Raw genomic sequence first — 55098 nt, 5'->3', positions numbered from 1 at the left:
GGTCGATCGTCTGGCCGGCGGTGGAGCGGCGCCACTCGCCGAGCGCGGCGGTGACGATGCGGGCCGAGGGAATGTCCTTGCCCTTGTTCGCCTTCTGGAAGGCGTCGATGTCGCGCGCGTCCCAGAATTCCTCTTCGTAGGCGTCGCAGCGGCGGGTGACGCCGATCATGCGCAGCGAGAAGCCGATGATGATCGTCCAGACCCAGACGCTTGCCAGCACGAGCGCGCCCATCACGATCTGCACGACGATGTCGGCGTGGAGGAACAGCGCGACGGGGTTGAGCCGGGTGGGCGCGGCGGCGGCGCCGGCGGCGAGCAGATCGAAGGTCATGCGGGGGAAAGGCCTTCCTGGTTGAGTACGGTCTGGAACGCGGCGACCCACGCCGCCGGCTGGCGACGCGGACGGCCGTTGGGCGCGACGAAGGCGACGCGCACCTCGGCGCTGCAAAGCAGCGTTTCGCCCCTGTATGCCTGCTGAACGATGCGGCAGGTGGCGGGAGTGACTTCGGTCACGCGGCTGGCGACGAACACGGCATCGTCGAGCTTCGCCGGGCGGAGATAGCGCAGGGCAAGCTCGGTCACGGCATAGGCGCCCTCGCCCGCATCGTGCGCGGCGCGCTGTTCTATGCCGAGCACGCGCAGCATGTCGGACCGGGCGCGTTCGAACCAGCGCAGGTAGTTGGCGTGATAGACCACGCCCGAAAGGTCCGTGTCTTCGAAGTAGACGCGGACCGGAAACAGGTGGACCAGGCCGTCGAAGTGGCCGCCGGGGGGATCGGGCGCAAGCATGGGATGGCGCACCCTAGCCCAGCGGGGAATCCGAGGGCAAGGACGCGTTAACGATTTTCTCGCGTAATTCCGCCCTCTTGCCGCTTAACGGGCGAGCAGCGGCCCGAGCGGACGACCCGCCATGATGTGCACGTGCAGGTGCGGCACTTCCTGGTGGCTGTGCGTGCCGGTGTTGGCGAGCAGGCGATAGCCCGGCGCGACCAGCCCGGCATCGCGCGCGACATGCCCCACCGCGCGGACGAAGCCCGCGATTTCGGCGTCGGAGGCCTTGGCGGTGAAATCGTCCCAGCTGACGTAGGCGCCCTTGGGGATCACCAGGATGTGCGTGGGCGACTGCGGGTTGATGTCGTGGAAGGCGAGGCTGAAGTCGTCTTCGTAGACCTTGCGCGAGGGAATCTCGCCGCGCAGGATCCTGGCGAAGATGTTCTGGTCGTCGTAGGGCTGGGTGGCGTCGACTGCCATGTCAGTTGCTCCTGCTCTGCTTCTCGACAATGCCCGAGGTGCCTTCGCGGCGGTTCAGTTCGGCCAGCACGGCCGACAGCGGCACGCCCTTCTCGCCCAGCAGGACGAGGAGGTGGAAGAGGAGGTCGGCCGCCTCCCCCGTCAGTTCCTGCGCATCGCCCGACAGCGCGGCGATGACCACCTCAGTCGCTTCCTCGCCCACTTTCTGCGCGATCTTGCCAAGGCCCTTGCCGTGGAGCTTGGCCACGTAGCTTGCCGCCGGATCGCCCTGGAGGCGCTCGGCAATGGTCGCTTCGAGGCGGAACAGCGTGTCGTCGGTCATGGGGGCGGGCATGGCGGCGCTGGGGCGAAGGGTCAAGAGCGCGCTGGAAGGCCCGCTGCGCGCAAGGCCGCATGAGCCTCGGCGATCGAGTGCTGGCCGAAGTGGAAGATCGAGGCGGCGAGCACGGCGCTGGCATGGCCCTTGGTCACGCCGTCGACGAGGTGGTCGAGATTGCCGACCCCGCCGCTGGCAATCACCGGCACGGGCACGGCATCGGCAATCGCGCGGGTGAGGTCGAGATCGTACCCCGCCTTGGTGCCATCGCCGTCCATCGAGGTGACGAGCAATTCGCCCGCGCCCAGCTTGGCGAGGTTTTCGGCATGGGCGAGCGCGTCGATCCCGGTGGGCTTGCGGCCGCCGTGAGTGAATATCTCCCACTTGCCCGGCGCGACCCGGCGCGCATCGACCGAGCCGACGACACATTGCGCGCCGAAGCGTTCGGCAATGTCGCGCACCAGTTCGGGCCGGGCGACGGCGGCGGAATTGACCGCCACCTTGTCGGCACCCGCCAGCAGCAGCGCGCGCGCATCCTCCGCCGACCGGACGCCGCCGCCCACGGTCAGCGGCATGAAGCAGACTTCGGCGGTGCGCGCGACGACATCGAGCAGCGTGCCGCGCCCTTCGTGACTGGCCGAAATGTCGAGGAAGCAGAGTTCGTCCGCGCCCGCCTTGTCATAGGCGCGCGCCTGTTCGACCGGATCGCCCGCATCGCGCAGATCGACGAAGTTGACGCCCTTGACCACGCGGCCATCGCGAACGTCGAGGCAGGGAATGACGCGGACGCGGACGGTCATGACGTTCTCCGACAAAGCCCTCTCTCCTTCAGGGGAGAGAGCAAAACGTTACGCCGCCTCGGCCATCGCGATGGCGGCGGCGAGGTCGAGCCGGCCTTCGAACAGGGCGCGGCCGGTGATGACGCCTTCGATGCCGTCGGCTTCGTGGATCTTGAGCATGCGGATATCGTCGATGCCCTTCACCCCGCCGCTGGCGATCACCGGAATATCGACGCGGCGGGCGAGATCGACGGTGGCGTCGATGTTCACGCCCTTGAGCAGGCCATCGCGGCCGATGTCGGTGAACAGCAGGCTGGCGACGCCCGCGTCTTCGAAACGGCGGGCAAGGTCGACGACTTCGACGTCGGACACATCGGCCCAGCCTTGCGTCGCAACCATGCCATCGCGCGCGTCGACCGCGACGACGATGCCGCCGGGGAACGCCTTGGCCATGTCCTTGACGAACTCGGGGTCTTTCAACGCGGCGGTGCCCATCACGACGCGGCTGACGCCGAGATCGAACCAGCCTTCGACCGCTTCGCGCGTGCGGATGCCGCCGCCCAGCTGCACGTGGCCGCCGAACGACTTGAGAATGCCTTCGACCGCCTCACGGTTTTCGGCGCGACCGGCGAACGAGCCATCGAGATCGACGACGTGCAGGTACTGGCTGCCCGCAGCGGCGAACAGCGTGGCTTGGTGCGCTGGATCGTCACCATAGACGGTGGCGCGATCCATGTCCCCTTCGGCAAGGCGGACAACCTGGCCGCCCTTGAGGTCGATGGCTGGAAAGACGATCATGGGGGCCGCGCCTAGCACCGGTTTTGCCGTACGGGAACAGGGAACGACGTACGATGCGTCAGGGTCGCCGGAAGTAAGAACAGCCCTTCGACAGGCTCAGGGCGGGTGGCCTTGGTGGCGTTCAGTTCCATCGCCGTCTGTGCCTAGCCTGTCGAAGCACGGTTCTTTTATTCGCTGAACGCTTCCTTGGGTACGTGCGTGACCCGGCAGGCAAGGTCGGCTTCGCCCGAGGCGATGATGAAGCGGTCGCCCGCATCGATGACGCCGGTGGTGAACACCACGTCGCGCAAGTAGAGCATGTCCTCCAGCGGGCGGGTGAGTTCGGCATCGGGTTCGAGCAGCGGCGTGTGGCTGGTGGCGAGCGCGCGGGTGGGGTCGGCTTCGTCGAGCAGGGTCCAGTAGGTGCGATAGATGCCGACGATTTCCTTCGGCTCGACCCCGTGCCACAGCGAGAGCCAGCCGCGCTTGCCACCGATTTCGGTGAGGATCGGCGGGGCGCCGCCGCCCATGCGCGCCGTGGCAACGGTGCCGGCATGCGGGCGGATGTGCGGTTCGATGTGCGGCTTCCAGTGCAGGCCGTCGGGCGAGGTCGCGAGGTTGATCGAGGGGCCGGGACGCCATTCGCTGCCCGGCGGATAGGCGAAGTAGAGATCGCCCAGCGGCCGGGTCTGCGCCCAGTACTTGCCGTCCACCAGCCCTTCGAACAGCAGCATGTCCTTGTTCTGGTGATCGAGCACGATGCCTTGGAAGTCCCAGTCGAGCCCGTTGTCGGAGGTGTAGAGCGTGGTCGAATGGCGTTCGGGACTGACCGAGCAGGTGGTCATCCAGTAGCGGTTTTCGATGCGCGAAATGCGCGCATCCTCGATACCGTAGCACTGGTACGACCCTTGCGGGGCGATCGCCTTGTCATAGTGGATGGCGACCATTTCCAGCCCGTCGGGAGTCATTTCGACCGGAAGCAGCCAGGACAGCGAGGTCAACGCCATGACCTTCCACCCGCCGCCGTGGAGCATGAACTTGCGCGGATCGGCGGTGTCAGCCAGTTCGAGCGGCCAGGCATCGAGCACGTAGGCGCCCCGCTCCCAGCGGATCGCGTGGACCTTGCCATCGCGCACGGGATTTCGCAGCGCCTCGGCCACGCGGACCATGAGCAGGATGTTGCCGTTGGGCAGCACGGTCATGCCGGGATTGAACGCACCCAGCACATAGGTTTCGGCATCGAAGTGCCCCGCGAGCGGCGAGCGCGACAGATCGACGACGTGGGGGGTAAGAACGAGCTGGTCGTAAGGGTAATTCGGCAAGCGGCCCTCCTGAGGTGTCCCCCTAGCAAGGTCCGAACCGGCTCAACCGTTCCCGGTCCTGCGACGGATCAGGGCTTCCAGTCGAGGAACCGCGCGAGCAGCGCGAGCCCGTAGTCTTGGCTCTTTTCCGGGTGGAACTGCACGCCGAGGATGGTGTCGCGCGCAACCGCCGCGACAAGCCCGCCGCCATGGTCGGTCATCGCCGCGACGTGGTGGCCGTCGTACGGGGCGAAGTGGAACGAGTGGAGGAAGTAGGCCTCGCCCGGTTCGATCAGGCTGTGGTGGTGGCCCGGCTCGACATCGTTCCAGCCCATGTGCGGCACCTTGATTGCAGGATCGGTGCGCTCGATCTGGCGGACTTCGCCGGGGATCCAGTCGAGCCCGTCGGTCGAGCCGAACTCGATCCCGCGCGTTGCCAGAAGCTGCATGCCGACGCAGATGCCGAGGAAGGGCGCCGCGCCGACGTGGACGCGTTCGGCCATCGCCTCGACCATGCCGGGAATGGCGCGCAGGGCCCCGGCGCAGGCACCGAACGCGCCGACGCCGGGCAGGACGATGCGGTCGGCCGCGCGCACGACATCGGGATCGGCGGTGATGCGGATGCCTTCGCCGCCCGCCGCCTTCAGCGCGTTGTGCACCGAATGGAGGTTGCCCGCGCCGTAATCGATCAGCGCGATGACCTCAGCCACCGAGAATGCCCTTGGTGGACGGCACGGCATCGGCTTTGCGCGGATCGATGGTGATCGCTGCGCGCATCGCGCGGGCGAAGCCCTTGTAGATGCCTTCGATGATGTGGTGGTTGTTGCTGCCGTAAAGGCTTTCGATGTGCAGCGTGATCCCGGCGGCCTGGCTGATCGACTGGAACCAGTGCTCGAACAGCTCGGTGTCCATCTCGCCCAGGCGGGGCTGCGTGAACGCGGCCTTCCACACCAGCACGGGACGGCCCGAGATATCGAGCGCGACGCGGCTCAACGCCTCGTCCATCGGCGAGTAGGTGTGGCCGTAGCGGGTGATGCCCTTCTTGTCGCCCAGCGCCTGCGCAATCGCCTGGCCCAGCGCGATCGCGCTGTCCTCGGTGGTGTGGTGCTGATCGACGTGGAGATCGCCCTTCACCTTGCAAGTGATGTCGATCAGCGAATGGCGGCTGAACTGTTCGATCATGTGATCGAGGAAGCCGATCCCCGTTTCCACCTGATAGGTGCCGGTGCCATCGAGATTGACCGACACGTCGATGTCGGTCTCCTCGGTCCTACGCTTGATCGATCCGGTGCGCATGAGACAGCGCCTATAGGCTTGCGAGTGCCAGAATCAATCGAGACATCAATTGCGCCGTCATTCGCGCGCTTCGTCGGTTCGGCGCCGCGTCGCCCCTTGACCACAAGCCGCTGTGAGGCGAAGGGTAATTTCCATGAGCGATAGCCCCGACAGCCTGATCCCTTACGACGAAATCGTGCAGGAGGCCCTGCGCGCCGTTGTCGGCCGCGTGCTGGGACAGGTCGAATCCACCGGCGGGCACCTGCCCGGCAACCACCACTTCTACATCACCTTCAAGACCGGCGCCCCGGGCGTTTCGATCCCGACGCGGCTGAAGGAGCGCTTCCCCGACGAGATGACCATCGTCCTGCAGAACAAGTTCTGGGACCTGAAGGTCGAAGAAGACCAGTTCAGCGTGGGGCTGAGCTTCAACCAGATCCCCTCCACGCTGGTGATCCCGTTCAGCGCGATCACCGCCTTCGTCGATCCGGCGGTCGACTTCGGCCTGCAGTTCCAGGCTGCGGCCGACATGGACCCCGAGGAGTACGAAGACGCCGGCAACGACGGCGATGGCGAGCCGGGCGAAGGGGAACGCGGCGGCGGCAAGCCCGTTGAGCGCACCGAGGACGGGTCCAACGTCGTGTCGGTGGACTTCGGCAAGCGCAAGTAACGGCCCCCGGCACACGCGGGCCTTATCGATCGGGGTCGGCAGATGGGACTGTTCAGCAAGGGTGTGAAAAGCGCGAAGGCGCGCGTGGGCAAGGTGCGCAAGGCTTCGGCCGACGCCGCGGGCAAGGCATCGGGCAAGGTGTCCGAAAAGCTGGCCGACGAGCCCATCCCCAATCCGATGACCACGGTGATCCTGGCCGACATCGCCCTGCGCGCCGGTGGCGCGCTGCTGCGGCGCGGGGTGGAAACGGGGCTGCTGGGCCAGAAGTTCGGCACGCGCAAGGCGAAGAAGATCATCAAGGGTCGCGGCCTGACACAAACGCTGGTGGGCACCGCGCTTGCCCGCGTGGCGACGCGTTCGGTGCCGGGCGCGATCGTGGTGGGCGGCGGGCTGCTTGCCAAGACACTCTATGACCGGCGCCACGCCGCCGCGCAGAAGGCCAAAGGCACCGAGCAGGTCGACGAACAGGCCAAGCGGGGCAAGAAGGCCTGAACTCCAATTCGAGGACTGCCACGGCTTGACCGGCAGCGGGCGCCTGCGGCATGAGCGCGCATGGCCCACGACGCGTCCTCATCCCCCGCTGCCGACCTTTCCCGCCCGTCCGATGCGCTGCACCGGCGCGGACTGATGTTCATCCTGTCTTCGCCGTCGGGCGCGGGCAAGACGACGATCGCGCGGCGCCTGCTGGCCGAAGTGCCGGACATCGCGATGTCGGTTTCGGCCACGACGCGGCCGATGCGGCCGGGCGAAGTCGATGGGAAGGACTACCACTTCGTCAGCCAGGACGAATTCGACCGGATGGTCGAGGCCAACGAATTCTACGAGTGGGCGCACGTCTTCGGGAAGAGCTACGGCACGCCGAAGGCGCATATCCGCACCCAGCTGAAGGCCGGACAGGACGTGCTGTTCGACATCGACTGGCAGGGCACGCAGCAGCTTTACCAGAAGGCGCAGGCCGACGTGGTGCGCGTGTTCATCCTGCCGCCAAGCCTGGCCGAGCTGAACCGCCGCCTTGTGGGGCGCGGCACCGACAGCGCCGAAGTGATCGCGGCGCGGATGGCGCGGGCACAGGCGGAAATCAGCCACTGGGACGGCTATGACTACGTCGTGGTCAACGACGACGTGGAGACCTGCTTCGCCAAGGTGCAGCAGATCCTGGAGGCCGAGCGCATGCGCCGCACCCGCCAGACAGGTCTGATCGACTTCGTGCGCGAACTGACGCGAAGCTAGACCCGAACCTTCACGGAAGCCCTGCCCGCGCGACGTCCACTTCGACCACGCGGATATCGCCGAGCGGAGCAGCGGCTGCCTTTTGCGCATCGCTGTGCGGGCCGCAGAGCATGAACAGGTGGCGCCCTTCGGGGCCGCCGAGCATGCAGGCATAGACGTTGGTGCCTTCCACGCCGACGGTTTCGAGCACTTCGCCGCCTTGCGCGATCCGGGCGCATTCGGCCGCGCCAGGGTTGGCGATCCAGATCGCGCCGGATGCATCGAGCGCGATGCCATCGGGCAGACGGGGCGCGGTATCGGCCCAGAGGCGACGGTTCGACAGGCTGCCATCGGCGGCGATGTCGAAGGCGGTCAGCCGCATGCCGAAGGTTTCGGCAACGATCAGCGTGCGGCCATCGGGGGTGATGACCATGCCGTTGGGAAAGGCGAAGCCTTCTGCCGCGCACGAGACCGTGCCGTCGGGCGCGATTGCGGCAAGGCTGGCCAGCGGGGGATCGGCGAAGATCGTCTGCAATCCCTGTTCGCGCGCGGTGCGATCAAGATCGAAGCCGAAGTTGCCGACCCATGCCCGCCCGTCTGCGGCGACGACCATGTCATTGCTGCGGAACACAGAGATGCCGGCAAGATCGGCGTGAAGCGCCAGACGCCCGTCGGGCCAGCGCCGCCACACCTGCTGCTTCTGCATCGACACGAACAGCAGCGAGCCATCAGGCATCCAGCCAAGGCCCGAGGGGTGGTCGTCGATTTCGAGCTCCACCCGCAGATCGCCATCCAGGCCGACCGAGCAGATGGAATGCTTGTAGAAATCGCTGAACCACAGGCGGCCCTGATGCCAGCGCGGGCCTTCACCGAAGTGAAGACCCGAGGCGAGGATGCGGACGGCGCGGCCCATCGTGCTCAATGTCCCGAGGGATCGACCGCGTCCTGCGGCACCCAGCCGTTGACGATGCCGCCGTCGATCGGCAGCGGCGTGCCGACGACATAATCCCCTGCCCGGCTGGCGAGGTAGATTGCGCCGCCCGCCATGTCCTCGATCGTGCCGACGCGCCGCGACGGAATGCCCTTGGCCGAGGCATCGGGATTGCGCGCGGCGGCCTTGTTCATTTCCGAGGGGAAGGCGCCCGGGCAGATGCAGCTGGCGACGATGTTGTCCTTGATCAGGCGCGCGGCCATGCGACGCGTGAGGTGGATCAGCGCGGACTTGGAGGCCTGGTAGGAGTAGGTTTCCCACGGATTGGGGCGCAGCCCATCGATCGAGGCGATGTTGATGACCTTGGCCGGGTGGTCGGTGGCGGCGGCCTTGAGCAGATCGTGCAGCTTCTGTGTCAGGAAGAACGGCGTCTTGACGTTGAGGTTCATCACCTTGTCCCAGCCGGCTTCGGGGAACTCGGTGAATTCGGCACCCCAGGCAGCGCCGGCATTGTTGACCAGGATGTCGATCCTGCTTTCCCGCGCGCGCAGGTCCTCGGCCAGCGCCTCGATCCCCGCCGTGGTCGAGATGTCGCCCGGCAGCGCGATGCACTTGGGCCCGAGGCGCGCGGCGGTTTCCTGCACCACTTCGACCTTGCGCGCGGTGACGTAGACGCGTTCGCAGCCCGCCGCGATGAAGCCTTCGGCAATCATTTCGCCGATCCCGCGCGATCCGCCGGTGACGACGGCGACACGGCCTTCGAGGCTGAACAGCTTGGCAAAATCCATGGCATTTTCTCCCCTGCCCCGCACCCGTGGCGGGACGAAAAAGGGCGGACCGGCTGGTTGGCCGATCCGCCCCGATTGTTCAGTGAAACGTCACGCTCAGTAGCCGCTCAGTTCGGCGACCTTCTGCGCGTGGTAGTACTGATCGCCGAGGAATTCGGCGAGCGCGCGGTCGCGCTTCATGTACAGGCCGATGTCGAATTCGTCGGTCATGCCGACGCCGCCGTGCATCTGCACGCCTTCGCGCACGGCAAGGCTGGACGCCTTGCCCGCCTTGGCCTTGGCCACCGCGACCATGAGCTCGGCCTTTTCCGAGCCCGCATCGAGCAGCTGCTGCGCCTTCATCACCGTGGCATCCGCGATCTCGATCTCGGAATAGAGATGCGCGGCGCGGTGCTGCAGCGCCTGGAATTCGCCGATCAGCTGGCCGAACTGCTTGCGCGTCTTCAGGTAGTTGGTCGTGATGTCGAAGGCACCCGACGCGACACCGGTCTGTTCGGCGGCGGCACCGAGGCGGCCGGCGGAAAGCACCTTATTGAGCAGGGCACGGCCGCCATCGACTTCGCCGATCACGGCGCTGCCATCGAGTTCGACGTTATCGAAGGTGACGTGGCTGGCCATGGCGCTGTCGACCAGGCGGACCGAGTTGTGGCCGACGCCGGCCGCATCCTTGGGCACCGCGAACAGCGTGATGCCATCGGCATCGCTGTCGCTGCCCGACGTGCGCGCGGCGACGATGATCGCATCGGCCGAAGCGCCCTGGACGACGAAGTCCTTCTTGCCGGAAAGGCGGAAGCCGTTGCCCGACCGTTCGGCGCGGGCAGCGATGCGTTCGGGCCGGTGCTTGGCACCTTCGTCGATGGCGATGGCAAGGACGGCATCGCCCGCGATCACGCCCGGAAGATAACGGCCCTTGAGATCGGCCGAGGCTTCGGACAGCGCGGTAACGCCCATTACCGAGGTGGTGAGGAACGGCGACGGCGTGAGGTTGCGGCCGATTTCCTTGAGCACCACGCCGGCTTCGACGTGGCCCATGCCAAGCCCGCCATCGGCTTCGGCCGCGAGCATTCCGGTGAGGCCCATTTCGGCGAACTGCTTCCACAGCGCATGGCCGAAGCCATCCTGGCAGTTGATATCGCGGAAGTGGCGCAGCTGCTTCTTGATCGAACCTTCATCGGCCAGGAAGCCGGTGACGGTATCGGCGAGCATCGCCTGATCTTCGTTCAGGTACAAAGGCATTGGGGATCTCCCGTCCCGGTGCGGGCGAGGCGCGAAGGCCATACCCGCTGAGAAAATTCGTTAGATGGCCCAACCCGATCGTCCTGAGCCTGTCGAAGGGCTGACATTGTCTTCAACGGTCGTGCGCGAAGAACAAGGGCAGTGGTTCGACAGGCTCAGGACCACGGAAGTGGGCCGCCTGCGGGTGCTTTACGCGCCCGGCAGTTCGAGGATGCGCTTCGAGACGACGTTGAGCATGACCTCGCTTGTGCCGCCCTCGATCGAGTTGGCCTTTGTGCGCAGCCAGGCGCGCGGCAGGGCGCCGCCCTCGGTCTCCTCGCTCTCCCATTCGAGCGCGGTGCTGCCACCCGCCGACATGAGCAGTTCGTGGCGCGACTTGTTCAGTTCGGTCCCGGCGTACTTCATCATGTTCGGGAACGCAGGGTGGCCCTTGCCGACCTTGACCTCGTCCATGAACTTCTCGCTCATCGCGGTAAACGCGAGCGCATCGACGTCGAACAGGGCGACCTGCGCGCGCAGCACGGGATCTTCGAGCACACCATTGCGGGCGAGCGTCGCACCGAGCGAGCCGGCGCGGTCTGCGCCGCCGGTGGCCGAAATCATCTCGCGTTCGTGGCCCAGCAGATACTTGGCAACGTCCCAGCCGCGGTTGAGCTGGCCGACGATCTGGTCCTTGGGCACCTTCACGTTGTCAAAGAAGGTTTCGCAGAACGGCGAGCTGCCGGAGATCAGCTTGATCGGCTTGGTGGTGACGCCGGGGCTGGTCATGTCGAACAGCAGGAAGCTGATGCCCTGGTACTTGTTGGTCTTGTCGGTGCGGACAAGACAGAAGATCCAGTCGGCCTTGTTGGCATAGGACGTCCAGATCTTCTGGCCGTTGACCACCCAGTGATCGCCCTTGTCCTCGCCATAGGTCTGCAAGGAGACGAGGTCCGAGCCCGAGCCGGGTTCGGAATAGCCCTGGCACCAGCGGATTTCGCCGCGCGCTATCTGGCCGAGGTAGTGGACCTTCTGTTCTTCGGTGCCGAACTTGAGCAGCGCGGGGCCGAGCATCCAGATACCGAAGCTCGACAGCGGGGGCCGCGCGTTGATGCGGACCATCTCTTCGCGCCAGATCTTCGCCTCGGCCGGAGTCATCCCGGCGCCGCCATAGGCCTTGGGCCAATCGGGCACGGTGTAGCCCTTCGCGACGCAGCGTTCGAGCCAGACCTTCTGCGCCTCGTTCTTGAACTTGAAGTTGCGACCGCCCCAGCAGGCGTCGTCATCGTCGCGCACCGGCTCGCGCATTTCGGGCGGGCAGTTCTCCTCCAGCCAGGCGCGGATTTCCTGCCGGAAGGCTTCCAGGTCAGACATCGATAGACTCCTCTCTTAATCGACAAATTAAGGCGAGTCGGACCCCGCTGGCAAGCGCAGATTTCCGCCATTTGCGGGTAGCCGTGCATGCCGTAGCGTAAAGTGCGAAGCCATTGACGATGCTCGTTACGGGCCTAAGCTGGCGGCAAAACACATAACGATGGAGAGGAACATGCGCTTTGCCGGAAAGACGGTGGTGATCACCGGGGCAGCCTCGGGAATCGGCCGCGCCACGGCGATCAAGTTCGCTGGCGAAGGCGCGCTGGTCTATGCCGCCGACATCGACGAAAAGGGCCTTTCCGAAACCGCCGCCGCCTCCAACGGGCAGGTCACCTGCGTGCGCTGCGACGTGACCAGCACCGAGGATATCAAGGCGCTGATGGACCGCGCCGCGGCCGAGACCGGCGGGATCGACACGGTGTTCAACAACGCCGGCGCCGGCGGCGATCGCGCCCCCATCGACGAGATCGAGCCCGAAGGCTGGGATCGGACGATGGACCTGCTGCTGCGCTCCGTGGCGTTCGGCATCCGCTATGCCGTGCCGCACATGAAGGGCCGCAAGGGCGCCTCGATCGTCAACACGTCGAGCGTGGCGGCGATCGGGCCGGGCTATTCGCCCAATGCCTATGCCGTGGCCAAGGCCGGCGTGCTGCACCTGACCAAAACCAGCGCGGCGGACCTTGCCCGCCACCAGATCCGGGTGAACGCGGTGCAGCCGGGCTTCATCAACACCAATATCTTCACCCGCGCGATCGGGCTGCCCGAAGAGGTCGAGGCGCAGGCCAAGGCGGTGATCGCCGGCATTTCGGCACAGGCACAGCCGGTGGCGCGCGGCGGCCAGGGCGACGACATCGCCGAGGCGGTGATGTTCCTGGCGAGCGAAGCGGCGGGCTTCGTCAACGGCACATCGCTGATCGTCGACGGGGGCCTGACCATCGGGCCGCGCCATTCGTGGGACGAAAGCACGCCGGGGCTGTTCCAGCAGCTGGAAGCGATGGCGAACGCCGCGCCGGCCCAGGGATAACCAACAGGTCTCAAGCCCGGATTAGCCGAGCACGATTTGGAATACCGCCGCCGGTGAAGCCTGCGGCCGCAAAGGAGAAACGCGATGAAAGCCGCCATCCTCGAAAAAGCCGGCCAGCCGCTGGTCATCGACGACCTGACCGTGTCGAAGCCCGGCCCGCACGAGGTGCTGATCCGCACCGCCGCCTGCGGCCTGTGCCATTCGGACCTGCACTTCATCGAAGGCACCTATCCCCACGCGATGCCTGCGGTGCCGGGGCATGAGGCCGCCGGTATCGTCGAGGCGGTCGGCAGCGAAGTGCGCACGGTCAAGGTGGGTGACGCGGTCGTTACCTGCCTTTCGGCCTATTGCGGGCACTGCGAATTCTGCGTCACCGGGCGGATGGCGCTGTGCCTGGGCGGGGATACCCGCCGTGCGGCTGGCGATGCGCCGCGCCTTACCCGCAGCTCGGACGGCAGCACGGTCAACCAGATGCTCAACCTTTCGGCCTTTGCCGAGATGATGCTGGTCCACGAACATGCCTGCGTGGCGATCAACCCCGACATGCCGCTCGATCGCGCGGCGGTGATCGGCTGCGCGGTGACGACAGGCGCGGGCGCGGTGTTCAACGCTTGCAAGGTGACGCCGGGCGAAACGGTTGCCGTGGTAGGCTGCGGCGGCGTCGGCCTCGCCACGATCAATGCGGCGCGGATCGCGGGCGCCGGGCGGATCATCGCGGCAGACCCCATGCCGGAGAAGCGCGAACTGGCCAAGAAGCTCGGTGCGACCGACGTGATCGACGCGATGGACCCCGATGCCGCCAAGCAGATCGTCGAGCTGACCAAGGGCGGGGTCGACCACGCGATCGAGGCGGTCGGGCGCCCGGCGTCGGCCAATCTTGCCGTCGCCACGCTGCGCCGTGGCGGCACCGCGACGATCCTGGGCATGATGCCGCTCAACGAAAAGGTCGGCCTTGCCGCGATGGACCTGCTCTCGGGCAAGAAGCTGCAGGGCGCGATCATGGGCGCGAACCGCTTCCCGGTCGATCTGCCGCGTCTGGTCGATTTCTACATGCGCGGGCTGCTCGATCTCGACACGATCATCGCCGAGCGGATCCCGCTTTCGGGCATCAACGAAGGTTTCGAGAAGATGAAGGCGGGCCACACGGCGCGCAGCGTCATCGTCTTCGACCAGTAAGCGCAAGCGAAGGACCAGACGGTGAGCCAGATCGACGCACAGGCCGCCTTCACCGGCACGGTGGAACCAGAAGGCGCGGACCGGCTGGACGAGGCTGCCCTCACCCGCTGGTTCGAGGACAATGTCGCGGGCTTTGCCGGGAGGATCTCGGTGCGAAAGTTCAAGGGCGGGCAATCGAACCCGACCTATCGCATCGAGACACCCGGCCGCGCTTATGTCCTGCGGCGCAAGCCGTTCGGCAAGCTGCTGCCATCGGCGCACGCGGTGGACCGGGAATTCAAGGTTCAGTCCGGCCTGTCGCGCGCCGGCTTCCCAGTCGCTCCGCAGTATGGCCTGTGCACAGACGACAGCGTGATCGGCTCGATGTTCTACGTCATGGGCTGCATCGAGGGGCGCACCATCTGGGACGGCGCGATGCCGGGCGCCACGCCCGGGGATCGCCACGCGACCTATATCGAGATGGTCGATACGCTGGCCGCGCTCCACAATGTCGATGTCGAGGCGGCAGGCCTGTCCGATTTCGGCAAGCCCGGCAACTACTTCGGGCGGCAGGTGGACCGCTGGACCAAGCAGTATCGCCTGTCCGAAACCGAGACGATGCCCGAAATGGAGCGGCTGATCGAATGGCTGCCGGCCACGCTGCCCGAACAGACCCGCACCAGCGTGGTCCACGGCGATTATCGCATCGATAACATGATCTATGCGCCCAGCGCGCCCAGGGTGCTGGCCGTGCTCGACTGGGAACTGTCGACGCTGGGCGATCCCCTGGCGGACTTCACCTACCTGTGCATCGCCTGGTTCACCGACAACGCCGGACGTTCGGGCGTGCAGGACCTCGACCGCAAGGCGCTCGGCATTCCCGAGCTGGATGAGGTGGTGGCGCGCTATTGCGAGAAGACCGGCCGCGATGGCCTTGAAAACCTCGACTGGTATCTTGCCTACAACTTCTTCCGCCTGACCGGCATCGTCCAGGGGATCAAGAAGCGGGTGATCGACGGCACCGCTTCATCGGCGCACGCCAAGGCAAACTCCGAGCGGGTCTATCCCCTGGCGCAGGCGGCGTGGACGTTCGCGCAACGCGCAGGCGCCGCCTGAAACGGAAAAGGGCGGCGCCGATACCCGGCACCGCCCCGTTTTCCATGAGCTGAAACGCGCGATCAGGCCGCTTCGGCGCGCTTTTCGCTGCGTTCGAGGTTGAGCATTTCCGCAAGCAGGAATGCCAGCTCGATCGACTGCGCCGCATTGAGGCGCGGGTCGCAGTGGGTGTGGTAGCGATCGGCGAGACCTTCCTGCGTGATCGCGACGGCGCCGCCGGTGCATTCGGTCACGTCGCGCCCGGTCATCTCGATATGGATGCCGCCCGCATGGGTGCCTTCTGCACGGTGCACCGCGAAGAAGCCCTTCGCTTCGCCGAGGATGCGGTCGAACGGACGCGTCTTGTAGCCGTTGTCCGCCTTGATCACGTTGCCGTGCATCGGATCGCAGCTCCACACCACCGGATGGCCTTCGCGCTTCACTGCGCGCACCAATGGAGCAAGCCCGGCTTCGACCTTGTCGTGCCCGAAGCGGCTGATCAGGGTGATCCGGCCGGCTTCACGCGCGGGGTTGAGCGTATCGAGCATCTTGAGCAGCGCATCGGGCGTGAGGCTGGGGCCGCACTTCATGCCGATGGGGTTGTTCACGCCGCGCAGGTATTCGACGTGCGCCGATCCTTCGAAGCGGGTGCGATCGCCGATCCAGAGCATGTGCGCGCTGGTGTCGTACCATTCGCCGGTCAGCGAATCCTGCCGCGTCATCGCCTCTTCATAAGGCAGCAGCAGCGCTTCGTGGCTGGTGTAGAAGCTGGTGCCCTTCAATTGCGGCACGGTCTGCGGATCGATGCCGCAGGCTTCCATGAAATCGAGCGATTCGCCGATCTTGTCGGCCATTTCGCTGAACTTGGTTGCCCACGGGCTCTTGCCGATGTGCTCCAGCGTCCACTGGTGGACCTGGCGCAGGTTGGCATAGCCACCGGTCGAGAACGCGCGCAGCAGATTGAGCGTTGCGGCGGCCTGCGAATAGGCGCGCAGCATGCGCTCCGGATCCGGAATGCGGGATTCGGCGGAGAATTCGATGCCGTTGATGTTGTCGCCCAGGTAGCTCGGCAGCTCGACATCGCCGATCTTTTCCACTGGCGACGAACGCGGCTTGGCGAACTGGCCGGCCATGCGGCCAACCTTCACCACAGGCTGCTTGCTGGCGAAGGTCAGCACCACCGCCATCTGCAGCAGCACGCGGAACGTGTCGCGGATGTTGTTGGGGTGGAATTCGGCAAAGCTTTCGGCGCAGTCCCCGCCCTGGAGCAGAAAACCCTTGCCCGCCGCCACCTGGGCCAGATCGGCCTTGAGCGCGCGTGCTTCGCCCGCAAACACCAGCGGCGGAAAGCTCGTCAGGGTCTGTTCGACCGCGTGAAGCTTGTCCGCGTCCGGGTAGCTCGGCAGATGCCGCGCCTCAGCCCCACGCCAGCTGTTTGCATTCCAGTTGTTTGCCACTGTTCCTTCCTTTCAAGACGCGCGGCCATACGCGCGCCGTGGCACAAATGCAAAGGAAGGCTGGCGATCACTGCAATCGGATGCGTCGCTTGGGGCGCGACGCATCCGTTTCGTTTCACTTCTTCTGCGGCACGACCTGCAGGTGCCACGAACGATCGCGCACCAGGTAACGGCTGGCCAAGGCCTGCATCCGCTCAGGCGTGGTGGTGCTGTAGTCAGACAGGATCGAGCGGATATCGTCGAACTTGCCCGGTTCCAGCGCGCCGCCCTGCAGCTGGTACATGTAGAAGCCGTTGCCCGTGCTGGCGCGGGTGATCAACTGCTTCATCGGCTCCGTCACGCGGGCAATCTCGTCCGCAGTCGGCGGATTGGCCGAAAGGTCGGCCGCGATCTTGTCGGCGGCGGCGAAGAACGCCGGCAGATCCTGCGGACGCAGCTGGACCGTTGCGGCGATATAGCCGCCCGAGGGCAGGTCGGTCGGCCAGACGGAGTTGACCTGCGGGGCGTAGCTCGCACCGATCTTCTCGCGCATTTCGTCGAACAGGCGGATGTTGAAGATCTGCGTGAGCAGTTCGAGCTGGCGCGATTCGCGCACGCCGCCGCGGCCACCGCCGGTCGGCCAGGCGACCATGGCGGCGGCCGTGTTGGCATCGCCGTGGTGGGTAAGCGTCAGCGGCTCGACGTTGTGCGCAGGGATCGTCGGCGCCAAACTGGGCGGCGCGGCGTCGGACCGCTTGGGCAGAGCGCCGAAGGTCTTCTGCAGCGCGGCGACCGCCTCGTCGCGGTTGAAATCGCCGAACATGTCGACCTCGATCGGCCCTTGCGCGAGCAGCGGCTCCCACACGCGGCGGAAGCCCTCAGGCGTGACCTTGTCCAGCTCGGCCGGGTTCGGCTGGGCATAGCGCGGGTCGCCGTTCTTGAGCAGCCAGCCGGCATCGCGGGCGAGCACGGACTGCGGCGAGGCATTGGTCGCCTCGTAGCCGAGCTTGGCCGCGGCACGGGCGCGCAGGATCGGATTGGCATCCCAGCGCGGCATGCCGAGCTTGCCGGCGAACAGGTAGAGCTGGTCGGCAAGGTCGGCAGGCCGGGTGTCGGCGCTCATCACGAAGTCGGTATCGTCGATGTCGAAATCGAGGCTGAGCTTGCGTCCGGTGGCCAGCCGGTCGAGCTCGTCGCGGCCAAGCTTGCCAAAGCCGCTGTCCATCAGCGCCATTTCGCCCATCGAGCCATAGACCGCATCCTTGGGGTCGATCGCGGCATAGCCCCCGCCGAACCGGACGCGCAGGATGATGCGACCGGGCTCTGCCGCATTGTGCCAGAGCAGCGCCTTGACCCCGTTGGACAGTTCGATCCGCTCGATGCCGAGCAGGCCTGCGGGGGCGGCTGACGCCACGGTGCCCGGCTGGCCGATCGGCGGCAGGTCCGAGAACTTGAGCGTGTTGGCCGAGATACGGCTGCCCGACGCGGCATCGACCGGCGCGGTCAGCGCGGCCTTGACGTCGGCCTCGGTGCCGTCGCTCGCCTTGGGGGTGATCAGCACCCCACGGATCACGGCGCCCTGGAACAGTGCGCGGGTATGTTCGAACACCGCCTTGGGCGTGAACAGCGGCTTCGATTTCTGGAAGATATCGTAGACGGTATCCGGATTGGCGACGGTTTCGCGGATGTCGATCGCGTTGGCGATGTCATCGGCGAGCTTCGAGCCCGCAAGCGTCTCCTGCGTTTCGACCGGCACCTTGAAGGCCACGTCGAATTCGGCGACTTCGCGCGCGATTTCCTCTGGGCTCGGCGGGGTGGCCAGCGCATCGGCGATGACGGCGCGCACGTCGTGGACGGCGCTCTTCCAGTCATCGCCCAGCGGCGTGACGGTGATCAGCGTGGTGTCTGCGGAACGGCTGACATCCTGCTGTTCGACCGAGGCGGCAAGGAAGCTCGCCGTGCCGCGCGCCTTGGCTTCGAGCCGGCGGTTGATGAGCGCAAGGCCGAGGCGGTCGATCATCAGCCCCTGGTTGTAGGCGATGGTATCGTCGACCTGGGTCCAGGGCCGCAGGATCGCATAGTTGAACAGGCGCGGCAGGTCGGGTTCGACAAGGACGCGGGTTTCGCCCACCGGATTGGCCGGATCGGCGCCGACGGGCCGCACCGGCTTGCCAAAATCGGGCTGGGGCGGCTTCTTGCCGACCTTCTTCCAGCCGCCGAACCAGTTGGTGATCTGCGCCACCATCTGCGCCGGCTCGGCATCGCCCGCCACGATGATGACGGTATTGTCGGGGCGGTACCACTTGTCGTGGAAGGCCTTGATGGTCTCTGGCGTGGCCGCGTTGAGCGTATCGACCGTGCCGATCGGCGAGCGGGTGGCGAGCGGCTGCCCGGTGAAGAACAGGCCGCGCGTGCCGTCGATCACGCGGCTTTGCGGACCGGTCCGCTCGCGCATTTCGGCGAGCACGATCGGCACTTCGGTCTTGACGCCCACGGGCGTGAAGATCGGTGCGGTGATCATGCCCGACAGCAACTTGAACGTTTCGTCGAGCTTGTTGGCATCGACTTCAGGAACGTCGAGCTTGTAGACGGTCTGCGTCGCGCTGGTTTCGGCATTGGTGTCGCTGCCGAACGTCGCACCCAGCTTCTGCCAGGTCGGGATGGCCTCCCCCGCCTTGAGATACTTCGAATCGCGGAAGGTGAGATGTTCGATCAGGTGGGCGTAACCGCGCTGGGCGTCGGTTTCGTACATCGACCCCGCATCGACCAGCACGCGCACCGAAACCTGGCCCGGCGGCACGCCGTTCTTGCGCACCGCATAACGCAAGCCATTGGGCAGGATGCCGAACACCCACTCCTTGTCATGCGGCACGTCGCTGCCCTGGTAGAGCCAGTTGGTCGGATCAACCTTGCCGGTAGCCGCCTTGGCCGGCGCCGGCCGTGCCGCGGTGGGTTGGGGAAGCACCAGCGCACTGGCAAGCAGAAGCGCGGCAAACCGGACGAAGCGCTGCGAAGAGCCCGAATTCGATGTCATCGCAGTGTCTATAGGGGCGCGCAAAGTGAAGGGCCAGTGAATAGCCCTTCGCTTCACGCAGAGACTTTCAGTTCTTCGGCGCGGGCACTGGCGCGGCCGGTGCGGCGCCTTCCTGTGCGCCCTGCTGCTTCTGCATTTCGGCGCGCATCGCCTCGACTTCGGCAGGCGTCCGGGAATCGATCAGTTCGATCTGGAACACGAGATCGGCGTTGGCCGGGATCGGGCCCGAGGCATTGGCGCCATAGCCCAGCGCGGCGGGGATGCAGAAGCGGTAGGTCGAACCGCGCGCCATGGTCTGAACGCCTTCGGCAAAGCCCGGGATCACTCCGTCGAGCCGCAGCGGTGCGCCGGCGTTTTGGTCGAACACGGCGCCGGTCGCCGCAAGGTAACCGATGTAGTTGACGAGCACGAAGTCATCCTTGGCCGGCTTGGGACCATTGCCCGCCTTGAGCACCTGGTACCCGAGGCCCGAGGCCGTCTTCGCGCTGCAGCTGCGGAACGCTGCGCCCACGGTGGGCATCAGCGGCACCGGCAGGATACCGGTTGGGGCAGCCGCCGCAGCGGGCGCGGTGGCCGCGGTGGCTGACTGAGCCGGGAGTGCGAGGACGACGAGCGTGGCGAATGCGGCGGTGCGCGCGAGGGTGCTGTTCATGTGATGCGCAGCTATAGCGGGCGACGCGGCGACATTACAACTTGGCCACCTGCGGCATGATCAAGGAATTGGGCACGGCTTGGGCCTTGACCCTCCCCTCACCCGGCCTACATGCGGAAGCATGTTCATCGAAACCGAAACCACGCCCAACCCCTCCACCCTGAAGTTCCTTCCGGGCGAGCAGGTCATGGCCGCCGGAACGCGCGAGTTCACATCCCCCGAGGAGGCCGAGGCTTCGCCGCTGGCGCAAGCGCTGTTCGATCTCGGCGACGTGACGGGCGTGTTCTATGGCCGCGAGTTCGTATCGGTGACGATCGCGCCGGGGGCACAATGGTCCGACGTCAAGCCGCAGGTGCTCTCGCTTCTGCTCGACCATTTCGTCAGCCAGGCCCCGCTGTTCGTCGGCGGTTCGGCTGGCGGCATTGCCGTACCGCCCGCGGACGAGGATTTCGGCGATGACCCGGCCGATGCCGACGTGGTCGAACAGATCAAGGACCTGATCGAAACGCGCGTTCGCCCCGCGGTTGCCAACGATGGTGGCGACATCATCTATCGCGGATTTCGCGAAGGCATCGTCTACTTGCAGATGCAGGGCGCCTGCTCTGGCTGCCCATCGTCGACCGCCACGCTCAAGAACGGGATCGAGAGCCTGCTCAAGCACTACGTTCCCGAAGTGAACGAAGTGCGCGCGGCCTGACGCCAGAGGAACTGCCAGACCGATGACCCAGCCTCTTTCCGATGCCGCACTCGACCAGCTGTTCCGCACGGCGCGCAGCTATAACGGCTATCTCGACAAGCCGGTCAGCGAACAGCAGTTGCATCAGATCTGGGAGCTGATGAAGTTCGGGCCGACATCGGCCAACCAGATGCCAGCGCGCCTTGTCTGGTGCGTGTCGGACGAGGCGAAGGAAAAGCTCGCTTCGCTGGCCGGCGGCACGAACCCGGACAAGATCCGCACGGCGCCGGTAACGGTCATCATCGGCATGGACCTCGATTTCCACGAACAATTGCCTTGGCTGTTCCCGCACGCCGACGCAAAGAGCTGGTTCGAAGGCAACGAAGCGCTCCGCGAAGTATCGGCGATGCGCAATTCGACGCTGCAGGGGGCCTACTTCATCATGGCGGCCCGCGCTATCGGGCTGGATACCGGCCCGATGTCGGGCTTCGACAATGCCGGCGTGGACGCTGCGTTCTTTGCCGACAGTCCCCGCATCAAGTCGAACTTCATTTCGACTTTGGGCTATGGCGATCCGGCGACGATCTTCGAGCGTTCGCCCCGCCCCGACTTCCCCACCTTCAATACCATAGCCTGAGCCGAAGAAGGAACTGCGCTTGCGCCGCTTGGTGATCGACAGCGCGACCGAAGCCTGTTCGGTCGCGCTGTTCGAGGATGACCGGCTTGTTGCCGGTGAATGTCTGATGCTGGGTCGCGGGCATGCCGAACGGCTGGTGCCGCTGATCGACGCCCTCCCCGGCAAGGGCCGCGCCGATCGCATCGCCGTGGACATCGGGCCAGGCAGCTTCACCGGCATCCGCGTTGGCCTCGCCGCCGCCCGCGCGCTGGGCCTTGCCTGGAACGTGCCGGTCGAAGGCTACGACAGCCTTGGCCTGATTGCCGCAATGGCCCGCGCCGCCCATCCCGGTCGCCCGATCGACGTGGTGACGACCGGCGGGCATGGCGAATGGTTCTTCCGCGCCTTCGACGCGAACGGCGCGCCGTTGGGCGATCTGGTTTCAGCCGATCCCGAGGCCGTGACGACAATGTCGCGAGGCGAGATATTGGCTGGCAGCCAGGCCGAAGCATTGGCCCTGCGTCGCGACGGTGGCGCTTTGTCTGCCTTTGCGCTTTGGCCGGACGCCCGCGCGTTTCCCCTGCTTGGCGCCGATGCGCTGTCGGCCGATGTGGCCGCGCGCTATGGCCGCGCGCCCGATGCGCGGCTGCCCGGCGCGGCGTGAGGTAGGCTTGCCGTGATGGACGATCTCGATCGCATCATGGCAGTGATGGAGCAGGCCTTCGCCCCGGAGTTCGGCGAGGCCTGGAACCGGCGGCAGGTGAGCGACGCGCTGCTCATGCCCAACACCCGTTACGGCCTGATTACTAGCGAAGGTCAGCCCAACGTTCGCACATTGGATACTGTGGCGGGATTTTTCCTGTCGCGCAGTATTCTTGACGAAGAGGAACTGCTGCTTTTCGCCATTTCTCCGGCATTTCGCCGTCGCGGCCTGGGTCATGCGCTACTTGCGCGCTTCATCGACTCCGCAAGAAGTACTGGCATGAAGCGCCTGTTTTTGGAGATGAGAGACGGCAATCCTGCCGGAATTCTTTACAGTTCGCATGGATTTCGGGCGGTGGGGCGACGGCCAAACTACTACCGGACACCCGCCGGGATCACCCTCGACGCGATCAGTCACGCCCTGGATCTGTGATTTCTTCCTGTTTTTCAGCCGTTTATGAATTTTCGGTCATTATTGCGAATCCGGCATGTCAATACAGTTGTTTCTTGGCCACAACTCTTTATAAGGCGTAACTGTAATAAGGAATCGCAACCGACATTCGCTGCGTCGCAGCAATGGACGAGAATAAGGGTCGAAAACATGGCTGAAATTGAACACGACATGCGCGAAACGCTCATCACCCTCACTTCCGATATCGTAGCCGCACACGTCAGCAACAACAGCGTTGCAGTCGGAGACCTTCCGACGTTGATTTCAAACGTCTATTCGGCACTTGCCGGCATCAACACAACCGAACCGGTGGCAGAACCGGCGCCTGAACCGGCAGTTTCGGTTCGCTCTTCGGTGAAGAACGATCACATCGTCTGCCTTGAAGACGGCAAGAAGCTCAAGATGCTCAAGCGCCATCTTGCGACGCGCTACAACATGACTCCGGAACAGTATCGCGCGCGCTGGAACCTGCCCGCCGACTATCCGATGGTCGCCCCGGCCTACGCCGAGAAGCGTCGCGAACTCGCCAAGAAGATCGGCCTCGGCCGTAAGCCCGCGCCCAAGCGTGGTCGCGCCAAGACGGCGGCCTGATCTCCACGGGATCGTCAGGTTGCCCGGTTGAAGAAATGGCCTGCCGGTCTATGATCGGCGGGCCATTTTTCTAAGTGACGGACCCAAAGTGCATCAGGCCATCGATATCGAAGCTCTCTGCGCGGAACGTGGCCTGCGGATCACCGACCAGCGCCGCGTGATCGCCAAGGTGCTTTCCGAGAGCAATGACCACCCCGACGTCGAGAAACTGCACGAGCGTGCCTCGGCCGTCGATCCGCGCATCTCGATCGCCACGGTATATCGCACCGTGCGCCTGTTCGAAGAGGCCGGCATCCTCGACCGCCACGATTTCGGCGATGGGCGTGCCCGCTATGAAGCAACGCCCGAAGCGCACCACGACCACCTGATCGACGTCGAGACCGGCAAGGTTATCGAATTCGTCGATCCCGAACTCGAAGCGCTGCAGCGGCAGATTGCCGAAAAGCTCGGCTATCGGCTGGTCGATCACCGCATGGAACTCTACGGCGTCAAGCTTGACCGCGAAGGCTGACCGCCCGATCGGCCCGCCCCGGGGTGCGCCGATCGATCTGGCCGGCAAGCTCCGGATCGGCCTGCGCGCGTTCGCCCTTGTGCTGGCCCTGATGGTCTGCGTGCCGCTCCACTATGTCTGGCGCACGCTGCATTACGGATCGCCGATCCCGATGCTGTTCCTGCGCACGGCCGCTCGCATCGCCGGTGCACGTGTTCGCACACACGGCACGCACCTGCGTCGGGACGTATTCTTCATTTCCAACCACGTTTCGTGGGTCGACATCCTGGCCCTTGCCGGCGCCAGCGGCACCGCCTTTGTCGCCAAGGCCGAACTGGAGCGCGCCCCGGTGGTTGGATGGCTGTCCAAGCTCAACCGCACCGTCTTCGTATCGCGCGAGGATCGCATGGGCGTGGCCGACCAGATCAACCGGCTGAAGGAAGCGCTGGCGGACAACTGGTCGGTGACGGTGTTCCCGGAAGGCACCACCACCGACGGACAGTCGCTGCTGCCGTTCAAGACCGCCATGCTGCGCGTGCTTGAACCGCCGCCTCCGGGCGTGCTGGTCCAGCCGGTCGTGCTCGACTACGGCCCGGTCGCCGAATGGATCGGCTGGATCGGAGACGAAAGCGGGATCGCCAACGCGCTGCGCGTCCTTTCGCGCAAGGGGAGCTTCCGGCTCGACGTGCACTATCTCGAACCGTTCCACCCGCGCGACCATCCGGGGCGCAAGGCGATCGCGGCGCAGGCACGCGCGCAGATCGTACCGGCGCTGGAAGCCGCATTGGGCAAGCCCTTGCGCCCCTTTGCGCTCGATGTGCCGCAAGTGCGCTTCGCCGCCCCCGCCGCTCCCGCCGAGCCGTCGGAGGGCTAGCCCTTCACCCCCCTCGCGAAATCGCGTAAGGGGCGCGGCTTATGTCCACTTCGACTCCTCCCAAGACGTTTCACGTCAAGAGCTTCGGCTGCCAGATGAACGTCTATGACGGCGAGCGCATGGCCGAGTTGTTGACCGCGCAGGGCATGACCGCAGCCGACGCGCGCGACGATGCCGATCTCGTCGTGCTCAACACATGCCACATCCGCGAGAAGGCGACCGAAAAGGTCTATTCCGACATCGGGCGGCTGCGGCGCGACGATGGCACGAGCCCGCTGATCGCGGTCGCAGGGTGCGTGGCGCAGGCCGAGGGCGAGGAGATCATGGCGCGTGCGCCGTCGGTGAAGGTCGTGGTCGGCCCGCAGGCCTACCACCGCCTGCCCGACATGGTGGCGGAAGCTGCGGCGGGAAAGCGCGCGACCGAAACCGACATGCCGGCCGAAGCCAAGTTCGCCGCGCTGCCCAAGCGGCGCCGGTCTGGGCCGAGTGCGTTCCTGACCGTGCAGGAAGGCTGCGACAAGTTCTGCACTTATTGCGTGGTGCCCTATACGCGCGGCGCCGAAATCAGCCGCCCCTTTGCCGACCTTGTCGAAGAGGCAAAGCTGCTGGTGGCAGGCGGCGCGCGCGAGATCACCCTGCTGGGCCAGAACGTGAATGCATGGACGGGCGAGGACGACAAGGGCCGCGCCGTTGGGCTCGACGGCCTGATCCGCGCGCTTGCCGCCGACCCTGACCTGGCACGCATCCGCTATACCACCAGCCATCCCAACGACATGACCGACGGCCTGATCGCCGCGCATGGCGAGATCGAGAAGCTGATGCCGTTCCTGCATTTGCCGGTACAAGCCGGCAACGACAGAGTGCTGAGGGCGATGAACCGCAGCCACAGCGTCGAAAGCTACTTGCGCGTGCTTGAGCGGGTGCGTGCGGCGCGGCCCGATATTGCCCTGTCCGGTGACTTCATCGTGGGTTTTCCCGGGGAAACCCAACAGGAATTCGAAGATACGCTGCGGCTTGTCGATGCGGTCGGCTATGCCCAGGCGTTCAGCTTCAAGTATTCGGCGCGCCCCGGAACGCCGGCGGCAACGATGGAAGACCACGTTCCCGCGGCCGTAATGGACGAGCGGCTCAAGCGCCTGCAGGACGCTCTCAACCGCGACCAGCATGCGTTCAACAAGGCGAGCGTCGGGCGCACCTGCGATGTCCTGGTCGAACGGCACGGCAAGCACGCAGGCCAATGGCTGGGCAAATCGCCGTGGCTGCAATCGGTGCATTTCACGGGCGAGGCGCAGATCGGCGACCTGGTGCGCGTGGAACTGGTCGAGGCGGGGCCAAACTCCCTGGCGGGCAAGGTTCTGGCTGCGGTTACGGCCTGAAGATCGGCCTGAAATTTCCGGCGCCTGAGGCGCATTCACCACAAGCCTGTGCAAATCGTCGTGCGTGCCACCCTTTTCGGGCGGGCCTGTCTTGCGCCCGCAACATCGGCCCCTAATCTCTGCAAGGAACCCAAGCGAAAGGAGCACGCTTCCCCTCGATATGGCTCGTAAATTCCCCCGCGCCCAGGAAGCGCATCGCGACTATGGCTCCTCGGGCATGGAGCCGCATCGTCCGGATCTGCACCGGCGAGCGCGTGTCGAGGTGGAATTCGACGAACAGACCGTACTGGGAGCGTTGTTCGGCCAGTTCGACCAGAATCTCGTCCAGATCGAGAACCGGCTCGGCGTCTACATCTCCGCCCGGGGCAACCGCGTGCTGATCGAAGGGCCCGACGATTCGGTCGCCCGGGCGCGCGAGGTCCTCAAGGGCATGCACCAGCGGCTGCTGGGCGGGCTTGAGGTGGATGCCGGCGCGGTCGAGGCATTGATCATGATGTCGAACGAACCCACCCTCGAAGGGATCATCACCGGCGCACCCAACGGCGCGCCGCCAATCATGATCCGCACCCGCAAGAAGACGATCGTGCCGCGCAGCGCCACGCAGATCGAATACATGCGCGCGCTGGTGAAGGAGGACGTGATCTTCGCGCTCGGCCCGGCGGGCACGGGCAAGACCTACCTCGCCGTGGCGCAGGCAGTGGCGCAGCTTATTTCCGGCAGCGTGCAGCGACTGATCCTGTCGCGTCCGGCGGTCGAGGCGGGCGAGCGGCTCGGCTTTCTGCCCGGCGACATGAAGGAGAAGGTCGATCCCTATCTCCGCCCGCTCTACGATGCGCTCTACGATTGCATGCCACCCGAGCAGGTCGAGAGGCGTCTGGCATCGGGAGAGATCGAGATCGCGCCAATCGCGTTCATGCGCGGGCGCACGCTGGCAGACGCCTTCGTGATCCTCGACGAGGCGCAGAACACCACCCCGATGCAGATGAAGATGTTCCTGACCCGCTTTGGCCAGAACAGCCGGATGGTGATCTGCGGCGATCCCAAGCAGACCGACCTGCCCGGCGGCGTCAACGCCAGCGGTCTTGCCGATGCGGTGGGCCGGCTGCAGGGCGTGGAAGGCATCGGCATGGTGCGCTTTTCCACCGCCGACGTCGTGCGCCACCCGATCGTGGGGCGCATCGTGGAAGCCTATGAAGGGAGCAACGATTGAGCGCCCCCATTCTCGAAATGGACATCGACCCGGTCTGGGGCGATGCGATCGACTGGGAGGCCCTGGCCGCCAGCGCTGCAGAGGCGACCGCCAGGGTCGCCCCCGAACTGGCACACGAAAACCTGCTGGTGAGCGTGGTGCTGGCCGATGACGACGAAGTCCATGCGCTGAACAAGCAATGGCGGGCCAAGGACAAGCCGACCAACGTGCTGTCCTTTCCCATGCTTTCGCGCGAGGAAGTCCTGCTGGCCGGAAGCAATGAAGGCGCGCCGGGCATGCTGGGCGATCTCATCCTTGCCCAAGGGGTCTGCGCCCGGGAGGCGGCGGAAAAGGGCGTTTCCATCGAGGTTCATGCGAGCCACCTCGTTGTCCACGGGCTGCTCCACCTTGCCGGTCACGACCACGAACTGGGCGAGGCCGAAGCCGAGGAAATGGAAGAGCTGGAGCGGAAGGCGCTTGCGCTGATCGGCATTGCAGACCCATATGCGGTCGAAGATTGACCAGCAGGGGACAAGTACCAGTGGCCGAAGGCAGCGCCTCCGCCGGCGAAAGCCGATCGGGAGACGGAGATAGTAGCGGCGCGCTATGGCGCGTCATCAAGGCTTTCTTCCGGGGTCCGGACCACGATCAGTCGCTGCGTGCGCAGATCGAGGAAGCGATCGAGGAACACGAGCACGAGCCGGGGCACAGCGAGGGCGGTGACGGCGATCTCGTCCCGCTCGAACGCCAGATGCTCAAGAACCTGCTCCATTTCAGCGAACACGACGCAGACGACGTGGCGATCCCGCGCGGCGAGATCATCGCGATTTCCGCCGAATGCAGCTTCGAGGACGTGGTCGCGGCCTTTGCCGAACATGGCCACAGCCGCCTGCCGGTCTACCGCGACACGCTCGACGAAGTGATCGGCATGATCCACATCAAGGACGTGTTCCCGCACCTTGCCGCGCTTGCGTTGGAAAAGAAGGCGCCGCCCGAGGACTGGCTTGCCCTGATGCGCCAGCCGCTGTTCGTGCCGCAAGCGCGCGGGGCGATCGACGTGCTGGCGGACATGCGCGCCAGCCGCACGCACCTGGCCGTGGTGATCGACGAATATTCGGGCACCGACGGGATCATCACGATCGAGGACCTGGTCGAGGAAATCGTCGGCGAGATCGAGGACGAACACGACGACGCGCCGCAGGAACTGCTGACCCGCATCGGGCCGGACATCTGGGACGCCGATGCGCGCGCCGAACTCGATGACGTAGGGGAAATCGTCGATCCGCGGCTTGCCGAAGTTGAAGAAGATGTCGATACGCTGGGCGGCCTCGCCGTCGTTCTTGCCGGTGAGGTTCCGCCCGTCGGCCGCGTGCTCGAACATGCCAGCGGCTGGCGCATCGAAGTGACCGAGGGTGACGAACGCCGGCTGACCCGCCTGCGCCTGCACGCTCCGCAGCCCGCCGAGGCCGAGGAAGAATGATCCGTCGCCTGCCCCCGCTGCGTTCGCTGGAAGCATTCATCCGCGTCGTGCGCGCCGGGTCTGCCAAGACGGCCGCGGCCGAACTCGCGTTGAGCCCGTCGGCACTGTCGCGCCGCCTGGCCGCGCTCGAGGAATTCGTCGGCAAGCCGCTGTTCGAGCGCAAGCACCAGATGCTGAAGCTGACCGAGGAAGGTCAGGGACTTTACGACGCGGTGGCGCCGCTGATGGACGAGATGACAGACCGCATCGACCGACTGGTCGATACCGGCAAGGTCATGCGCCTGCGGCTGGGAGTACTGCCGCTGTTCGGCAGCCAGCGCCTGTTCCCGCGGCTGGGCGAGCTGCGCAAGCTGCATCCGCAGCTGCATATCGACATCGACAGTTCGAACGTGGCCGAAACCAAGCTGGGCGACACGATCGATGCTGCGATCATCCTGTCGGAAGGCCCCGATGCGACGCTGCATTCGGTAAGGCTCGACCACAATCGGGTCCACGCCATCGCCTCGAAGCAGTTGGTCGAGGAGCTGGGCGAACGGCCCGACGTCAGCAAGCTGTCCAAGCAGACATTCCTGATCCACAACGACCTGCCGATGAGCTTCGAGGCCTGGAAGCGGGCCCTGCATATCGAGCATCTGGAGCCGGCCGCGATCGACCATTTCGATTCCGGCCAGCTGATCCTGGAAGCTGCGGCGCAAGGCTTGGGCATCGCGATCATGCACGATGACCACTACCTGCGCAGCCACGATCCCCGGCTGGCACGGGTCTATGACATCAATGTCGACAGCCCCTATTCCTACTGGTTCGTCTGCCGCCCGCGCGCGCTGCAATCGCGGCCGGTGCGCCTGTTCCACGACTGGATGCTGAAGGCAGGACTGTGACCCGTTCGCGCATCGTGCGGTCGGTGCGGATCCACGTGCCGGTGGAAGCGGCAACGCTGCGCGCGCTGCTGGCGGGCGAAGCAGGCGCGCTTGAAAGCGACCCGACGCTTGCCGCGATGCTTGCGATCATCCGCGAACAGAGCGCGCTGGGCGACTTCGGGCTCTATCACGGCGTTGCCGAGATCACGCTGGGCTGGGAAACCTTCGTTCCGGGGCCCGACGCCTCACCCACGCTGGGCAACGCCGCAGAAACCACGTTCTCGCCCACCGTCACGCTGACCACCTGGATCCGCGAAGGCGCGGCCGAAACCGACGTCGAGACCGCCCTCGATGCGCTGATGGCAGCGCACCCTTGGGAAATCCCGGTGATCGAGGTTGCCGAAAGCCGCCTGCTGCTGCGTGGCTAGAGCACAAAATCGCTCGCTGTGAGTGCCGGTGCGCCATCAATCCGGATGGCGAAGTCAGCCTGGCCGTTGCCGTCGATGTCTCCCAGTACCAGACCGACGCCTTGTGAAACGGTGTAGGACAGCTCGCCCGCCTTCTTGCTGAAGGCTGCGCTACCGATCCAGGTGAAAGCCTCGTTGACCGTGGTGGTCGACTTCACCGCATCGATCCCGGAAAGATCGATCTTGTCGCCATCGGACTTGCTGAAGTCGAATATCTCGTCGGCAGCGGCCAAGGCCTTGCCAGCTAGGTCCTTGAGCGCGGTGAAGACGAATGTGTCGGCGCCAGCGCCGCCGACGGTGATGTCCTTGCCTTCGCCACCGATAAGGACATCGGCGCCCGCTCCACCGACCAGGCGGTCCGCACCGGCGCCGCCTTCGAGCCGGTTGGCTGCGGCATCGCCCACGAGCAGGTCGGCACCGCTGCCGCCGATCAGGTTCTCGATCCCCGACAGGCTGTCGTTTCCGGCGCCCGTCGCCTGAAGGCCAGTGATGTCGAGCGCAACCTTGAGCGCGACGCTGAACGCGGCGTAGGTGGCGGTGTCGACCCCGTCCCCACCGACCAGGACATCGTCACCAGCGCCGCCATCCAGCGTATCATTGCCGGCGCCACCTTCCAGCCGATCGTTGCCGCCGTTGCCGGTCAAAGTATCCGCGCCGGCCCCGCCAACAAGGGTGTTGGCGCTGTCGTTGCCGATCAGCGTATCCGCGCCCGATCCGCCGGTCGCATTCTCGATTGTGCAGTTGAAGGCGATGCCGATGTTCTGGCTGAGCGTGACGGAATCATAGGCGAGAGAGGAATAGGCGCCTGCCGCAAGATTGATCGTGCAACCCTTGCTGAAGGACGCCACGCTGAACGTGTCGTTACCTCCCGCATCCCAGATCGCTTCGAACGATGGGGCCGTTGGAGAAAAGGAGTAGACATCGTCACCGGTATGCCAGCTGGTGTTGGCGCCATAGATCTTCTGGATCGCGAGGATGTCATAGACCATCGGCGACTTGATCAGGTAAGTCGTCGCGCCGGTCTCCGGGTTGCGCCACCAGACGTTTTCCGGATCGGTATAGGACATGATCGTGAAGCGCCGGTTGTCGAAACCGGACGGGATCTTGGTACCTTCGAACGGATGCTTCAGGCCGAGTGCGTGGCCGATTTCGTGCATCATCGCCATGAAGTTGTAAGTGCCGGCCGCGAACGACTGGCCGATGTAGGAATCATCGATCCAGATGTCGCCATGGGCGTTGCTCATCCCGTCGGAGACGCCGAGCGCATAGCCCCAGTACTGGCTCGGCACCGCCGAGGTGAAGGCAATCCGTATGTCGCCGACCGTGCCGGAGGAAGTTTCGGCCACCTGGGTGAAGGCAACTTTGGCGACGCTTGCCCAGGCATCGAACGCCTTGGCGATCTGTGCGGCCTGGGAAGCGTTTACCGCTCCTGTGACGCTGGCGACATTTTCGCCGAGCCCATAGTTCTGCGCAAAGGCGCTGGCCACGCCGTTGGCCCACGGGAAGCTGTACGAAACCTGGGTCGCGCCGCCGTCGATCGTGCTCCACGCGATGCGAGATCCCACCGCGCCCGGCAACAGTCCGTCGATGAACTTGTTGCCGCTCAAAGCATAGCGGCTGACCGCCGATCGATCGGTATAAAGCGCCATTGCAGTCCCCAGAAACCGGCAGGTTCTTGCCGGACGTTGCAGCCTTGACGGCAACGGCGTGAAGGACGCGCTAAGTCTGGCTGCGGGAGGATGCGCAAGGTTACGGGTGCGGCGTTAGCAGCGAAAGGCTGACTTGAGGCGTTCCTGCGCGGCGTTTCAGGAAGTTGTTTGGTGAATAATGTCCGATGCCGTCCTGGCAGGACCATCGAGCAATGCTTGCGCCGGCGCCCCCAGCTGCGCCTTTCGCAAGATCAGCGAGCGAGTCAGCATGGGTGCGCCGATGGCAAGAAAACGCCTTGGTGCCATGCCAAGAAAGGCGTGCGCCTCTCGCACGAAATGCGAATAATCGGTGTAGCCCGGGTCGATGGCCAGCGCACCGTCGCCGCGCCCTGTTGCAAAGATCGCATGGAGCGAGCGCAGGAAGCGCGAGCGGCGCAGCAGGAACTTGGGCGCAAATCCGAACGCGCGGCTGGCAAGCCGTTCGATCGTCCGTTCGGTTGCCATCACTCGTTTGGCCAGTTCGTGAACGGACTGGACCGAGGGATCGAGCAAGGCATTCGTCATTGCCGCAACCCGATCCTCACTGCGCTGGGGGCGGGACAGCAGAGGCGCGAGAAACGCATCGAACAGCGCGGGAGCCTCGTCGGGAGGAACACGGCGGATTTCGCTGGCAAACCGGCCGAGGCCGGGGCCGAAAATCGGACCCGGCTCGCCCACCCGGTCCGCCCAATCGACCGCAAGCACGCGTGTAAGGCGCAACCAGCCAAGCGGCGTGAGCCCGGCGCCCACCACTTGTCCCGCAGTACTTTGGGACCAGGTCACGGCGCTGCTTGGTCCAAATAGCGACAGGTCCGGCACCCGCACCTTGCGACCTTTCCCGACACGGACATGCCAATCCGTACGGGGTGTCAAAAGAATGCGCAGGCTGAACCAGGCGGGCTGGAAAACATCGAGATGGTGCCGGGCGGGCGGAGGATCTACTTCATAGAAGTGGTATCCGCTGACGAATGGCGCGAGATCAGCAGCAGGGCGCCAGTAGGCCATGCGACCTTCGCCCACGGCTGCATCGCCAGCGAATGCAGCATCCGCGTTCGAAGATGTCTCTGCCTGTTCTTCGCCGCGCGAAGTCGCAACCCTGTCCATGCCCCGGCTTGAAAAGACTGGGCAGCCAGTCGGTTCCGCGCTGAACCTGCAAAAAAGGGGGCGGATTTCCCCACCCCCTTTTTCAAGCGTAGCAGCTACTTGTGATCAGGAGCTGACCACGCTGGCCTTACGAATCACGCCCGGGTTCGCCGGCGGCTCGCCCTTGGGCAGCGCGTCGATGTGCTCCATGCCGCTTTCGACTTCACCCCAGACGGTGTACTGCTTGTCGAGGAAACGGGCATCGTCGAAGCAGATGAAGAACTGGCTGTTGGCCGAATGCGGATAGCTGGTCCGCGCCATCGAGCATACGCCACGCACATGGGGTGCATCGTTGAATTCGGCCTGCAGGTCGGGCTTGGACGAGCCGCCCATGCCGGTGCCGTTGGGGCAGCCGCCCTGCGCCATGAAGCCGGGGATCACGCGATGGAACTTGACGCCATCGTAGAAACCTTCGCCCGCAAGCTCCTTGATCCGTTCGACGTGGCCCGGGGCCAGATCGGGACGCAGGTTGATCACGACGTCGCCGGTATCGAGCGACAGCACCAGTTTTTCATTCGCCATGGTGTACACATCCTTTCGGTTTGACGCCGATATAGGGGCTTCCCCAACAAAGTCACGCCGGGCAGGCCAAGGCGGTTGCTTTTGCCCGACCATCGCCTATCCCCGCCTCGATGGAGCGCGAGGAAGACCGGGTCGAGACTCTCCTTGCCGACGGCACCGTCGACCATGGGCCCGACCATGGCGAGGATACGCCGCCGGTCGATGAAACGCGCCATTCGGAAAGCCTCGACGAAGAGGACAACACGCTCAAGCCACGGTTCATCCGCAAGGTAACCGACGCGCTCGAGGCGGATGACCAGGAACAGGTCTACAACCTGGTCGAGCCGCTCCATCCGGCCGACATCGCCGACCTTTTCGAGCTGATCGACGGCGAATATCGCGCACCGCTGGCCCGCGCGATCAACGATCTGCTCGGTTCGGAAGTGATGGCCGAGATGAACGACTGGGTCCGCGAGGACCTTGTCGACGATCTCGAGCCAGAGGAAGTCGCCGAACTCGCCGAGCAGATGGAGACGGACGACGCCGTCGCCATGATCGAGGATCTCGACGAGGAGGACCAGCAGGCCGTCCTCGCCGAGATGGAGCCCGAGGACCGCGCCGCGATCGAAAGCGCGCTGTCGTTCCCCGAGGAATCCGCCGGCCGCCTGATGAGCCGCGACTTCATCGCGGTTCCCGAGCATCTGACCGTCGGCGACCTGATCGACTACATGCGCGAAAGCCGCGATCTCGCGACTGAATTCTGGGAAGTGTTCATCGTCGATCCGAAGCATCGGCCGGTCGGCACCTGCATGCTTTCGTGGATCCTGCGCGCGCCGCGCAGCGTACCGCTGGCCGACGTGATGAAGCGCGACCAGACCCTGATCCCGGTTGCCATGGATCAGGAAGAAGTCGCGCTGCGCTTTCAGAAGTACGCGCTGATTTCGGCCGCCGTGGTCGATGACGCAGGCCGCCTGGTCGGCCAGATCACCGTCGATGACGTGGTCCACATCATTCAGGAAGAAGCGGGCGAGGACGCCCTGCTGCTTTCGGGCGCAGGCGAAGGCGACATCAACGAGCCGCTGCCACGCACCATCCGCACCCGGATGTGGTGGCTGTTCATCAATCTGGGCACGGCGATCCTTGCCTCGTCGGTCGTGGCACTGTTCGAAGCCACGATCACGCGGCTCGTCACGCTCGCCGTGCTGATGCCGATCGTTACCGGCATGGGCGGCAACGCCGCGACGCAGACGATGACGGTGACCGTGCGCGCGCTCGCCACCAACCAGCTGACCAGTTCCAACACCTGGCGCATGATCGTGCGCGAATGGTGGATCGCATCGGCCAACGGCTGGGGCCTCGGCTTGCTGATGGCGATGACCTGCCAGGTAATCTATCAGGACTGGATGCTGTCGTTCGTGCTGCTGCTGGCGATGATCCTCAATTCGATCAACGCAGGGCTTTCGGGCGTGCTGATCCCGTTGGGGCTGGACAAGCTGAAGATCGACCCGGCCGTCACTTCCACGGTTTTCGTCACGACGATGACCGACACACTGGGCTTCTTCTTCTTCCTGGGCCTTGCAGAAGTCTTCGCGCTGCACTGAGGGCCGGTTTGCACAGTGGCGTGCGGCTGCCTATCTCGAACCTGATGCCGCTACACATGACCAAGGTCGCCTACGGGGCGCAGTCGCTCGACGAAGTCCATGGCTGGTTCCGGACGCGCGGGGCCGAGGCTCGCCTCACCACCCGCTACCTGCCCAAGCGCCATGCCGAGATGGTCGGCGGGTCGCTGTTCTGGATACTCAAGCACCAGCTCGTGGCGCGCTCCCCGATCATCGGTTTCGAGGAAGCACCGGACGGACGGACGAACATCGTCATCACGACGAAGCTGATTGACGTTCACCCCAAGCCCAAGCGCGCCCACCAGGGATGGCGCTACCTCGAGGATGCGGACGCCCCGCGCGATCTTGCGGATGGAGAAAGCGCCGACATGCTGCCGCCTTCGCTGGCTGGCGAGCTTGCCAAGCTGGGACTGGTTTAAGCCCGCCGTCGCCGCGGCAGCTTCAATCGTCTTCCGCTGCTTCCAGCGAGCTGGCGATGCCTTGCTCGGCATCCGTCGCCTCCGTAATAAGCGCGCGCAGGGCCTCTGCCGTATCGCGCATCAGACGCGAACTGATCGGCTTCTCGCCGTTGACGAAGCGGCGGATAGCGCGCTCGTCGATGCCGAGGCGACGCGACGCCGCCGTCACTCCTCCCAGCACCTGGATGCAGTGGGCGAAGTGGTCTTGCAGCGAAGTAGGGTTCGTCATGGTGCGCTTTCTTCGGGTCGGGCCTTCGAAGGCCCGTACCGTGCGGCGAGGACAATCTCCAGCCTGGCCCTGCGCAGCGTCTCCTACCCCTCAGCCGCCGCCCGCTCGCGCTCCTTCTGCACCACCTTGCGCAGGACGTTGGCATACGTCTGCTGGTCCTGCGCACCCGGCACCATGAACTTGCCGTTGATGACCATGGCCGGCACGCCGCTGACGTTCATGTCCCAGGCCTGCCGCTGGCCCGCCATGACCAGCCGATCGATCTCCGGATCGTCGAGCACGGCTTCGGCTGCGTTGCGATCGAGCCCGGTCTCTTCCGCAATGTCGAGCAGGACTTCGCGATCGGCCATGTTGCGGCGGTACTGGAAGTGCGCATCGAACATCGCGTGCTTCAGCCGGCTCTGCACTTGGGGCCCCAGATCGCGAAGGGCCCATACCAGCAGACGGTGGGCGGCACGAGTGTTCCACATCCATGCCGGCGGGGCTTCTCCCTCGCCCGCATAGTCGAACGAATAGCCAGCGCTTTCGCCGATCGTCCTGATGCGCGAGCGTCCTTCCGCCGCTTGTTCCGGGCTTGAGCCGTACTTGCGCCGGATGTGCGCCGCGCTCTCCTCGCCTTCGGGCGGCATGTCGGGATTGAGCTCGAATGGATGGAAACGGATTTCCGCCTCGATCTCGCCCTCGAGCGTTTCGAGCGCGTTTTCCAGCTGGCGCGTGCCGATGATGCACCACGGGCACATCACGTCGGACCAGATATCGACGATGACCTTGTCGGGAGCGCTCATCTTTGCAGCCACCACTTGAGAAGATGATGCGCCACCGCGAACGGCGGGGGCGCGATGAAGGCGCCGGATTCGTCTCCGGACATTGCCTGTTCGACCTCGGCGCGGGTGAACCAGCGGGCATCGTCCAGTTCGGTCTTGTCGATCACGATGGTCTTGTCATCGGCCACCGCGCAGCAGCCGATCATCAGCGACGAGGGGAACGGCCAGGGCTGGCTGGCGACATAGATCACATCGCGCGCCTTCACGCCCGCTTCCTCAAACACTTCGCGCGCGACGGCCTCCTCGATCGACTCGCCCGGCTCGACGAAGCCGGCAAGCGCGGAATAGCGTTTGGGAGGGAAGCGCGGCTGGCGGCCTAGCAGCAGCTCACCGTCGCATTCGACGAGCATGATCGTCACGGGATCGACGCGGGGATAGTGTTCGGCCTTGCACGCTTCGTTGGTGCAGTTGCGCTGCCAGCCGCCCTTGGCCAGGGTGGTCGGACTGCCGCACTTGGCGCAAAAGCGGTGCCGCGCGTGCCAGTCGACCAGGCTGCGTGCGCCGCCGTAAGTTGCCAGCTCGGCGCCGGGCAGCATGCTCATCGCCTGCCATAGCCGGGGATTGGGCGGGGCGACGCTGCCGATCAGGCCCGGGTTGACTTCGGCGAAGCAGCCGCGCCCGTCTTCGGACAGGCCGAGGAACACGAGTTCCGCCGTCGGATCGGCGTCGGCCAAGGTGCCCCAGGCAAGTCCCCCGTCATCAGCGATCACCGGATCGATGCCATCAAGCTTGAGCAGCCTTGCCCGCCAGTTCATCAGTCCAGCGAGCTGTTCCGGGTCTGACCGCACGTGATCGGCGCGGTCGAGCCCGGACCCGGCAAAGGCAATCGTCGTTTCCACCATCAAGCAGCCCTTTTCATTCGCGCCAGGACATCGGCAAGCATGGCCGCGCGGAATTCATCCTGCACCGGCAATGCATCGGCCGGCATGTACTGGGTATAGAGTCCGGCCCTGAGGCCGATGCGTGTGTTGACGAAGCCGACCGTACCGGCCGCCCCGGCCCATCCGAAGGTACCGGCATCCTGCCCGAGCCCCACGCGCCCGCCCGCTCCAAAACCGCCGCTCTTGACGAAGCGGTCCTCGACAACCGCGGCAGGCGGCAGAAGGTTGCTGGTGCCAAGACGAACGGCGGCTTCGTCCATGACCCGCGTCCGGCCCAGCCGCCCGCCATTGGCCAGCATCATGAGAAAGCGGTCGTAATCGCGGGGACTTGAGACAAGGCCCGCACCGCCGAAGGGGAAAGCAGGCTTGTCGAGATAGACCGAGGTCCGGGCCGGATCGAGCGGCACCGCCACATCGCCCAGCAGGCCATAGTTCGTGGTAAGCCGGGCCGCCTGGTTCGCGGGAACGGTGAAAGACGTGCTCGTCATCCCGGCAGGGCCGAAGATGCGCTGCCGAAGGAAAGTGTCGAACGGCATGCCAGCGACGATTTCGATTACTCTTCCGAGCAGATCCAGCGAAACCGAATAGCTCCAGCGCGTGCCCGGTTCGTAGACCAGAGGCAGACCTGCCAGCCGTTCGGCGAACTCGGCAAGGTTCGGTGCTGCCTTGCCGAAGAACAGACCCGGCACCGGCACGCGGCTGACCTGCCCCGGCACGATGCCCGCCTTTTCATAGGCTTCCTTGATCGGGCCCTTCTGTATGATGGTGTAGCCAAGGCCCGACGTGTGCGTGAGCAAGTGGCGGATGGTGATCGCGGTGGTTGCCGGCCGGACATGATCAACCGGTGCATCCGGCGAAACCAGCACCTGCATCCGGGCAAAGGCCGGGATGATATCGGCAAGCGGCTGGTCGAGCCCGAGCCGCCCTTCCCCGACGAGGATCATCGCCGCCATGCCGGTGACCGGCTTCGTCATAGAATAGATCCGGAACAGGCTGTCGGGGCCTATCGGATGGGCATCACCCTTGGTGCCCGCGCCGCGCGCGATGACTTCCATGGGCGCTTCGCCCCAACCCGCAGTCGCGACAAGGCCGGAAAGTTTGCCTTGGGTCGCGTACCGATCGACCAGCGACGCGACCTGCGGATAATTCCCTACCGCCGCCGCCCTGTCTGTCGCCGTGTCCACCGCCCAGGCCCACCGCGGGGCCAGCGTCAGACCTGCGCCCAGCACCGCGCCTGAACGCAGCAATTCTCGCCGCGAGATCGTCATCCTTCGCGTCCTTGCCTTTCTGCCAGCGCCAACCGTGCCGCCTTGGCAAACACGGTGGGCAGGCCGGCCGCCTCGATATCCGAAAGCGGCCACCATTCTCCCAATTCTAGTTCACGTGGCAGACTACCGATTTCAGGCGAACCGCAAAGCATCAATTGCAATTCGAGATCGAAATGGGTGAAACCGTGACGAACCACGCCACCCGACCGCCATGCGGTGTCCATGGGTGCCCCCTGACCGTCCATGCGCGCTGACCAGCCGTCGTCCGGCAAGGCCCGCATGCCGCCCAGCATGCCCTTGCCTTCACGCCGCACCAGAAGAACGCAACCATCGCGTTCGATCCAGAAGGCACGGCCCTTGCGCACGGGCTTTGGTTTCTTGGCCGCCTTGACCGGTAGGCGCTCTGGTTCGCCCTGGCCGTAGCCGATGCAGTGCGGGCGAAGCGGACAAAGCAGGCAGCGCGGCGCCTTGACCGTGCAGATCGTGGCGCCAAGATCCATCATGCCTTGCGCGAAATCCCCCGCCCTTCGATCGGGCGTGATCCGGTCGGTCGCCACGCGGATCGCTGGCCGCGCAGCCGGCAAGGGCGTATCGATCGCAAAGAGCCGTGCCACCACCCGCTCGACATTGGCATCGACCACCACAGCGCGCTGATCGAAGGCGATCGCGGCAACCGCGGCGGCGGTGTAATCGCCCAGACCCGGCAGCTGGCGCAGGCCCTGCTCGGTAGAGGGAAAGGCGCCCAGCCGCGCGACTTCCCGGGCGCAGGCGAGAAGATTGCGGGCGCGGGCGTAATAACCAAGACCCGCCCATGCCGCCATGACATCGGCATCATCAGCCGCCGCAAGATCCTCGACTCGCGGCCAGCGTTCGAGAAACCGCGCATAGTAGGGCCCCACAACTGCGACGGTCGTCTGCTGAAGCATGACTTCGGACAGCCACACCCGATAGGGATGCTGGCGCTCTTCGCCGGGAAGCTTGCGCCATGGCAAGCGACGCGCATGTGTGTCGTACCAGGCGAGAAGCGCGTCCGAAACGGCTGCCTTCGAATCTGCGGAGGATGAAAGAGTCGCGCCACTGGCTTGCATCGCCACGCTATGGCATGGCGGCAGGCGTTATGGAACGCGATCCCGCCAAGCCTCGTCCCCCTGCCCCAAAGGCTGCTGCCAGGACCAGCGCGAAACACGGCCAATCGCGCGAATACGAACGCCCCCGTGGCGGTGAAGCGCGCCAGATCGCGGACCTGATGCCGGCCATCGGGCGTACCGCGTTCCGCCGGTTCGGCTTCGTACAGAGTTCGGTGGTCACGCGCTGGCCCGAGATCGTCGGCGAGGCGCACGCGCGCCATTGCGCGCCCGAGTCCATTCGTTTCCCGCCTGGCGAAAAGTCGGAAGGGATTCTGCAGCTTGTCGTTACACCCGCGCATGCGCCACTCATCCAGCACGTCGCGCCCGAGATCATGGAGCGGGTGAACCGCTTCTTCGGCTATCGCGCCGTGGCCAAGGTCAAGCTTCGGCAAGGCGTGGTTCAGCCACCAAAGGCCAATACCCCCGCGCGTCCGGCCGCTCCGCCATCGCTCAAGCCGATCCCGATGGAACTGGGCGACAGCTTGCGCGATATCGGCGATCCGGAATTGCGGACGGTGCTCGAATCGCTGGCGCGCAGCCTTGGCGAAGCGAGTGGTCGGGGCACGATCGATACGGAGTGAGGGGCAAGATGCTGCGAAAGTTGGGAATGATCGTGCTGGCGCTGTTCGGCGTCGTTGCGCTGGCGGGCGCCGGAAAGCCGCTGCCAGCCAGAAGCGTCGGGAACTGGAACGCGACCGTTGTGCGCACGCCTATCGACAGCCACCTGCTCGGCAACCCCAACGCCAAGGTCAAACTGGTCGAATACATCAGCTACACCTGCCCGCACTGCGCCCATTTCGAGCAGGAATCCGACGCTCAGTTGCGCATCGGCCTCATCGCCACGGGCAAGGGTTCGATCGAAGTGCGCAGCTTCGTGCGCGATGGCATCGACATGACCGTCGCGCTGCTGACCCACTGTGGCGCGCCCAACCGGTTCTTTGCCAACCACAACGCCTTCCTGCGCAGCCAGCAGACCTGGATCGCGCCGGTCATGACGGCGACCGAAGCGCAGAAAGCGCGCTGGTACAACGGACCGCTGCCATCGCGCACGCGTGCCATCGCATCAGACCTGCATCTCTACGATATCATGGAGAAACGGGGCTATTCGCGCGCCGAAACCGATCGGTGCCTTGCCGATACCGCACTTGCGGGGCGTCTTGCCAAGCACACCCAGGAAGCGGTCGACAACGACTACGTCAACGGAACGCCGAGCTTCGTGCTCAACGGCGTGCCGCTGGCCGGTACCTATTCGTGGGCCGCGCTCAAGCCCCAGCTTGAAGCGGCTCTTGATTGAGCTGCTTCAACGCACCGCGATGATCGGCTAGTCCGTTCGCAAACACCCCTTCAACAGCTATCGGAAAATCCACGATGAAGCCTGCTGTCACCCGTCTCGCGCTCGGCCTGGCCGCTTTGCCGCTCGCTCTCGGCCTTGCCGCCTGTGGCAAGAAGGATGCTGCCGCACCGACTGGCGAGATTGCAGAAGGGGCACCGGTCGCGGCGGTTGCGCCGCCGGCCGGCAAGACCTGGTCGGACGTCATCGTGACCACGCCCGAAGGCGGCTACCTGATGGGCAATCCCAACGCGCCGATCAAGCTGCTCGAATTCGGCGCCCTGTCGTGCTCGCACTGTGCCGCCTTCTCGAAGGAAGGCTTCCCCAAGCTGCGCGACGAATACGTCAATTCGGGCAAGGTGAGCTACGAGCTGCGCCTCTTCATGCTCAACGCGCTGGACATTCCGGCCGCGCTGCTCGCCACCTGCGGATCGCCCGAAGCCGTCATTCCGCTCAGCGAACAGTTCTGGGACTGGCAGCCGAACATGTTCGCAAACCTGCAGAAGGCGGGCGACGCTGCCTACAAGGACGCTGCGGCTTCACCGCCGGCACAGCGCTTCACCAAGATCGCCACGATGAGCGGCATGACCGAATTCTTCAATGCGCGCGGCATCGCGGCGGACAAGGCCAGCACGTGCGTGACCGATACGGCCAAGGCCACCGCGCTCGCCAATGCGACAGACAAGGCCTCGCAGGATTACGACGTGACCGGCACGCCCACCTTCATCCTCAACGGGACGAAGACCGGCGTCGCCACGTGGGACGCGCTTGAACCGATGATCAAGAAGGCCGGCGCACGCTGATGCGCCCAGCGCGGTAGGGGCCTTGGGGGGGCTCGCACCGATGCAATTCAGGCGCTTGAAGCTCTCGGGCTTCAAGAGCTTTGTCGAGCCTGCCGAACTGCGGATCGAGCCCGGCCTGACCGGGGTTGTAGGCCCAAACGGCTGCGGCAAGTCAAACCTGCTCGAGGCCATCCGCTGGGTGATGGGCGAAAGCAGCGCGAAGTCGATGCGCGGCGGCGGCATGGAAGACGTGATCTTCGCCGGCACGGCCAACCGCCCCGCGCGCGATTTCGCCGAAGTGTTGCTGACGGCGGAAACAGATCCTTCGGGCCCGCATGGAGGCGAGCTTGAAGTCGTGCGTCGCATCGAACGCGGCGCTGGCAGCGCCTATCGCGTGAACGGAAAGGATGTCCGCGCCAAGGACGTAGCGCTGATCTTCGCCGATGCGGCAACGGGTGCGCACAGCCCGGCCCTCGTCAGCCAGGGCCGGATCGCCGCAGTGATCGCCGCCAAGCCGGCGGAGCGGCGCATGATGCTGGAAGAGGCTGCGGGGATCGCGGGACTTCATGTGCGACGCCGCGACGCCGAGCAGAAGCTGCGCGCGACCGAAGCAAATCTGGCACGGCTTGATGACATGCTGGCCGGGCTAGAGAGCCAGATCGGCACGCTGAGGCGCCAGGCACGCGCAGCAGAGCGCTACAAGGCGGTCAGTGAGAGAATCCGCGTCGCAGAGGCGCGGCTGGTCTTCGCGCGCTGGCGTGATGCGGCAGCGGCGGCCGATGCCGCGCGCAAGGAGGCGCAGGCCGCAGATCAGGCGGTCACGCAGGCACAGGCTGCAGCCGCCGAGGCCCAGACCACCCAGCACAAAGCCGGCGAAGCGCTAGCCCATGCTCGCGAGGAATTGTTCGACCGCCGGCAGGATTCCGCAGCGCAGGGCCAGCGGATGGCAAGCCTGACGGCACAGCTCGAAGCAGCGGAACAGCGCCTTGCCGACATCGACCGCCAGTTGCGGCGGATCGACGAAGATCGCGCCGCTGCCGATCGCATGACCACCGACGCCGCTGCAGCCCTCGCCAGGCTGGAAGGCGAAGTCGCCAAGGCCGAAGCGGCGCTGGCCGAAGATGAGGCCCGCCGCCCTGCCGCCGCCCGAGCGGTCGAGGATGCTGAGCGCGCAGCCCGCGCCGCCGAGCTGGCGTTGGCGCAGAAGGTTGCGGAACAAGCCGGGATCGATGCCGAATGGCGCGTTGCCGAAGCAGCGGTTGCCGCAGCGCGGCAGCGTCTCGTTCGGCTCGACGCCGATCTGGCGCGCCTTGTCCAGCAAGCCGAAGCGCTGTCGCGCGAGGCCGATCCGGCAGCGCAATTAGCCGAGGCTGAGATGAAGCGCGCCACGGCCGTCACCGCGCTTGCCGAAGCGCAGGCTCGGCGCGAGGGCCTGACCGTCGAGCGCGAAACCCTGACCATCGCACGCGATGCGGCAGGCAATGCGCTCGCCGCCGCGCGCGCCGACCTTGCCGGGGTCGAACGCGAGGCCGAGGCGCTGGCCCGCGACAAGGCCGCGCGGGAAAAGGCGGCTGCCGCCAAGGGCAAAGGGCCAACGGCACTTTCCGGAAGCCGCGCCGCACCGGGTTGGGAACGGGCACTCGCCGCCGTACTCGGCCGCGATGCCGGCTCGCCCGTCGGCCCTGCTCCTGCACAGGCGGACGGCCGCTTCTGGACCGGCGCAGCCACGCCGACGAATGTTGCAGAATCGCTCCTCCGCTTTGTCCCGGCCTGTCCCGAGGAATTGAAGGCGCGGCTCGCTCTGGTCCACGCGGTGGAGGCGGACACCGGCCAGCCGCTCGCGCCGGGCGAATGGCTGGTCACGCGGGCCGGGCACCTGCGCCGGTGGGACGGTTTTATCGCGCGCGGCGAGGGTGCAGCTGAAGCGGCGGCGCTGGAAGCCGAGAACCGCTTGGCCGAGCTTCAGGACCGGCTGCCTGCGCTGCGTGCGAAGCTGGTCGACGCCGAGGCCACGGATGCAGAGGTACGGGCCGGCCTGCTGCGGATCCAGGCCCAGCTTGCAGAGAGCGAGCGGGCAATCTCGGCGGCGGCCGATGCGGAGCGCAGCGCCCTGCGGGCCATCGATGCGGCAGAGGCGGCACGCGCGCGGATGGAGGCGCGTCGCCAGGAACTCGACCGGATGACCGCCGACCTTGTCGAAGAGCGCAAGGGCGGCGAAGGCGAGCTGGCATTGGCCGAAGCAAAACGCGCTTCGCTGCCGGATCCCGAGGCCGGGCGCGCAGCGGTGGACCTTGCGCGAACCCGCAACGAAGCCGCACGGATCGCGCTGCAATCGGCGACTGCTGCCTCCGCCGCGCTGGAGCAGGCGCTTGCCGTCGCACGCGAAAGGCTTGGCGTGGTGCGCGTCGATATCCGCAACTGGCAATCGCGTGCGGGCGATGCTGCCAAGCGTCTGGCCGACATGACCGGCCGCGCCGAGGAACTGGCCCAGGACCGCCTCGTCTTCGCGGCCAAGCCTGCGGGTCTGGTCGCAGAGATCGAACAGGGCGAGGCAATCCGCAGCCGCATCGCCAGTGATCTGGCCGCGGCGGAAGCCACACTCGCGCAGTGCGAGACCGCAGCGCGCGCTGCCGACGCCCGGCTCTCCGCAACGACCGAGGCGCTTGCCACGGCCCGAGAATCACGCGCCGGTTCTGCAGCGCGAGCCGAGAACGAGGATGCTCGACGGCAGGAGATGGCAGGCATTTCGGGCGAACGGTTTCAGTGCCCGCCCCCGCTCCTGCCCGAACGCTTTGCCTTTGCCTCGGCCGATGTCGGCTCGTCGCAGGCTGAATCTGCCGAGCACGACCGGCTTGCTGCCGAGCGCGAGCGGATCGGCCCGGTCAACCTGGTCGCCGCAGACGAACTCGCCGAAGCAGAGCTGCGCATGGGGACCTCGGTCACCGAGAAGGCCGAACTGGTGGAGGCGGTGCACCGGCTGCGCGGATCGATCGGCAACCTCAACCGCGAGGGGCGCGAGCGGCTGCGCGCGGCGTTCGAGGCTGTCGATGCGCACTTCCGCCGCCTGTTTGTTCGCCTGTTTGGCGGTGGCGAGGCCCACCTCGCCTTGGTGGACAGCGACGATCCGCTCGAAGCTGGTCTCGAAATCTTCGCGCAACCACCCGGCAAGCGGCTGCAATCGCTGACTCTTCTGTCCGGCGGCGAACAAGCCTTGACCGCAGTTGCGCTCATCTTCGCGCTGTTCCTGACCAACCCCGCGCCGATCTGCGTGCTTGACGAGGTCGACGCGCCGTTGGACGACGCCAACGTCGAACGCTTCTGCGACATGCTCGATGCGATGGTGGCAGAAACCAGGACCCGCTACCTGATCGTTACCCACAACGCCGTGACAATGAGCCGCATGCACCGGCTGTTTGGCGTCACCATGGTCGAAAAGGGCGTTTCCCGCCTCGTCAGCGTCGACCTGGGGGGCGCGGTCGATCTCCTCGCGACGGCCTAGTCCAGCACGAAGCGCGGGCCCGGCCCGGCAGCGCCGGCGCGGTCCTCCTTGTTGTAGAGCGCGCAGCGATCGAGGCTCAGGCAGCCGCAGCCGATGCATTCGTCGAGCTTGTGGCGGGTGCGGGTCAGCAACTGAATTCGCTGGTCTATTTCTCCGCGCAGCGCACGGCTAATCTTCTGCCAGTCGAGCACCGTGGGGGTACGCCCTTGCGGCAGCGTCGCAAGCGCCTGCTCGATCTGTCCCAAGCCGAGCCCCAGCTTCTGTGCGATAAGCACGAAGCTCAGACGACGTATGTCGGACCGCAGAAAGCGGCGCTGGTTGCCGCCCGTGCGGACAGATTGAACAAGACCGCGCTCCTCGTAGTAGCGGATCGCCGAGACGGCGAGCCCGGTGCGCCGCGCCAGAGTGCCGATCGGAATTAGATCGTTGCGATTCACCGAAGGACCCTGCCTGCAAAGCTTGACCTCAAGTCAGCTTGAGCTTGCATAAGGGCAGGCGTCGATTCGAACAAGAGTTGAGGAAGGACCTGAAGAGATGCGTGCAGCCCGTCTTGAACACGTGAATATTCGCGTGACCGATCCCGATCGCACGGCGTCCTTCCTTGCGAAGTTGACCGGCTGGGCGGAGCGCTGGCGCGGCCCGGCGATCGACGATGGGTGGACCATCCATCTGGGTGCGCAGTTCGATTACATCGCACTCTATACACCAAAGGAACCGGTCACCGGCCGCTTCGAGAAGGGCGCTCCGCTTCAGCACGTCGGCATCGTGGTTGACGATCTGGACGCAGCTGAACGTATCGTGGAAGACCATGGCCTCGTGCCGTTCAGCCACGCAGACTACGATCCCGGCCGACGGTTCTATTTCTATGACTGGGATGGCATCGAGTTCGAACTCGTCAGCTATGCCTGACCGGCAAGGCCGATTGTCAGGCTCGCGAGTGCCATCAGCAGTCCAGCGAAACGGTTGGAGCGGAACTTGACCAACGGGTCCGCTCCGTCCTCCTTGAGAGTGAACACCTGCCAGCCGAGATGCATGGCCATCGGCGCAAGCGCTGCGAACACCAGCGGATCTGGCCGGACCAGCCAGAAGGAACCGGCCCAGCAGACAAGCGCCATGCCATAGAGCGCGCCGACGCCAGCCCTGACGTGGCGTCCGAACGAGAGTGCAGAAGAACCGATGCCCACAAGTGCGTCGTCCTCGCGATCCTGCAAGGCGTAAATCGTGTCGTAGGCCATGCACCAGGCCCAGGCGCCGGCATAAAGCAGGCCCAAAGGCGCCAGCCCTTCGAACCCGCGCGCCTCCACCCAGCCGACCGGCGCGCCCCAGGTGAAAACGAGGCCCAACCACGCTTGCGGCCAGCCGGTGATACGCTTCATGAACGGATAAGCAGCAACCAGCGCCAGACTGCCGAGTGCGACCAGTTGCGCCTGCCAGCGCAGCTGCAGCAACACCACCAAGCCGACTGCGCACAGCGAAAGCAGCCAGATCCAGGCAGCCTTCTTCGAAATGCGTCCACTCGCCACCGGGCGCGATGCGGTCCGTGCTACGCGCGCGTCGAGATCGGCGTCGACAACATCGTTGTAGACGCAGCCTGCCCCCCGCATCGCGACGGCACCCAGCAGCATCCATAAGGCTATGTCCCAGCGCCTTGCGCCCCCCGCCAGGAAGAGGCCCCACGTGCAGGGCCAGAACAGCAGCCACCAGCCGATCGGCCGGTCGAAGCGCGCCAACTGGGCCAGGTCGCGCGCCGGCTGTGGCAAACGGGCAATCAGCCCCTTGTGCTCGCTATCTGGGACGATGTCGGGACGTGCAGAAGCGCCGGTCATGCTGGCGGCATAGCTCTGCGCGTTGCAATCGGCTAGGGCCTGCAACCATGCCCGCCACCCCTGCCTGGCCGCCTAAGTCGGCACCTCGCCTCTTCGTGCCCGCCCCCCTTGCAGAGGGCGCAACCGTGGCGCTCGACGGGGCGCAGTCGCATTACCTGGGAAAGGTCATGCGCGCAGCCGTGGGCGACGCGGTGATCCTGTGCGACGATACGAGCGGCGAATGGCTCGCTCGTGTGGCCCGGGTGGGCAAGCGCGATATCCAGCTGTCAGTGGAAGCGCTTCTCAAGCCGCGCGAACTGGTCCCGGATTTCTGGCTGTGCCCCGCCCTGCTCAAGAAGGATCGCTTCGATCTCGTCCTCGAAAAGGCGACCGAACTGGGCGTCGCAGCGATCCATCCGGTCCTGACGCGCCGCTGCGTGGCGGACCGGCTCAACGCGGAACGCGCCCGCGCGATCGTGACGGAAGCGGCAGAACAGTGCGCCCGCACCGCGCTCCCCACGCTGGAGCAACCCGTGAAGCTCGACGCGCTCCTGCGCGACTGGCCGGCAGATCGCGCGCTGTTCTTCGCGGACGAGAACGGTGGCGCGCCCGCCGCGGCCGCCTTTGTCGCCCATGCTGGCCCTGCCGCCTTGCTGATCGGGCCGGAAGGCGGGTTCGACGATGCCGAACGCGCAGCGATCCGAGCTCACCCAGCCGCCCGGGCGATCACGCTCGGCCCACGCATCCTACGTGGCGAAACCGCCGCACTGGCCGCCACGGCTCTTTGGATGGGGACAACAGGCGATTGGAACGGGTGATCGTTGCGCTTTCGCAACAATGAATGGCAGCATTGGGACTAGCTAAACCCCCTCGCAACCTCTAACTGGCGCGCATGAGCACGCGGCAGGTTTCAGATAGCAACGAACCGGTAATCGAGAGCCGGGACCAGCTGGTCGCCCCGATGCAGAAGGGCGAAAAGCCGCGAGAGCGCTGGCGGATCGGGACGGAGCACGAAAAGTTCGTCTATCGCACCGACGATTATCGCGCCCCATCATATGCTGAACAAGGCGGCATCCGCGACCTCCTGCTCGCGCTGACCGAATATGGCTGGGAGCCGGTGATCGAGGGCGACAATGTGATCGCCATGTCCGGGCCGGACGGCACGGTCAGTCTCGAACCTGCCGGACAGCTCGAACTCTCGGGCGCGCCGCTCGAGAACCTGCACGAAACCTGCCAGGAAACGGGCCGTCACCTCGCCCAGGTGAAGTCGATCGGCGACAAGCTCGGCCTCGGCTATCTCGGCCTCGGCCTGTGGCCTGACAAGACCCGGGCCGAACTGCCGATCATGCCCAAGGGCCGGTACGAGATCATGTTGCGGCACATGCCGCGCGTGGGGACGATGGGCCTCGACATGATGCTGCGGACCTGCACCATCCAGACCAACCTCGACTATTCGAGCGAGGCCGACATGGTGCAGAAGTTTCGCGTCAGCCTGGCGCTCCAGCCGCTCGCGACGGCACTTTTCGCCAACTCCCCGTTCCTCGAAGGCAAGCCCAACGGCTTCCTTTCCTATCGCAGCCACATCTGGACCGATACCGACGCGGCCCGCACCGGCATGCTCGGCTTCGTGTTCGAGGATGGCTTCGGGTACGAACGTTACGTCGATTACATGCTCGACGTACCGATGTACTTCGTCTTCCGCGACGGCAAGTATATCGACGCCTCGGGCCAGTCGTTCCGCGATTTCCTCGACGGCAAGCTACCCGCGCTGCCAGGTGAAAAGCCCTTGGAGTCTGACTGGATCGACCATCTGTCGACCGCCTTCCCCGAAGTGCGGCTGAAGTCGTTCCTCGAAATGCGTGGTGCCGACGGCGGACCGTGGAGCCGGATTTGCGCGCTGCCTGCGCTGTGGGTCGGCCTGCTTTACGATCAGGGCGCGCTCGATGCTGCGTGGGATCTGGTCAAGGGCTGGGACATGGACGGGCGCGAGCGGCTTCGCGCCGAAGTGCCCAAGCTCGGCCTTGATGCCCCGCTGCCGGGTGGTGGCAAGCTGCGCGATGTGGCGGCCGAAGTGCTGGGCATTGCAAGGAGCGGTCTGGCCGCGCGGGCGCGCCTCAACGATGCCGGCGACAACGAGACAGGGTATCTCCTGCCGCTCGACGAGATTGTCGCCACGGGCAAGACGCCGGCCGAACGGTTGCTCGATCTCTACCATGGCGAATGGGCCGGCGACCTCGGCAGGATCTACCAGGCTAAGAGCTTCTGACGCGGGAGCGACAAGCATGATCATCGTGATGGGTACGGTCAGGGTTCCGGTCGAGAATATCGAGGCGATCCTGCCCGCCATGGAGCGCGTGGTCACCGCCACCCGCGCCGAAGATGGCTGCATTGCCTATTCCTATGCGCAGGACATGCTTGAGCCGGGCCTGATCCACATCGCCGAAAAATGGCGCGACAGCGATGCGCTTTCCGCGCATTTCAAGGCTCCGCACATGGCGGCTTGGGTCGCGGAACGCGCCGATCTTGGCCTTTACGACCGTCAGATCCGCCGCTTCGAGACCGATGAGGGCGAAGCGATCTAGCCGTTAGCGCGCCAGTGCACTGCGCCGTGCCCAGAGCAGTCGCCCCAGCCTGGTGAGCGGGGCGGTAATCAGGCCGTGCTCGGCCATCCAGGCATGATATTCGCGGTACTTGGCATCGGCGGCCAGCAGATGCTTCTCCTCGGTCTTCGCACGCCAGTAGTAAACGCCGCTGACAAGGCCGAGCGTCACGGTGTTGCGGATGACGTCGACCATGGATCCGCTGGTTGCCAGATATGGCATCGAAGTAAGCCACCAGAAGCTGTTCTTGGAAAGATAGGCGGGATGGCGGGTAAAGGCGTAAGGGCCGTTGGTCAGGATGCCGCGATAGGTCAGGTTCGAAAACCGCAGGCCGAATGCGACCGTCGCCCAGGCGTAGATCGCGGTCAGGATCACCATGGTCGCGCCCCAGACCCACAGCAGCGTGGTGTGCCCGGCCAGCCAGTAGTCCCATTCCGCGCTGTGCGGCCGGTAGTCCAGCACGTCGCCGCCACCCATCAGGATGAACGGCGGATAGCAGATCAACGCCGCCACCCATCCCCCGAGGTAGGGGTTGGCCGTGCGGATCTGGGCATCGAGCGGCTTCATCGTCAGCAGGTAGCCGACCATCGCAATCTGCACGTCGATCATGAACATCGTCTCGATCATGACGTTGGTCATCACCACTGGCCCAAGGTGCCAGGCAGCGTTCCAGTCGAACGCGACAACACCCATGAATCCCATCGGCAGGATCGAAATCATGAAGGCGCAGAAGAAGCCCTTCACAGCCCAACCGCGAAGATGATGGGCGACTTCGGCCTTGGAGAAAGGCTCTCGGCCCAGGAGCATGGCGCCGAAGTGCCAAGCCCCATCACGCGGTTCTACCAGCACGCGATCGAGCCATAGCACGTAGGGGACGGACAGGACGATCATCACCGGCCCCGCGATCTCGAGCATGTCCATCGCGAACAGGTATGGGCCCCGCCAGTACCACCGCCCCAGGCAGTAGATAAAGGCGATCAGCGCCCAGGTCGCCCAGAGCCCTGCGATCTTGGTGATCGAAATCTGCGCGATCTCTCGCAGAGGCTTCGGGTTGTCCCAGTCGATCCCGGTCGAGGGGCGGCGATGAACCTTGTCGACCAGCAGCGACCAGAGCACCATCGGAACGCCCGAGAACAGCAGCGCCAAAAGTGCGGCATTGGCGCCATCGAGCTTGGCCCTGGGCCCCGGCAGGCCAAAAGCATCCACGATCGCCGGCCATTCGCGGCATACCATGAGCCAGAACAGCAGGCCGGCCACACCACACAGGCCCACGCCGGCAGAAATGTCGCTTGGCGGCCGGCTGGCCGGGATAGGAGGGCTCATGCTCATGGTCCCGCCCTTACCCGACAGAGCGTGCAGAAACCATGAAGAGACAAAGTGCCAGCAAAGTGTGACTTGGCACTTCCCCTGCTCTGCTGCCCCGCGCGCGGCCGATCAGCGGAAAGCGGTGATCCGCCCGCTGTCGTCCAGCACGTACAGCGTCTGGTTCGCCACGATCGGCGCCAGCGATACCGACGATTTCACTTCGGCAAATGGCGTCACCTTGCCGTCGGCAACCGACGCGGTCTGGATCTCACCCCGCGAGTTCGCGATCCACAGCCGGTTTCCGGCAAGCACTGGCCCGGTCCAGAAGATCGGGTCGATCTTCTTCTTTTCCTTGCGATAGTGCTGAAGCTGGGTCAGCCAGCGGACCTTGCCGTTGGCCTTGGCGATGCAAAGCAGCTTCGCCTCGTCAGTCAGCGTGAAGATCCACTCACCCGCGACGGCAGGCGTCGAAATCCCCGCGAGATTGAGCTCCCAGATGCGCTGGCCGGTGACCAGTTCGTAAGCCGCCATGCGGCCGCCCTGGCCCAGCGCATAGACCCGGCCGTTCTCGATGATCGGATCGGCGTCGATATCGGTCAGCGTCGAAACCGACGTCGCGATCGAGGTGCGCGCCAGCGCATCAGACCACAGTTCGCGTCCGTTCTCATAACGGTAGGCAACGAGTTCGCCCGAGCTATAGCCCGCGACGAACGTGCCTTGGCCCGCCGCCGGTGCAGCCACGCCGAACACGCCCGACTGCGTCACCGATCCGGATTCGTGCCACAACTGCGTGCCGTCATCGACGTTGAGCGCAACGATCTGGTTGTCCTGCGTCATGACGGTCGCCGCGCCGAAAGCGATAGTCGGCGAACCGCGCAGGGGGCCGGCGGGCTTTACCCGCCACTTGATCTTGCCGTCGGCGGCATCCAACCGGGCAACTTCGCCAAGGCCGGTTGTCACATAAACCGCACCGTCGTCGAACGCGGCACCACCACCAAACACGGAAGCGTTGTTGCCGTCCATGCGGATGGCCGTCTTCCACTCTTCGCGACCGGTCGCGGCGTCGAAGGCATGGACGGTGCCTGCGGTGTCCATGACGAAAAGCTTGCCGCCGCCCACGACAGGCGATGCAGCAAGGCGCTCCTTCTTGGACGATCCCGGAATCTGTGCGACCCAGGCCTTGCGCGGCGCATCGCCGATCGCCAGGTGGCCGGTCGCCTTGGCGGCGCTGCCGGCAGCCTGTGCCCATTCAGCATTTGCTTCAGCCGGCGGCAGGACGACGTCCATCAGCGCGATAGATTCGTCGACCTTGGTCCCCGCCTCGATCCGCGAAAGGACGGGCACGCGCTGGCCGATCGTCGGGGTTGCCTTGACCTTGCCCTTGCCGGCACAGCCGCCGAGCGCGATGGCCAGAGCCGTCACGCCAAGCAGCGCGGCGCGCGAAATGCGGTTGCCATTCATCGATTGCATCCTCGTCATTCTGCCGTTGCCGGAGCGACCTTCACGATCGCGTCCTGCGGGTCGTCCACGGCATCGACGCCGAGCTGCCCCGCCAGCTGGCGAACGCGGCGGCGGAGCGATTCCGGAACGGTCTTGTCCTTGGCGATGCTGGCGAAAAGCGCGCCAGCCTGAGCATTGTCGCCCTTGTTCATATAGGCCACGCCCAGCAGTTCACCGGCGTTTCCGAACCAGGGATTGCCCGGAACGGCGAGCGGCTTGAGCCGGTCGATAACCTGCTGCGGCTTCAGCGTGTCAAACTTGAGCGACACTTCCCGCACCGTTGCCAGATCGCGGAAAGGCTGCGGAGCCTTGGTATCTGCGGCGACTTCGGCGAAGATCTTCGCCGCTTCGTCTGCCTTGCCCTGCTGCGCGGCAATCGCGCCCTGCATCGTGCGCGCCGCCGCCTGGTAGCCTGGGCCCGAGCTCTTGACGATCGGCGCAAGCGCCTCGTTGCCGGCCTTCAGATTGCCACCTTCGACCTGATCGAGCGCCTTGGTAAAAGCCTCGCCCTGCTCGCCCGCCACGGTCTTCTGATGGTTGTCATACCACAGATAGCCTGCCAGCCCGAGCAGACCGGCCAGAACGACGGCACCGACCGGGCGGCCCCACTTGCGCAGCACATCGATCGTCTGGTCTTCGCGCAGCGCATCGTCGACCTCGCGCAGGAACACCTCCTGCTGCGCGGCCTGGCGTGCGGCAAACTGGTCGGAACGGGATTGGGGGGTCGTCGGTCTCAGGGCCAAGGCGCTGCTTTCGGTGTTTCGGCGGGGTCGCACGGGCGGGACACCCATTGCGCGCGGTGTTTAGCGGATGAGGCCGCCTTTTCAACTCGAATGATCGTGCACGCTCCTGCCGATCTGCAAGTGAACCACCAATGAAGCGTCACGGCTCAGGGAAAGCGATCGCGTTCGAGCGCCCGTGCATAGACCGCAGCGTAGCGTTCGACCATTCTGGCAGCGTCAAACTCGGCCCGCGATCGGACCTGGTTGGCCGCCCCTACACGCCGGCGCAGAGCTTCGTCAGAAGCGAGTGCTGCCAGTGCGTTGGCAAGTGCCGCCTCGTCGCCTTCTGCCGAAATGAAAGGGCGGTTGTCGGCGCTGACGATCTCGGCCACGTCGCCCACGGCCGGGCTTGCAACAGCCAGTCCGGCCGCCATTGCCTCGATCACGGAAAGCGGGAACTGCTCGCTGTCGGAAGAAAGCGCGAACAGGTCGAACAGCCCGATCGCGTGAGCCGGGTCCGCGACATGCCCGGGCAGGTGGACACGGTGGCCGATCTCCAGCGCCATGGCTTCGGCCAGGATCGCCTCGCGCTCGGGCCCTTCCCCCAGGATCACCAGTTGCCATTCAGGCGGCAGATGAACCATCGCCCGCACCAGCCGGCGCAGGTTCTTGACGGGTCGCAATCCGGCCAGAGTACCAACCCAATATTCGCCCTTGCGCTTGATCACCCGCGGCAGCGCATCGGGCCGCGGCCTCGCGCCATAAGCGCGCGTGTCGATGCCGTTCGGGATGCGGCGTACCTTGCTGCGCGACTGACCCCATACGGAAAGCGCGATGCTTTCCAGACGCTGCGAGGGCACGATCAGCGCGTTGGCACGAGTAAGCGCGATACGGCGGTACCAGTTGCGCGCCGGCTTAAGCCCGCCCGCCTCATCGGCGTTGAACCCATCTTCGTGATGCACCAGCGGCGCAAGGCGATAGCGCGGGGCGAATAACGCGTGCGCCATGACCGCATCCATCGCGCCCCAATTGTACGTCAGCAGCAGGTCGTAACCCTGCATCGCCTGTGCGATCGCCTGCAGGCGGCGCACCGACAGGCGTCCGGCAAGCGCGGGAAAATCATGCAGGACATCAAGCCGTATGCGGGGCGCCACGAACTGCGCCGCGCCCAGTGCGTGCGGCTCTGCCGAAACCACGGCATGCTCCACGCCCGGACCGAAACGGTTGATAAGGTCCACGCTGCGCCGCTCCTTGCCCCCCGGTCCGAAGGTCGAATGGAGATGCAGCACGCGCAAGGGAGCCACCTGGGGCAGACTCATGCCAGCGCAGCGAGCAGCCGTTCGATCGCCGCGACTGCCACCGGCTCGTCAAGCGTCGGCGCATGCCCGACGCGCGCGACCGTGACCAGTTCGAGCTGCGGATTGCGCGCGGCCATCTCCTGCGCCGCCTCGGCCGAAAGTATGTCCGAATGCGCTCCGCGCAGCAGCAGCAGGGGCCGCCCGGCCAAGGCATCGAACGCAGGCCACAGATCAGGGGCGGCCCCTTCGGGCGCGGCATCGAGCGGCTCGGCAATCTTCATGTCGTAGTCGAATGCGATCCGCCCGCCGCTTCCCACCGCCATCGTGCGCTTGGCCATGCGCAGCCAATCGGTGATCGCGAAATCGGGGAAGATGTCGCCCTGCGCTTCGGCAAGAGCGCGGGCCGCGTGCATCCAGGTTTCAAAGCTGCGTCCCTGGCCCACATAGCTGCGGATCCGATCGAGCCCC

The 55098-nt window shown here is 65.5% G+C and carries 60 protein-coding genes (2 of these 60 only partly in view); 29 read left to right on the top strand and 31 right to left on the bottom strand.

The window, feature by feature from the left end; all coding sequences use genetic code 11:
- The 9 genes from tolQ to hisB form a co-directional block, all read right to left on the bottom strand.
- Positions 1-331, bottom strand: the 5' end (the start) of a protein-coding gene (gene tolQ / locus HHL27_RS03050) for a protein TolQ (RefSeq protein WP_169491868.1). Its footprint begins 371 nt before the window's first position; 331 of the gene's 702 nt are visible here — the first part of the coding sequence; the start codon lies at positions 329-331; its stop codon lies off the left edge, out of view.
- Positions 328-789 (bottom strand): YbgC/FadM family acyl-CoA thioesterase, encoded by a 462-nt coding sequence (locus tag HHL27_RS03045; protein WP_169491867.1) that lies wholly within the window; start codon positions 787-789, stop codon positions 328-330. Before HHL27_RS03045 ends, tolQ begins: the two co-directional genes overlap by 4 nt.
- 84 nt (positions 790-873) lie before the next feature.
- Positions 874-1251 (bottom strand): histidine triad nucleotide-binding protein, encoded by a 378-nt coding sequence (locus HHL27_RS03040; RefSeq protein WP_169491866.1) that lies wholly within the window; start codon positions 1249-1251, stop codon positions 874-876.
- A gap of 1 nt (position 1252) precedes the next feature.
- Positions 1253-1573 carry a phosphoribosyl-ATP diphosphatase gene (locus HHL27_RS03035; RefSeq protein WP_169491865.1) on the bottom strand — a complete coding sequence of 107 codons (321 nt, stop codon included), beginning with the start codon at positions 1571-1573 and terminating at the stop codon, positions 1253-1255.
- A gap of 32 nt (positions 1574-1605) precedes the next feature.
- Positions 1606-2367 carry an imidazole glycerol phosphate synthase subunit HisF gene (hisF, locus tag HHL27_RS03030; RefSeq protein WP_169491864.1) on the bottom strand — a complete coding sequence of 254 codons (762 nt, stop codon included), beginning with the start codon at positions 2365-2367 and terminating at the stop codon, positions 1606-1608.
- Positions 2368-2415: 48 nt separating this feature from the next.
- Positions 2416-3144, bottom strand: a complete 729-nt coding sequence (hisA, locus tag HHL27_RS03025) for a 1-(5-phosphoribosyl)-5-[(5-phosphoribosylamino)methylideneamino]imidazole-4-carboxamide isomerase (RefSeq protein ID WP_169491863.1) — start codon at positions 3142-3144, stop codon at positions 2416-2418.
- A gap of 167 nt (positions 3145-3311) precedes the next feature.
- Positions 3312-4445: a glycoside hydrolase family 130 protein gene (locus HHL27_RS03020; protein WP_169491862.1), complete on the bottom strand. Its 1134-nt coding sequence runs from the start codon at positions 4443-4445 to the stop codon at positions 3312-3314.
- Between the two features lie 68 nt (positions 4446-4513).
- Complete coding sequence (gene hisH, locus HHL27_RS03015; RefSeq protein WP_338114808.1) at positions 4514-5134, bottom strand: imidazole glycerol phosphate synthase subunit HisH; 621 nt, start codon at positions 5132-5134, stop codon at positions 4514-4516.
- Entirely contained in the window at positions 5127-5720 is a 594-nt protein-coding gene (gene hisB, locus HHL27_RS03010) for an imidazoleglycerol-phosphate dehydratase HisB (RefSeq protein ID WP_169491860.1), read from the bottom strand. Before hisB ends, hisH begins: the two co-directional genes overlap by 8 nt.
- 133 nt (positions 5721-5853) lie before the next feature.
- Here hisB and HHL27_RS03005 point away from each other — a divergent pair, with 133 nt between their 5' ends.
- Genes HHL27_RS03005 through gmk form a run of 3 tightly spaced genes read left to right on the top strand, consistent with a single transcriptional unit; the run spans position 5854 to position 7599 of the window.
- Positions 5854-6369, top strand: a complete 516-nt coding sequence (locus tag HHL27_RS03005) for an SspB family protein (protein WP_169491859.1) — start codon at positions 5854-5856, stop codon at positions 6367-6369.
- Positions 6370-6411: 42 nt separating this feature from the next.
- Entirely contained in the window at positions 6412-6861 is a 450-nt protein-coding gene (locus HHL27_RS03000) for a hypothetical protein (protein WP_240959274.1), read from the top strand.
- Positions 6862-6921: 60 nt separating this feature from the next.
- Complete coding sequence (gene gmk, locus HHL27_RS02995; protein WP_169491858.1) at positions 6922-7599, top strand: guanylate kinase; 678 nt, start codon at positions 6922-6924, stop codon at positions 7597-7599.
- Between the two features lie 10 nt (positions 7600-7609).
- Here gmk and HHL27_RS02990 read toward each other — a convergent pair whose 3' ends face one another.
- The 4 genes from HHL27_RS02990 to HHL27_RS02975 all read right to left on the bottom strand — a co-directional run bounded on the left by HHL27_RS02990 (position 7610) and on the right by HHL27_RS02975 (position 11886).
- A complete protein-coding gene (locus tag HHL27_RS02990; RefSeq protein ID WP_169491857.1) occupies positions 7610-8491 on the bottom strand; it encodes an SMP-30/gluconolactonase/LRE family protein in 882 nt (293 codons plus the stop codon).
- A gap of 5 nt (positions 8492-8496) precedes the next feature.
- Positions 8497-9297 (bottom strand): SDR family oxidoreductase, encoded by an 801-nt coding sequence (locus tag HHL27_RS02985; RefSeq protein ID WP_169491856.1) that lies wholly within the window; start codon positions 9295-9297, stop codon positions 8497-8499.
- Positions 9298-9393: 96 nt separating this feature from the next.
- The gene (locus tag HHL27_RS02980) at positions 9394-10533 is read right to left on the bottom strand and encodes an acyl-CoA dehydrogenase family protein (protein ID WP_169491855.1); all 1140 of its coding nucleotides are present in this window, start codon (positions 10531-10533) and stop codon (positions 9394-9396) included.
- Between the two features lie 189 nt (positions 10534-10722).
- Positions 10723-11886, bottom strand: coding sequence for an acyl-CoA dehydrogenase family protein (locus tag HHL27_RS02975; RefSeq protein ID WP_169491854.1), 1164 nt, complete (start codon positions 11884-11886; stop codon positions 10723-10725).
- 172 nt (positions 11887-12058) lie between these two features.
- Between HHL27_RS02975 and HHL27_RS02970 the strand changes: the two genes are divergently transcribed.
- From HHL27_RS02970 to HHL27_RS02960, 3 genes are all read left to right on the top strand, one after another.
- Complete coding sequence (locus HHL27_RS02970; RefSeq protein ID WP_169491853.1) at positions 12059-12910, top strand: SDR family NAD(P)-dependent oxidoreductase; 852 nt, start codon at positions 12059-12061, stop codon at positions 12908-12910.
- A gap of 84 nt (positions 12911-12994) precedes the next feature.
- Positions 12995-14086 (top strand): Zn-dependent alcohol dehydrogenase, encoded by a 1092-nt coding sequence (locus HHL27_RS02965; protein ID WP_169491852.1) that lies wholly within the window; start codon positions 12995-12997, stop codon positions 14084-14086.
- 21 nt (positions 14087-14107) lie between these two features.
- Positions 14108-15181, top strand: a complete 1074-nt coding sequence (locus tag HHL27_RS02960; protein WP_169491851.1) for a phosphotransferase — start codon at positions 14108-14110, stop codon at positions 15179-15181.
- Between the two features lie 62 nt (positions 15182-15243).
- Here the strand turns inward: HHL27_RS02960 and HHL27_RS02955 are convergent, their stop codons facing one another.
- The 3 genes from HHL27_RS02955 to HHL27_RS02945 form a co-directional block, all read right to left on the bottom strand.
- Positions 15244-16617 carry a class II 3-deoxy-7-phosphoheptulonate synthase gene (locus HHL27_RS02955; protein ID WP_169491850.1) on the bottom strand — a complete coding sequence of 458 codons (1374 nt, stop codon included), beginning with the start codon at positions 16615-16617 and terminating at the stop codon, positions 15244-15246.
- Between the two features lie 115 nt (positions 16618-16732).
- Positions 16733-19630: a M16 family metallopeptidase gene (locus HHL27_RS02950; RefSeq protein WP_169491849.1), complete on the bottom strand. Its 2898-nt coding sequence runs from the start codon at positions 19628-19630 to the stop codon at positions 16733-16735.
- 67 nt (positions 19631-19697) lie between these two features.
- On the bottom strand, positions 19698-20282 hold the full coding sequence (locus tag HHL27_RS02945; RefSeq protein ID WP_169491848.1) for an FKBP-type peptidyl-prolyl cis-trans isomerase: 585 nt from the start codon (positions 20280-20282) through the stop codon (positions 19698-19700).
- 121 nt (positions 20283-20403) lie between these two features.
- On the opposite strand from HHL27_RS02945, the gene HHL27_RS02940 reads away from it, so the two are divergent.
- The 13 genes from HHL27_RS02940 (at position 20404) to HHL27_RS02880 (ending at position 30012) form a co-directional block, all read left to right on the top strand.
- Positions 20404-20979: a NifU family protein gene (locus HHL27_RS02940; RefSeq protein ID WP_169491847.1), complete on the top strand. Its 576-nt coding sequence runs from the start codon at positions 20404-20406 to the stop codon at positions 20977-20979.
- A gap of 22 nt (positions 20980-21001) precedes the next feature.
- On the top strand, positions 21002-21595 hold the full coding sequence (locus tag HHL27_RS02935) for a malonic semialdehyde reductase (protein WP_169491846.1): 594 nt from the start codon (positions 21002-21004) through the stop codon (positions 21593-21595).
- Between the two features lie 19 nt (positions 21596-21614).
- Entirely contained in the window at positions 21615-22238 is a 624-nt protein-coding gene (gene tsaB, locus HHL27_RS02930) for a tRNA (adenosine(37)-N6)-threonylcarbamoyltransferase complex dimerization subunit type 1 TsaB (RefSeq protein WP_169491845.1), read from the top strand.
- A 15-nt stretch (positions 22239-22253) separates the two neighbouring features.
- Positions 22254-22709, top strand: a complete 456-nt coding sequence (locus HHL27_RS02925) for a GNAT family N-acetyltransferase (protein WP_240959273.1) — start codon at positions 22254-22256, stop codon at positions 22707-22709.
- A 168-nt stretch (positions 22710-22877) separates the two neighbouring features.
- Complete coding sequence (locus tag HHL27_RS02920; RefSeq protein WP_169491844.1) at positions 22878-23318, top strand: Ros/MucR family transcriptional regulator; 441 nt, start codon at positions 22878-22880, stop codon at positions 23316-23318.
- Positions 23319-23406: 88 nt separating this feature from the next.
- Positions 23407-23829, top strand: a complete 423-nt coding sequence (locus tag HHL27_RS02915) for a transcriptional repressor (RefSeq protein WP_169491843.1) — start codon at positions 23407-23409, stop codon at positions 23827-23829.
- Entirely contained in the window at positions 23813-24682 is an 870-nt protein-coding gene (locus tag HHL27_RS02910; RefSeq protein WP_240959272.1) for a lysophospholipid acyltransferase family protein, read from the top strand. Before HHL27_RS02915 ends, HHL27_RS02910 begins: the two co-directional genes overlap by 17 nt.
- Positions 24683-24723: 41 nt before the next feature.
- Positions 24724-26058 (top strand): tRNA (N6-isopentenyl adenosine(37)-C2)-methylthiotransferase MiaB, encoded by a 1335-nt coding sequence (gene miaB, locus HHL27_RS02905; RefSeq protein WP_169491842.1) that lies wholly within the window; start codon positions 24724-24726, stop codon positions 26056-26058.
- Positions 26059-26218: 160 nt separating this feature from the next.
- Positions 26219-27268 (top strand): PhoH family protein, encoded by a 1050-nt coding sequence (locus HHL27_RS02900; protein ID WP_169491841.1) that lies wholly within the window; start codon positions 26219-26221, stop codon positions 27266-27268.
- Positions 27265-27768, top strand: coding sequence for an rRNA maturation RNase YbeY (ybeY, locus tag HHL27_RS02895; protein ID WP_169491840.1), 504 nt, complete (start codon positions 27265-27267; stop codon positions 27766-27768). The genes HHL27_RS02900 and ybeY overlap by 4 nt, the downstream gene beginning before the upstream one ends.
- 20 nt (positions 27769-27788) lie before the next feature.
- On the top strand, positions 27789-28727 hold the full coding sequence (locus tag HHL27_RS02890) for a CBS domain-containing protein (protein ID WP_169491839.1): 939 nt from the start codon (positions 27789-27791) through the stop codon (positions 28725-28727).
- Positions 28724-29605 carry a LysR substrate-binding domain-containing protein gene (locus HHL27_RS02885; RefSeq protein WP_169491838.1) on the top strand — a complete coding sequence of 294 codons (882 nt, stop codon included), beginning with the start codon at positions 28724-28726 and terminating at the stop codon, positions 29603-29605. The genes HHL27_RS02890 and HHL27_RS02885 overlap by 4 nt, the downstream gene beginning before the upstream one ends.
- Positions 29602-30012 carry a YqfO family protein gene (locus HHL27_RS02880; protein ID WP_338114807.1) on the top strand — a complete coding sequence of 137 codons (411 nt, stop codon included), beginning with the start codon at positions 29602-29604 and terminating at the stop codon, positions 30010-30012. Before HHL27_RS02885 ends, HHL27_RS02880 begins: the two co-directional genes overlap by 4 nt.
- On the opposite strand, the gene HHL27_RS02875 is transcribed toward HHL27_RS02880, so the two are convergent.
- The 3 genes from HHL27_RS02875 to HHL27_RS02865 form a co-directional block, all read right to left on the bottom strand.
- On the bottom strand, positions 30009-31700 hold the full coding sequence (locus HHL27_RS02875) for a M10 family metallopeptidase (protein WP_169491837.1): 1692 nt from the start codon (positions 31698-31700) through the stop codon (positions 30009-30011). The genes HHL27_RS02880 and HHL27_RS02875 overlap by 4 nt on opposite strands.
- A gap of 156 nt (positions 31701-31856) precedes the next feature.
- Complete coding sequence (locus HHL27_RS02870) at positions 31857-32744, bottom strand: helix-turn-helix domain-containing protein (protein WP_169491836.1); 888 nt, start codon at positions 32742-32744, stop codon at positions 31857-31859.
- A gap of 204 nt (positions 32745-32948) precedes the next feature.
- Complete coding sequence (locus tag HHL27_RS02865) at positions 32949-33404, bottom strand: peptidylprolyl isomerase (protein ID WP_169491835.1); 456 nt, start codon at positions 33402-33404, stop codon at positions 32949-32951.
- Between the two features lie 110 nt (positions 33405-33514).
- Between HHL27_RS02865 and mgtE the strand changes: the two genes are divergently transcribed.
- Positions 33515-34984 carry a magnesium transporter gene (mgtE, locus tag HHL27_RS02860; RefSeq protein ID WP_169491834.1) on the top strand — a complete coding sequence of 490 codons (1470 nt, stop codon included), beginning with the start codon at positions 33515-33517 and terminating at the stop codon, positions 34982-34984.
- Positions 34985-35028: 44 nt separating this feature from the next.
- Entirely contained in the window at positions 35029-35421 is a 393-nt protein-coding gene (locus HHL27_RS02855) for a DUF1489 family protein (protein ID WP_169492101.1), read from the top strand.
- 22 nt (positions 35422-35443) lie between these two features.
- Here the strand turns inward: HHL27_RS02855 and HHL27_RS02850 are convergent, their stop codons facing one another.
- The 5 genes from HHL27_RS02850 to HHL27_RS02830 all read right to left on the bottom strand — a co-directional run bounded on the left by HHL27_RS02850 (position 35444) and on the right by HHL27_RS02830 (position 39750).
- Complete coding sequence (locus HHL27_RS02850) at positions 35444-35689, bottom strand: helix-turn-helix domain-containing protein (RefSeq protein ID WP_169491833.1); 246 nt, start codon at positions 35687-35689, stop codon at positions 35444-35446.
- A gap of 83 nt (positions 35690-35772) precedes the next feature.
- Positions 35773-36474, bottom strand: coding sequence for a DsbA family oxidoreductase (locus HHL27_RS02845; protein WP_169491832.1), 702 nt, complete (start codon positions 36472-36474; stop codon positions 35773-35775).
- Complete coding sequence (gene nudC, locus HHL27_RS02840) at positions 36471-37355, bottom strand: NAD(+) diphosphatase (RefSeq protein ID WP_169492100.1); 885 nt, start codon at positions 37353-37355, stop codon at positions 36471-36473. The genes HHL27_RS02845 and nudC overlap by 4 nt, the downstream gene beginning before the upstream one ends.
- Positions 37355-38662 (bottom strand): serine hydrolase domain-containing protein, encoded by a 1308-nt coding sequence (locus tag HHL27_RS02835; protein WP_169491831.1) that lies wholly within the window; start codon positions 38660-38662, stop codon positions 37355-37357. Before HHL27_RS02835 ends, nudC begins: the two co-directional genes overlap by 1 nt.
- Entirely contained in the window at positions 38659-39750 is a 1092-nt protein-coding gene (locus HHL27_RS02830) for an A/G-specific adenine glycosylase (protein WP_169492099.1), read from the bottom strand. Before HHL27_RS02830 ends, HHL27_RS02835 begins: the two co-directional genes overlap by 4 nt.
- Before the next feature lie 29 nt (positions 39751-39779).
- Here HHL27_RS02830 and HHL27_RS02825 point away from each other — a divergent pair, with 29 nt between their 5' ends.
- The 4 genes from HHL27_RS02825 to smc all read left to right on the top strand — a co-directional run bounded on the left by HHL27_RS02825 (position 39780) and on the right by smc (position 45400).
- Positions 39780-40370, top strand: coding sequence for a DUF721 domain-containing protein (locus tag HHL27_RS02825; RefSeq protein ID WP_240959270.1), 591 nt, complete (start codon positions 39780-39782; stop codon positions 40368-40370).
- Between the two features lie 8 nt (positions 40371-40378).
- Positions 40379-41083 carry a DsbA family protein gene (locus tag HHL27_RS02820; protein WP_169491830.1) on the top strand — a complete coding sequence of 235 codons (705 nt, stop codon included), beginning with the start codon at positions 40379-40381 and terminating at the stop codon, positions 41081-41083.
- 74 nt (positions 41084-41157) lie between these two features.
- Positions 41158-41922 carry a DsbA family protein gene (locus tag HHL27_RS02815; RefSeq protein ID WP_169491829.1) on the top strand — a complete coding sequence of 255 codons (765 nt, stop codon included), beginning with the start codon at positions 41158-41160 and terminating at the stop codon, positions 41920-41922.
- A 40-nt stretch (positions 41923-41962) separates the two neighbouring features.
- On the top strand, positions 41963-45400 hold the full coding sequence (gene smc / locus HHL27_RS02810) for a chromosome segregation protein SMC (protein ID WP_169491828.1): 3438 nt from the start codon (positions 41963-41965) through the stop codon (positions 45398-45400).
- On the opposite strand, the gene soxR is transcribed toward smc, so the two are convergent.
- On the bottom strand, positions 45397-45837 hold the full coding sequence (gene soxR, locus HHL27_RS02805) for a redox-sensitive transcriptional activator SoxR (RefSeq protein ID WP_169491827.1): 441 nt from the start codon (positions 45835-45837) through the stop codon (positions 45397-45399). The genes smc and soxR overlap by 4 nt on opposite strands.
- Positions 45838-45934: 97 nt before the next feature.
- Here soxR and HHL27_RS02800 point away from each other — a divergent pair, with 97 nt between their 5' ends.
- Entirely contained in the window at positions 45935-46309 is a 375-nt protein-coding gene (locus tag HHL27_RS02800; RefSeq protein WP_169491826.1) for a VOC family protein, read from the top strand.
- Here the strand turns inward: HHL27_RS02800 and ubiA are convergent.
- On the bottom strand, positions 46300-47226 hold the full coding sequence (gene ubiA / locus HHL27_RS02795) for a 4-hydroxybenzoate octaprenyltransferase (RefSeq protein WP_169492097.1): 927 nt from the start codon (positions 47224-47226) through the stop codon (positions 46300-46302). The two genes, HHL27_RS02800 and ubiA, sit on opposite strands and share 10 nt — an antisense overlap.
- 47 nt (positions 47227-47273) lie before the next feature.
- Here ubiA and HHL27_RS02790 point away from each other — a divergent pair, with 47 nt between their 5' ends.
- The 3 genes from HHL27_RS02790 to HHL27_RS02780 all read left to right on the top strand — a co-directional run bounded on the left by HHL27_RS02790 (position 47274) and on the right by HHL27_RS02780 (position 49787).
- Positions 47274-48023 (top strand): 16S rRNA (uracil(1498)-N(3))-methyltransferase, encoded by a 750-nt coding sequence (locus tag HHL27_RS02790; RefSeq protein ID WP_169491825.1) that lies wholly within the window; start codon positions 47274-47276, stop codon positions 48021-48023.
- Between the two features lie 74 nt (positions 48024-48097).
- Entirely contained in the window at positions 48098-49471 is a 1374-nt protein-coding gene (locus HHL27_RS02785; RefSeq protein WP_169491824.1) for a glutamate--cysteine ligase, read from the top strand.
- A 16-nt stretch (positions 49472-49487) separates the two neighbouring features.
- On the top strand, positions 49488-49787 hold the full coding sequence (locus tag HHL27_RS02780) for a putative quinol monooxygenase (protein WP_169491823.1): 300 nt from the start codon (positions 49488-49490) through the stop codon (positions 49785-49787).
- A gap of 3 nt (positions 49788-49790) precedes the next feature.
- Here HHL27_RS02780 and HHL27_RS02775 read toward each other — a convergent pair whose 3' ends face one another.
- The 5 genes from HHL27_RS02775 to HHL27_RS02755 form a co-directional block, all read right to left on the bottom strand.
- Positions 49791-51134 carry a protein-S-isoprenylcysteine methyltransferase gene (locus HHL27_RS02775; protein ID WP_169491822.1) on the bottom strand — a complete coding sequence of 448 codons (1344 nt, stop codon included), beginning with the start codon at positions 51132-51134 and terminating at the stop codon, positions 49791-49793.
- A 105-nt stretch (positions 51135-51239) separates the two neighbouring features.
- A complete protein-coding gene (locus HHL27_RS02770) occupies positions 51240-52571 on the bottom strand; it encodes an outer membrane protein assembly factor BamB family protein (RefSeq protein WP_240959268.1) in 1332 nt (443 codons plus the stop codon).
- Between the two features lie 14 nt (positions 52572-52585).
- A complete protein-coding gene (locus HHL27_RS02765; RefSeq protein ID WP_169491820.1) occupies positions 52586-53353 on the bottom strand; it encodes a tetratricopeptide repeat protein in 768 nt (255 codons plus the stop codon).
- A 146-nt stretch (positions 53354-53499) separates the two neighbouring features.
- The gene (locus HHL27_RS02760; protein ID WP_169491819.1) at positions 53500-54651 is read right to left on the bottom strand and encodes a glycosyltransferase family 4 protein; all 1152 of its coding nucleotides are present in this window, start codon (positions 54649-54651) and stop codon (positions 53500-53502) included.
- Positions 54648-55098, bottom strand: the 3' portion of a protein-coding gene (locus HHL27_RS02755) for an alpha/beta fold hydrolase (protein WP_169492096.1). Its footprint extends 410 nt past the window's final position; the window shows 451 of its 861 coding nt (coding positions 411-861); its start codon lies beyond the right edge, outside the window — the gene reads right to left on this strand; it ends in the stop codon at positions 54648-54650. The genes HHL27_RS02760 and HHL27_RS02755 overlap by 4 nt, the downstream gene beginning before the upstream one ends.

The sequence above is a fragment of the Novosphingobium olei genome (assembly GCF_012927405.1).
GTDB lineage: Bacteria > Pseudomonadota > Alphaproteobacteria > Sphingomonadales > Sphingomonadaceae > Novosphingobium > Novosphingobium olei.
The sequence above is the reverse complement of the archived record's forward strand: the minus strand, read 5'-3'. Positions and strand labels throughout refer to the sequence as shown.

Excerpts from the sequence above, each read along its gene's own strand:
- HHL27_RS02770 (WP_240959268.1), bottom strand. The coding sequence starts at position 52,571 with ATGAATGGCAACCGCATTTCGCGCGCCGCGCTGCTTGGCGTGACGGCT.
- HHL27_RS02945 (WP_169491848.1), bottom strand. The coding sequence starts at position 20,282 with ATGAACAGCACCCTCGCGCGCACCGCCGCATTCGCCACGCTCGTCGTC.
- HHL27_RS02920 (WP_169491844.1), top strand. The coding sequence starts at position 22,878 with ATGGCTGAAATTGAACACGACATGCGCGAAACGCTCATCACCCTCACT.
- HHL27_RS02800 (WP_169491826.1), top strand. The coding sequence starts at position 45,935 with ATGCGTGCAGCCCGTCTTGAACACGTGAATATTCGCGTGACCGATCCC.
- HHL27_RS02925 (WP_240959273.1), top strand. The coding sequence starts at position 22,254 with ATGGACGATCTCGATCGCATCATGGCAGTGATGGAGCAGGCCTTCGCC.
- HHL27_RS02975 (WP_169491854.1), bottom strand. The coding sequence starts at position 11,886 with ATGTCTGACCTGGAAGCCTTCCGGCAGGAAATCCGCGCCTGGCTGGAG.
- mgtE (WP_169491834.1), top strand. The coding sequence starts at position 33,515 with ATGGAGCGCGAGGAAGACCGGGTCGAGACTCTCCTTGCCGACGGCACC.
- HHL27_RS02855 (WP_169492101.1), top strand. The coding sequence starts at position 35,029 with ATGCCGCTACACATGACCAAGGTCGCCTACGGGGCGCAGTCGCTCGAC.
- HHL27_RS02935 (WP_169491846.1), top strand. The coding sequence starts at position 21,002 with ATGACCCAGCCTCTTTCCGATGCCGCACTCGACCAGCTGTTCCGCACG.
- HHL27_RS02775 (WP_169491822.1), bottom strand. The coding sequence starts at position 51,134 with ATGAGCATGAGCCCTCCTATCCCGGCCAGCCGGCCGCCAAGCGACATT.
- hisA (WP_169491863.1), bottom strand. The coding sequence starts at position 3,144 with ATGATCGTCTTTCCAGCCATCGACCTCAAGGGCGGCCAGGTTGTCCGC.
- HHL27_RS02990 (WP_169491857.1), bottom strand. The coding sequence starts at position 8,491 with ATGGGCCGCGCCGTCCGCATCCTCGCCTCGGGTCTTCACTTCGGTGAA.
- HHL27_RS03005 (WP_169491859.1), top strand. The coding sequence starts at position 5,854 with ATGAGCGATAGCCCCGACAGCCTGATCCCTTACGACGAAATCGTGCAG.
- HHL27_RS03035 (WP_169491865.1), bottom strand. The coding sequence starts at position 1,573 with ATGACCGACGACACGCTGTTCCGCCTCGAAGCGACCATTGCCGAGCGC.
- HHL27_RS02780 (WP_169491823.1), top strand. The coding sequence starts at position 49,488 with ATGATCATCGTGATGGGTACGGTCAGGGTTCCGGTCGAGAATATCGAG.
- HHL27_RS02985 (WP_169491856.1), bottom strand. The coding sequence starts at position 9,297 with ATGGATTTTGCCAAGCTGTTCAGCCTCGAAGGCCGTGTCGCCGTCGTC.
- HHL27_RS03040 (WP_169491866.1), bottom strand. The coding sequence starts at position 1,251 with ATGGCAGTCGACGCCACCCAGCCCTACGACGACCAGAACATCTTCGCC.
- HHL27_RS02825 (WP_240959270.1), top strand. The coding sequence starts at position 39,780 with ATGGAACGCGATCCCGCCAAGCCTCGTCCCCCTGCCCCAAAGGCTGCT.
- HHL27_RS02900 (WP_169491841.1), top strand. The coding sequence starts at position 26,219 with ATGGCTCGTAAATTCCCCCGCGCCCAGGAAGCGCATCGCGACTATGGC.
- HHL27_RS02850 (WP_169491833.1), bottom strand. The coding sequence starts at position 35,689 with ATGACGAACCCTACTTCGCTGCAAGACCACTTCGCCCACTGCATCCAG.
- HHL27_RS02815 (WP_169491829.1), top strand. The coding sequence starts at position 41,158 with ATGAAGCCTGCTGTCACCCGTCTCGCGCTCGGCCTGGCCGCTTTGCCG.
- HHL27_RS02790 (WP_169491825.1), top strand. The coding sequence starts at position 47,274 with ATGCCCGCCACCCCTGCCTGGCCGCCTAAGTCGGCACCTCGCCTCTTC.
- HHL27_RS02875 (WP_169491837.1), bottom strand. The coding sequence starts at position 31,700 with ATGGCGCTTTATACCGATCGATCGGCGGTCAGCCGCTATGCTTTGAGC.
- HHL27_RS02965 (WP_169491852.1), top strand. The coding sequence starts at position 12,995 with ATGAAAGCCGCCATCCTCGAAAAAGCCGGCCAGCCGCTGGTCATCGAC.
- nudC (WP_169492100.1), bottom strand. The coding sequence starts at position 37,355 with ATGGTGGAAACGACGATTGCCTTTGCCGGGTCCGGGCTCGACCGCGCC.
- HHL27_RS03045 (WP_169491867.1), bottom strand. The coding sequence starts at position 789 with ATGCTTGCGCCCGATCCCCCCGGCGGCCACTTCGACGGCCTGGTCCAC.
- miaB (WP_169491842.1), top strand. The coding sequence starts at position 24,724 with ATGTCCACTTCGACTCCTCCCAAGACGTTTCACGTCAAGAGCTTCGGC.
- HHL27_RS02950 (WP_169491849.1), bottom strand. The coding sequence starts at position 19,630 with ATGACATCGAATTCGGGCTCTTCGCAGCGCTTCGTCCGGTTTGCCGCG.
- HHL27_RS02760 (WP_169491819.1), bottom strand. The coding sequence starts at position 54,651 with ATGAGTCTGCCCCAGGTGGCTCCCTTGCGCGTGCTGCATCTCCATTCG.
- HHL27_RS02970 (WP_169491853.1), top strand. The coding sequence starts at position 12,059 with ATGCGCTTTGCCGGAAAGACGGTGGTGATCACCGGGGCAGCCTCGGGA.
- HHL27_RS02830 (WP_169492099.1), bottom strand. The coding sequence starts at position 39,750 with ATGCAAGCCAGTGGCGCGACTCTTTCATCCTCCGCAGATTCGAAGGCA.
- hisF (WP_169491864.1), bottom strand. The coding sequence starts at position 2,367 with ATGACCGTCCGCGTCCGCGTCATTCCCTGCCTCGACGTTCGCGATGGC.
- HHL27_RS02820 (WP_169491830.1), top strand. The coding sequence starts at position 40,379 with ATGCTGCGAAAGTTGGGAATGATCGTGCTGGCGCTGTTCGGCGTCGTT.
- HHL27_RS02835 (WP_169491831.1), bottom strand. The coding sequence starts at position 38,662 with ATGACGATCTCGCGGCGAGAATTGCTGCGTTCAGGCGCGGTGCTGGGC.
- hisB (WP_169491860.1), bottom strand. The coding sequence starts at position 5,720 with ATGCGCACCGGATCGATCAAGCGTAGGACCGAGGAGACCGACATCGAC.
- HHL27_RS02845 (WP_169491832.1), bottom strand. The coding sequence starts at position 36,474 with ATGAGCGCTCCCGACAAGGTCATCGTCGATATCTGGTCCGACGTGATG.
- smc (WP_169491828.1), top strand. The coding sequence starts at position 41,963 with ATGCAATTCAGGCGCTTGAAGCTCTCGGGCTTCAAGAGCTTTGTCGAG.
- HHL27_RS02885 (WP_169491838.1), top strand. The coding sequence starts at position 28,724 with ATGATCCGTCGCCTGCCCCCGCTGCGTTCGCTGGAAGCATTCATCCGC.
- ubiA (WP_169492097.1), bottom strand. The coding sequence starts at position 47,226 with ATGACCGGCGCTTCTGCACGTCCCGACATCGTCCCAGATAGCGAGCAC.
- gmk (WP_169491858.1), top strand. The coding sequence starts at position 6,922 with ATGGCCCACGACGCGTCCTCATCCCCCGCTGCCGACCTTTCCCGCCCG.
- HHL27_RS02865 (WP_169491835.1), bottom strand. The coding sequence starts at position 33,404 with ATGGCGAATGAAAAACTGGTGCTGTCGCTCGATACCGGCGACGTCGTG.
- HHL27_RS02785 (WP_169491824.1), top strand. The coding sequence starts at position 48,098 with ATGAGCACGCGGCAGGTTTCAGATAGCAACGAACCGGTAATCGAGAGC.
- HHL27_RS02870 (WP_169491836.1), bottom strand. The coding sequence starts at position 32,744 with ATGGCCTACTGGCGCCCTGCTGCTGATCTCGCGCCATTCGTCAGCGGA.
- HHL27_RS02980 (WP_169491855.1), bottom strand. The coding sequence starts at position 10,533 with ATGCCTTTGTACCTGAACGAAGATCAGGCGATGCTCGCCGATACCGTC.
- HHL27_RS03000 (WP_240959274.1), top strand. The coding sequence starts at position 6,412 with ATGGGACTGTTCAGCAAGGGTGTGAAAAGCGCGAAGGCGCGCGTGGGC.
- HHL27_RS02940 (WP_169491847.1), top strand. The coding sequence starts at position 20,404 with ATGTTCATCGAAACCGAAACCACGCCCAACCCCTCCACCCTGAAGTTC.